The 42,499-nt window shown below is 70.9% G+C and carries 38 protein-coding genes and 1 pseudogene; 29 read left to right on the top strand and 10 right to left on the bottom strand.

Annotated elements, in window-relative coordinates:
• Positions 1-223: 223 nt before the first annotated feature.
• On the bottom strand, positions 224-664 hold the full coding sequence (locus AB0B45_RS48590) for a hypothetical protein (protein WP_358145375.1): 441 nt from the start codon (positions 662-664) through the stop codon (positions 224-226).
• 114 nt (positions 665-778) lie between these two features.
• Here AB0B45_RS48590 and AB0B45_RS48585 point away from each other — a divergent pair, with 114 nt between their 5' ends.
• Together AB0B45_RS48585 and AB0B45_RS48580 are read left to right on the top strand one after the other, a co-directional pair.
• Entirely contained in the window at positions 779-2,164 is a 1,386-nt protein-coding gene (locus AB0B45_RS48585; RefSeq protein WP_358145373.1) for an L-fucose/L-arabinose isomerase family protein, read from the top strand.
• A 176-nt stretch (positions 2,165-2,340) separates the two neighbouring features.
• Positions 2,341-3,495, top strand: coding sequence for an epoxide hydrolase family protein (locus tag AB0B45_RS48580; protein WP_358145371.1), 1,155 nt, complete (start codon positions 2,341-2,343; stop codon positions 3,493-3,495).
• Positions 3,496-3,538: 43 nt separating this feature from the next.
• Here the strand turns inward: AB0B45_RS48580 and AB0B45_RS48575 are convergent, their stop codons facing one another.
• The gene (locus AB0B45_RS48575) at positions 3,539-4,366 is read right to left on the bottom strand and encodes a nitroreductase/quinone reductase family protein (protein WP_358145369.1); all 828 of its coding nucleotides are present in this window, start codon (positions 4,364-4,366) and stop codon (positions 3,539-3,541) included.
• Positions 4,367-4,702: 336 nt separating this feature from the next.
• Between AB0B45_RS48575 and AB0B45_RS48570 the strand changes: the two are divergent.
• Positions 4,703-4,813: pseudogene (locus tag AB0B45_RS48570) on the top strand (SAM-dependent methyltransferase); the annotation flags it as partial.
• Between the two features lie 70 nt (positions 4,814-4,883).
• Here the strand turns inward: AB0B45_RS48570 and AB0B45_RS48565 are convergent.
• Entirely contained in the window at positions 4,884-5,642 is a 759-nt protein-coding gene (locus tag AB0B45_RS48565; protein WP_358145366.1) for a hypothetical protein, read from the bottom strand.
• A 480-nt stretch (positions 5,643-6,122) separates the two neighbouring features.
• A complete protein-coding gene (locus tag AB0B45_RS48560; protein ID WP_358145364.1) occupies positions 6,123-6,821 on the bottom strand; it encodes a helix-turn-helix domain-containing protein in 699 nt (232 codons plus the stop codon).
• 6 nt (positions 6,822-6,827) lie between these two features.
• Between AB0B45_RS48560 and AB0B45_RS48555 the strand changes: the two genes are divergently transcribed.
• Positions 6,828-7,199 carry a MauE/DoxX family redox-associated membrane protein gene (locus tag AB0B45_RS48555; protein ID WP_358145362.1) on the top strand — a complete coding sequence of 124 codons (372 nt, stop codon included), beginning with the start codon at positions 6,828-6,830 and terminating at the stop codon, positions 7,197-7,199.
• 52 nt (positions 7,200-7,251) lie between these two features.
• On the opposite strand, the gene AB0B45_RS48550 is transcribed toward AB0B45_RS48555, so the two are convergent.
• The gene (locus tag AB0B45_RS48550; RefSeq protein WP_358145360.1) at positions 7,252-8,580 is read right to left on the bottom strand and encodes an MFS transporter; all 1,329 of its coding nucleotides are present in this window, start codon (positions 8,578-8,580) and stop codon (positions 7,252-7,254) included.
• A gap of 107 nt (positions 8,581-8,687) precedes the next feature.
• Here AB0B45_RS48550 and AB0B45_RS48545 point away from each other — a divergent pair, with 107 nt between their 5' ends.
• The gene (locus tag AB0B45_RS48545; RefSeq protein ID WP_358145357.1) at positions 8,688-9,569 is read left to right on the top strand and encodes a LysR family transcriptional regulator; all 882 of its coding nucleotides are present in this window, start codon (positions 8,688-8,690) and stop codon (positions 9,567-9,569) included.
• Positions 9,570-9,681: 112 nt separating this feature from the next.
• On the top strand, positions 9,682-10,833 hold the full coding sequence (locus tag AB0B45_RS48540) for an NAD(P)/FAD-dependent oxidoreductase (RefSeq protein WP_358145355.1): 1,152 nt from the start codon (positions 9,682-9,684) through the stop codon (positions 10,831-10,833).
• 42 nt (positions 10,834-10,875) lie between these two features.
• Here the strand turns inward: AB0B45_RS48540 and AB0B45_RS48535 are convergent, their stop codons facing one another.
• Positions 10,876-11,721, bottom strand: coding sequence for a UbiA family prenyltransferase (locus AB0B45_RS48535; protein WP_358145353.1), 846 nt, complete (start codon positions 11,719-11,721; stop codon positions 10,876-10,878).
• A gap of 96 nt (positions 11,722-11,817) precedes the next feature.
• Here AB0B45_RS48535 and AB0B45_RS48530 point away from each other — a divergent pair, with 96 nt between their 5' ends.
• From AB0B45_RS48530 to AB0B45_RS48510, 5 genes are read left to right on the top strand one after another with little or no spacing between them, the layout of a single operon-like run.
• Positions 11,818-12,870, top strand: a complete 1,053-nt coding sequence (locus tag AB0B45_RS48530; protein ID WP_358145351.1) for a 3-oxoacyl-[acyl-carrier-protein] synthase III C-terminal domain-containing protein — start codon at positions 11,818-11,820, stop codon at positions 12,868-12,870.
• Between the two features lie 36 nt (positions 12,871-12,906).
• The gene (locus AB0B45_RS48525) at positions 12,907-13,395 is read left to right on the top strand and encodes an isoprenylcysteine carboxylmethyltransferase family protein (RefSeq protein WP_358145349.1); all 489 of its coding nucleotides are present in this window, start codon (positions 12,907-12,909) and stop codon (positions 13,393-13,395) included.
• Positions 13,392-14,405 carry an NAD(P)/FAD-dependent oxidoreductase gene (locus AB0B45_RS48520; protein ID WP_358145346.1) on the top strand — a complete coding sequence of 338 codons (1,014 nt, stop codon included), beginning with the start codon at positions 13,392-13,394 and terminating at the stop codon, positions 14,403-14,405. Before AB0B45_RS48525 ends, AB0B45_RS48520 begins: the two co-directional genes overlap by 4 nt.
• 33 nt (positions 14,406-14,438) lie before the next feature.
• On the top strand, positions 14,439-15,044 hold the full coding sequence (locus AB0B45_RS48515; RefSeq protein WP_358145344.1) for a hemerythrin domain-containing protein: 606 nt from the start codon (positions 14,439-14,441) through the stop codon (positions 15,042-15,044).
• Between the two features lie 25 nt (positions 15,045-15,069).
• Positions 15,070-15,801 carry an APH(3') family aminoglycoside O-phosphotransferase gene (locus tag AB0B45_RS48510; protein WP_358145342.1) on the top strand — a complete coding sequence of 244 codons (732 nt, stop codon included), beginning with the start codon at positions 15,070-15,072 and terminating at the stop codon, positions 15,799-15,801.
• A gap of 58 nt (positions 15,802-15,859) precedes the next feature.
• On the opposite strand, the gene AB0B45_RS48505 is transcribed toward AB0B45_RS48510, so the two are convergent.
• A complete protein-coding gene (locus AB0B45_RS48505; RefSeq protein WP_358145340.1) occupies positions 15,860-16,420 on the bottom strand; it encodes a helix-turn-helix domain-containing protein in 561 nt (186 codons plus the stop codon).
• Between the two features lie 39 nt (positions 16,421-16,459).
• Positions 16,460-17,278: an NAD(P)H-binding protein gene (locus AB0B45_RS48500; RefSeq protein ID WP_358145338.1), complete on the bottom strand. Its 819-nt coding sequence runs from the start codon at positions 17,276-17,278 to the stop codon at positions 16,460-16,462.
• Positions 17,279-17,568: 290 nt separating this feature from the next.
• On the opposite strand from AB0B45_RS48500, the gene AB0B45_RS48495 reads away from it, so the two are divergent.
• From AB0B45_RS48495 to AB0B45_RS48470, 6 genes are read left to right on the top strand one after another with little or no spacing between them, the layout of a single operon-like run.
• On the top strand, positions 17,569-17,952 hold the full coding sequence (locus AB0B45_RS48495) for a bifunctional 3-phenylpropionate/cinnamic acid dioxygenase ferredoxin subunit (RefSeq protein ID WP_358145336.1): 384 nt from the start codon (positions 17,569-17,571) through the stop codon (positions 17,950-17,952).
• The gene (locus AB0B45_RS48490; RefSeq protein WP_358145334.1) at positions 17,949-19,121 is read left to right on the top strand and encodes an FAD-dependent oxidoreductase; all 1,173 of its coding nucleotides are present in this window, start codon (positions 17,949-17,951) and stop codon (positions 19,119-19,121) included. Before AB0B45_RS48495 ends, AB0B45_RS48490 begins: the two co-directional genes overlap by 4 nt.
• Before the next feature lie 20 nt (positions 19,122-19,141).
• Entirely contained in the window at positions 19,142-20,227 is a 1,086-nt protein-coding gene (locus AB0B45_RS48485) for an S-(hydroxymethyl)mycothiol dehydrogenase (RefSeq protein WP_358145332.1), read from the top strand.
• Entirely contained in the window at positions 20,227-20,850 is a 624-nt protein-coding gene (locus AB0B45_RS48480) for an MBL fold metallo-hydrolase (RefSeq protein ID WP_358145329.1), read from the top strand. The genes AB0B45_RS48485 and AB0B45_RS48480 overlap by 1 nt, the downstream gene beginning before the upstream one ends.
• A gap of 27 nt (positions 20,851-20,877) precedes the next feature.
• Positions 20,878-22,002, top strand: a complete 1,125-nt coding sequence (locus AB0B45_RS48475) for an aromatic ring-hydroxylating dioxygenase subunit alpha (protein WP_358145327.1) — start codon at positions 20,878-20,880, stop codon at positions 22,000-22,002.
• Positions 22,003-22,046: 44 nt separating this feature from the next.
• Positions 22,047-24,269, top strand: coding sequence for an FdhF/YdeP family oxidoreductase (locus AB0B45_RS48470; RefSeq protein WP_358145380.1), 2,223 nt, complete (start codon positions 22,047-22,049; stop codon positions 24,267-24,269).
• Here the strand turns inward: AB0B45_RS48470 and AB0B45_RS48465 are convergent.
• Positions 24,241-25,014, bottom strand: coding sequence for an IclR family transcriptional regulator (locus AB0B45_RS48465; RefSeq protein ID WP_358145325.1), 774 nt, complete (start codon positions 25,012-25,014; stop codon positions 24,241-24,243). The genes AB0B45_RS48470 and AB0B45_RS48465 overlap by 29 nt on opposite strands.
• Positions 25,015-25,142: 128 nt before the next feature.
• Here AB0B45_RS48465 and betA point away from each other — a divergent pair, with 128 nt between their 5' ends.
• On the top strand, positions 25,143-26,780 hold the full coding sequence (gene betA / locus AB0B45_RS48460; RefSeq protein ID WP_358145323.1) for a choline dehydrogenase: 1,638 nt from the start codon (positions 25,143-25,145) through the stop codon (positions 26,778-26,780).
• 109 nt (positions 26,781-26,889) lie between these two features.
• Here the strand turns inward: betA and purU are convergent, their stop codons facing one another.
• Entirely contained in the window at positions 26,890-27,753 is an 864-nt protein-coding gene (gene purU / locus AB0B45_RS48455) for a formyltetrahydrofolate deformylase (protein WP_358145321.1), read from the bottom strand.
• A gap of 225 nt (positions 27,754-27,978) precedes the next feature.
• Here purU and AB0B45_RS48450 point away from each other — a divergent pair, with 225 nt between their 5' ends.
• From AB0B45_RS48450 to AB0B45_RS48400, 11 genes are all read left to right on the top strand, one after another.
• A complete protein-coding gene (locus tag AB0B45_RS48450) occupies positions 27,979-29,439 on the top strand; it encodes an aldehyde dehydrogenase family protein (RefSeq protein ID WP_358145319.1) in 1,461 nt (486 codons plus the stop codon).
• Between the two features lie 24 nt (positions 29,440-29,463).
• Positions 29,464-30,525: a glycine betaine/L-proline ABC transporter ATP-binding protein gene (locus tag AB0B45_RS48445; RefSeq protein ID WP_358145317.1), complete on the top strand. Its 1,062-nt coding sequence runs from the start codon at positions 29,464-29,466 to the stop codon at positions 30,523-30,525.
• The gene (locus tag AB0B45_RS48440; protein ID WP_358145315.1) at positions 30,522-32,510 is read left to right on the top strand and encodes an ABC transporter permease subunit; all 1,989 of its coding nucleotides are present in this window, start codon (positions 30,522-30,524) and stop codon (positions 32,508-32,510) included. The genes AB0B45_RS48445 and AB0B45_RS48440 overlap by 4 nt, the downstream gene beginning before the upstream one ends.
• 47 nt (positions 32,511-32,557) lie before the next feature.
• A complete protein-coding gene (locus tag AB0B45_RS48435; protein ID WP_358145313.1) occupies positions 32,558-33,538 on the top strand; it encodes an ABC transporter substrate-binding protein in 981 nt (326 codons plus the stop codon).
• Positions 33,539-33,723: 185 nt separating this feature from the next.
• Positions 33,724-36,132, top strand: a complete 2,409-nt coding sequence (locus tag AB0B45_RS48430) for an FAD-dependent oxidoreductase (RefSeq protein ID WP_358145311.1) — start codon at positions 33,724-33,726, stop codon at positions 36,130-36,132.
• A gap of 12 nt (positions 36,133-36,144) precedes the next feature.
• Positions 36,145-37,401 carry a serine hydroxymethyltransferase gene (glyA, locus tag AB0B45_RS48425; RefSeq protein WP_358145309.1) on the top strand — a complete coding sequence of 419 codons (1,257 nt, stop codon included), beginning with the start codon at positions 36,145-36,147 and terminating at the stop codon, positions 37,399-37,401.
• Positions 37,398-38,630 carry a sarcosine oxidase subunit beta family protein gene (locus AB0B45_RS48420; RefSeq protein ID WP_358145307.1) on the top strand — a complete coding sequence of 411 codons (1,233 nt, stop codon included), beginning with the start codon at positions 37,398-37,400 and terminating at the stop codon, positions 38,628-38,630. Before glyA ends, AB0B45_RS48420 begins: the two co-directional genes overlap by 4 nt.
• 10 nt (positions 38,631-38,640) lie before the next feature.
• The gene (locus AB0B45_RS48415; protein ID WP_358145305.1) at positions 38,641-38,919 is read left to right on the top strand and encodes a sarcosine oxidase subunit delta; all 279 of its coding nucleotides are present in this window, start codon (positions 38,641-38,643) and stop codon (positions 38,917-38,919) included.
• The gene (locus tag AB0B45_RS48410; protein ID WP_358145303.1) at positions 38,916-41,789 is read left to right on the top strand and encodes a 2Fe-2S iron-sulfur cluster-binding protein; all 2,874 of its coding nucleotides are present in this window, start codon (positions 38,916-38,918) and stop codon (positions 41,787-41,789) included. The genes AB0B45_RS48415 and AB0B45_RS48410 overlap by 4 nt, the downstream gene beginning before the upstream one ends.
• The gene (locus AB0B45_RS48405) at positions 41,782-42,345 is read left to right on the top strand and encodes a sarcosine oxidase subunit gamma family protein (protein WP_358145301.1); all 564 of its coding nucleotides are present in this window, start codon (positions 41,782-41,784) and stop codon (positions 42,343-42,345) included. Before AB0B45_RS48410 ends, AB0B45_RS48405 begins: the two co-directional genes overlap by 8 nt.
• Positions 42,342-42,499: serine dehydratase beta chain (locus tag AB0B45_RS48400; RefSeq protein ID WP_358145377.1), on the top strand; the 158-nt coding region annotated here is incomplete at its 3' end. The genes AB0B45_RS48405 and AB0B45_RS48400, both read left to right, overlap by 4 nt.

Below are 42,499 nucleotides of genomic sequence, written 5' to 3'. Positions count from 1 at the left end.
TAGTTACAAGATCGCGACGCACCGTACGCTGCCCCGGATCCTCCGCCTGACTCACCCTGCGTCACTGATCATCAAAAGTGAGCCAGAGCCCATTCCAGCCGCGTTCAACACCGGGCCGGCCTGATCGTTACTGGAAGACCTCCACTTCGGTGATGCGGGAGCCCACACTTTCCAGCAAGGATGCGATCGTTTTAACAAGATCTGTTAAATTGACGACATCCCTTCACATCGTGGCCACTTCGACGGTGTGGTGGCTTTCGCGCAGCCGCCGCATGGCCTCCTCGGGCGTGCGCGAGTCGACCACGATGACGTCGAAGTCGTCGAGCGGGGCCACCCTGTGCAGCGCCACCCGTTCGAGCTTGGTGTGGTCGACGGCGAGGATGCGGCGCGCGGCCGCGCCCATCATCGCCCTCTTCACCAGCACGATCTCCTGCTCCTCATGGAAGGCGTAGCGGTCGGAGATCGCCGAGGTCGACACCACGACCAGGTCGGTGCTCATGGCCTCCACCACGTCGACGTAGGCCACGCCGAGGAAGGAGTCGTGCGTCGCGTGGTACTGGCCGCCGAGAGCCGAGAGCTGGACGCCGCGATCTGCGCGCCGTACACCTTCGACCTGAGCCTGACCCCAGGAGAGAACACGATCGAGATCCTGGTGCTGGGGCACCCTCGCGCCCAACCTCGACGCCGTCAGCCCCACCCACTTCGTCTTCCCCGGTCAGCGGGTGACCGGCCGGTTCGGGCCGGTCACCCTCACCGTCCACCCCCTGGAGGAACCCTTATGAGAGTCGGACTCGTCGCGGGCGGCCTTGGCGCCTACTGGCCCCAGTTCCCCGACCTGCTGCCCCAGCTGAAGCGTTCGGCCGCGCGCGTCTCCGAACGGATGAACGGGTTCGGCTGCGAGGTCGTCGACGTCGGGTTCATCTCCGACGCGCAGGAGGGCGCCGCCGCCGCCGAGCGCCTGCGCGCGGCCGGATGCGACCTGATCGTGGGCTTCCTCACCACCTACATGACCGCCACGATGCTGCTTCCCGTGGCCCAGCGCAGCGGCGCGCCCGTCCTGCTGATCAACCTGCAGCCCACCGAGGCGATGGACCACAACACCTTCGACACGGGGCAGTGGCTGGCCTACTGCGGCGCCTGCCCGCTGCCGGAGATGGCCAACACGTTCACCCGCGCGGGCATCCCGTTCCGCTCGGTGTCGGGCTACCTGGAGGACGAGCGCGCGTGGGCGCGCATCGAGCGCTGGGTGAGGGCGGCGGGCGTGCGCGCGGCGCTGCGCCACGGCAGGCACGGGCTGATGGGGCACCTCTACCCCGGCATGCTGGACGTCTCCACCGACCTGACGCTGGTGCCCGCCAACTTCGGAGGGCACGTGGAGGTGCTCGAGTTCGACGACCTGCGGGTGCGCGTGGACAAGGTCACCGACGCCGAGGTGGCGGCCAGGACGCGCGAGGTCGCGGACGTCTTCGACGTGGACGCCTCCGTCTCCGGCGAGGACTTCGGCTGGGCCGCGCGGGTCTCGGTCGGGCTGGACCGCCTGGTGTCCGACTTCGGGCTGGACAGCCTCGCCTACTACCACCGCGGCCTGGAGGGGGAGATCCACGAGCGGCTGGGCGCGGGGATGATCCTGGGCGCCTCCCTGCTGACCGCGCGCGGCGTGCCCGCCGCGGGCGAGTACGAGCTGCGCACCTCACTGGCCATGCTGATCATGGACAGGCTCGGCGCGGGAGGGTCGTTCACCGAGCTCCAGGCGCTGGACTTCCTGCGCGGCCACGTGGAGATGGGGCACGACGGCCCCGCGCACCTGGCGATCAGCTCACGCCGGCCGCTGCTGCGCGGCCTTGACGTCTACCACGGCAAGCGCGGCTGGGGCGTGTCGGTGGAGTTCGACGTCACGCACGGCCCCGTGACCGCCTTCGGCCTGCTCCAGCGGCGCGACGGCCGGTTCGGGTTCGTCGCCGCCGAGGGCACGACGGTCGACGGCCCGCACCTGAAGATCGGCAACACCACGTCCAGGGTGGACTTCGGCCGTGACCCCGGCGAGTGGACGGACGCGTGGAGCGCGACGGGCATCTCGCACCACTGGGCGCTGGGGACCGGGCACCGCGTCGCGGACCTGCGCGCCCTCGCCGATCTGCTCGAGCTCGACCTCGTCGTCGTGTAGCGCTTGATTCCGATCATGCGGGCCCGGCCGTATCCCTGTATAGTCGGGCCCGTCACGCGATACGAGGAGGTGAGCCCGATGACCATGTTCCGTCCTGTCCGGGCCCTCCTGGGAGCTTTGCCTGTCTGAGCTGCGCCCAGGAGTGCCCATGTCGAGCACTTCTGAACGAAGGAACCATGGCAGTCAAGCCTTTTCAGATCACCGTTTCCGATGACGTCCTGACCGACCTGCGTGCCCGCCTGGCCCGCACCCTGTACACGACCGCGTCGGACGAGGCCTACTGGGCCGCCGGCGTCGACCCCGGCTACCTGCGCGAGCTCGTCTCCTACTGGGCCGACGGCTTCGACTGGCGCGCCGTCGAGACGGCGCTCAACAACTTCCCCCACTACGTCGCGGACGTCGACGGCCGGCGCGTGCACTTCGTGCACGTCCGCGGCAGGCGGGCCGAAGGCGCGCCCGAGCCGCTGCCGCTGGTGCTGACACACGGCTGGCCGAGCAGCTTCGTGGAGATGCTGCGCGTCTCACGGCTGCTGGCCGACCCCGCCGCCCACGGCGGCGACCCGGCTGACGCGTTCGACGTGGTCATCCCCTCGCTGCCCGGCTTCCTGTTCTCCGACCTGCCGCGCGGTCTCTTCACCCGCAGGGGCGTCGCGGAGACCTGGCACGCGCTCATGACGGAGACCCTCGGCTACCCGCGCTTCGGTGCCTTCGGCGGCGACATCGGGGGCGGGGTGACGCAGTGGCTCGGCGCCCTCTACCCCGGCGAGGTCGCCGGCGTCCACATCACCTCCGCGGTGGTGACGACCGACTTCGAGGAGAGCCCGCCGACCGCGGAGGAGAAGGCGTTCCTCGACGCCCTCGACGCGTACGACGTCACCGACCAGGGCTACAGCGAGATCATGTGCACCAGGCCGGACACGATCGCCGCCGCCCTCATGGACTCTCCCGCCGGCCTGGTGGCCTGGATCGTCGACAAGTACCGCGACTGGAGCGACTGCGGCGGCGACCTGGAGAAGAGCTGGGACAAGGACACGATCCTGACGGTGGCGACCCTCTACTGGGCGACCGGCACCATCGGCTCGTCCTTCCGTCAGTACTACGACTACGCCAACAACCGGCCGGTCCCCAGGATCGGCGTGCCCGCCGCGGTCACGCTGAGCCATGAGCCCGCGTTCGCGAACTTCCCCAGGAGCCTCGCCGAGCGCCTGTACGCCGACCTGCGCCACTGGAGCGTCCCTCAGCGCGGGGGCCACTTCATGGCGCACGAGGAGCCCGAGCAGGTCGCGAGAGAGCTGCGGGAGTTCTTCCGCCCCCTGAGGTCCGCCGGCTGACCGGGCCAGGCCGCTTCCGACGGTTCGGAAGCGGCCTGCCGGTTCAGCGGCCGAAGCCGTTCAGGATCGGGACCAGCTGCTCCTCCTCGTAGTCCAGGTGGGCCTCGAGCTCCGCGGTGAGCAGGTCCACCTCGGCGACGAGCGCGTCGTGGTCGAGCTCGTCGCCCGCGAGCAGGGCCTGCAGCCTGGCCAGCAGCTGAGCGACCACCTCGTGCTCGTCCCGCAGCCGCTTCATGGCGGGGGCGAGCTCGGGGTGACGCTCCTCCAGCGAGGGGAACATCCTGCCGTCCTCGTTGGAGTGATGGTGATGCAGCCCCTGGCACAGGGTCAGGCAGTTGACGCGCAGCTGCGCCCCGAGCCCAGGCCCCGACGCCGCGATCTCCTTGCGGATCAGCGCGAGCTCCCTGCGGAAGGCGCCGTGGATCGTCTTGAGCGCATCGCCCATGGGGCCGGTGGGCGGGCCGCTGTGGATGGGGTGGAGCGCGACGACGGGAATGACTCTGCTCGTCCTGGCCTGGTACGCGGCCCATCCCGGGTCCGCCTCCACCGCGCGAGCGAACAGCCGGTCCCGCTCCTCGCCCTCCAGCACCACCGCGTCGGCGTCGTAGGTGAAGGCCCCGTCCTCGACGGTGACGCGGGGGTGGGCGAGCAGGTTGTGGTACCACGCAGGGTGGGCGGGCGCCCCCATGGCGGAGGCGATGACCAGCAGCCTGTCGCCGTCGGGCAGGTAGCCGAGAGGCGTCGTACGGCTGGCGCCCGTCCTGGCCCCCTTGGTCGTCAGCAGGAGCAGTCTCGCTCCGTCGAACATGCCGACCTGGCCGGCGTTGGCGCGGAACTCGTCGATGATCGGCTGGTTGAAGTCATTGGTCATGCTTGGGGTCTGCTCCAGGTGTGGAAGAGATCATGGGAAAGAATGAGGGATGCCCGCTCGGGCATGAAGCGTCGCCGCTTCGGCACGTCGACGTGGGAAGGATCGCCGGATACGGCGAGGTGGGGAAGGGCGCGCGAGAGCGCTACGCGGTCAGCCGCGTCCCGTGGACTGAGAAGTCACGACATCATCCCCCTGATACGGCGCCTCCATGCCACCGCCGTCCTCCGGGCCGGTGGCACGCGACATGAAGGTCATTACAGGGCTATCCGGCAAATGTTGTCAAGGCGACTCGGGCGCGACCAGCCCGGCGGACGGGGCAGGCGCCATCCCGACGTGGAGAGCGCCGTCGCCGCCGGACTCGAACTCGTCGACGTGCGCATGGAGCGGCTGCGGATGGAGTTCGCCGACGTCGGCGCGGTCGTCTACTTCCTGCGCAAGGTGATCTGGACCGACGCTCGCCGACGTGAAGGGGCGAGCCGCGCGTCCGGCCGCGCGGCCCGCTCTGGTGGCCTCCCCGCTAGATCGGGGGGGTCAGCTCGACGAAGGTCGAGCAGTTGCCGGGCCATGCCAGGTTGCCGCCCGTGCCGGGCGTGGGCTCGAGCTTGCAGGACGTCTGCCAGACCTCCCCTTCGGCGGTGCGCACGGTGACGTGGAGGTCGCTGCCCTGGTCCGCCAGCGAAACGGCGGTCACGTTCCCCGGGTAGCTGGGCACGGTCCCCAGGCTGTTCCATGTGGGAGTGGTGCGCGGGTCACGGACCAGCGTGCTGCCGTTGCCTGGCGCGATGGCGACGAACTTGAGGCCGCCATGGAACGTGCTGTCGACGCTGCCGGCCGCGCCCCCCGCCGGTCCGGTGGGACCGGTCGGGCCGGTAGGACCGCTCGGGCCGGACGGGCCGGACGGGCCGGACGGGCCGGTCGGACCGGTGGAGCCCCCAGGACTGGTCGGGCCGGTGGGGCCGGTCGGACCGGTAGGGCCTCGGTCGCCCTGCATCCCCTTCGGCCCCCTGGGGCCGGTGTCGCCCTTGGGCCCCCTCGGGCCCTGAGGTCCGCGCGGTCCAGGAGGACACTTGCACGGTCTGCTGGGTGAGCAGCAGTGCGGTTCCGCCACCGGTGTCTTCCAGGAGAGCGCCGAGGCGTGCGCGCCGGGGAGGGCGGCCTCCGCCGCGTTCGTGGCGGCCCCCGCGTGGGAGGTGGGCAGCACGAGGGTCCCCGCGAACAGGGTGGCCAGCGTCAGCCGGCGGATCTCGGCACGTGAAAGGGTAATGTCTGTCGTCATTTCTTTCCGTTTCGAATCGGGCAGGCCGAAAGAGTGACGGGCCTGGATCGTCCTGGATCTACCCTTTGTGCTGTCGCATCAGCAGCGCTCTTGCGCCATCAGATCTACAAGAATCGCTATTCAATAAGAAATAGCGACCCCCTTCCGAATGGACGAAACGGCCATATATGAAGAATTAGCGGCGGCGACTCGCCGCGCTGGTCGCGCGCCGGATCCGGCCCTTCATGCCCGGCTCGACGATCATCGCCCCGGCACTGATGAAATGCCCGAATTGTACGACCGGCTCTATTTCAGCCGATTTGGGAAACGTGTCCGGTGTCCTTTTCGCCCCCGCTGGTGGCGCGCCGTTCACGTCGAGAATCCAAACCGAAGAGGGCTCCAGAAGGCACTCACTGGTCCATACGCTGCTGAAGAGCGAGCGGGGGGCTGCGCGGAGGCAGGCTCGTCTTCGACGACAAGGCGCGCTCGATCGGGAGCGAGTCAAGACCGGTTGAGCGCTTGGAGTGATACCGGGGTGCGGCCCAGGAGGGTGCGGGAGGTGCGGGTGAGGTGGGCCTGGTCGGCGAATCCCGCCGTGGCCGCGGCCGAGGCCACCGACGCGCGGCCGAGGTGGGCGACCGCCGTCCGCAGCCGCGCCCACTGCCGCAGCCGGACGAGGGGGATCCCGACGGACACGCGGACCAGGGCGCGCAGCCGGGGTGCCGACAATCCGACCTCGCCGGCGATGGAGCCGAGAGACGCCAGGTCGGCAGCCCTGCTCAGCGCGTGGGCCACCCTCGGGTCCAGAGGAGGGCCCGCTCCCACGAGCGTGACGAGCTCGGCCATGGCCGCGTCTGCGCCGGAGGCCAGCGCGGCCCGCACCCGCCGTACGGCACGCGCGTCCAGCGCCGTCACCTCCTGCCCGGATCGCGGCAGCAGCCATGGGTCGACGAACAGCGCCGTGTAGGCGGAGGAGACGGCGGCGGTGTGAACGAGCTGGGGCGGCACGAGCAGCCCCGCCGCCGACAGCCGCCCCGCCTCGGCGTGCCCCCGGTCCGGCAGGACCACCTTCCACGCGGGATGCAGATGACGGGCCACGCTCGCGGGGCCGTCCTCCGCGAACACGGTCAGCCCGTCGGAGGCGATCACCAGCCGGCGATCGTTCTGTTCAAGCGCCCGTGCGGCCGCGGGGGTGAGCATCGCGTCATGCACGATATCGCCGCCATCGCACTGGCGCTCTTCCTGGTCGTCGTGGGGACCTCGCACTTCGTGTTCCCCGCCTACTTCCGCACCCTGGTCCCCGCCTGGTTCCCCTGGGCCGGACCGGCCGTCGCAGGCAGCGGGGTGGCGGAGATCGTCGTGGGCGTGGTGCTCGTCGTGCCGGGCGGCAGGGCGGCGGGAGGATGGGCCGCCGCCGCGCTCATCACCGCCTACCTCGCCTCGCATCTCGACGCGCTGCGGCACGCGCGTCCCGATCGGCCCCGGCTGCTGGACCGGCCGATCGGCGTCGCGGCGCGGCTGGTGGTCAACGCCGCCTACATCGGCTGGGCGGTCATGGTGGCGCTGACCGCGCCGTGACCACACCCTCAGCGGTCGATGGTCCGCATGAGGAAGGCCACACGGCAGAGGTCTAGCGCCGGGTCGCGAAGGCGACCGCGGCGGCGGCCAGCGGGAAGAGCGCGACCACGGCCAGCGTCCTTACCAGCCCCATCGGCGCGGACAGCGCGCCGGTCAGCGCCGAACCCGCCGCGCCGCCGACGAAGAAGGCGAGGTTCAGCAGCCCCATTCCCATCCCGCGGACCTGAGGCGCCAGCCTGGCCGACATCTCACCGGTCAGCACGACCTGCGTGACCGCGAACGCGGCCAGCGACAGCGAGGCGGCGACCGCGAGCAGCCACCCGCCCGCCGCGCCCGTCGCCGCCGCGGCCAGCGCGCTGGCGGCGGCAAGCGTCGTGCCGACCAGCAGACCGCGGGCCTTGGCCGCGTCGAGCAGCCCCGCCTTGCGGGAGAGCACCGCGCCCACCGCGGCGCCCGGCAGCAGCGCGGCGCCGACGGTCAGCACGCTCCAGCCGTGGGCGCCGGTCAGGATCTGCGGAACCGCGTACATGGTGGCGAACAGCCCGCCGAAGACGCCCACCCCGATGGCGACAGCCACCCAGAACGGGCCGGAGGCGATCACCGCATGCGGGAGGAAGCCCTCGGGCCGGCCGCGGGTCCACCACACCAGGGTCGCGGCGGCGGCGAGCATGACGACGGCCAGCGCGACCACGACCGGCGCTTCCAGCCGCAGGCTCCGCCCCTGGATGAGCACCAGCAGCGTGCTCGCCGTCACCGTGAGGAGGGTGGCGCCTGTCACGTCGAGCGGCCCCCTGGAGCCCGCCCGCCGTACCAGCGGCAGGCAGGCAGGTACGGCGGGCAGCGACAGCACGGGAAGCACGAGCGTGACCCGCCAGCTCAACCACGTCGTCACCACCCCGCCGACCAGCGTCGCCCCTGCCGCGAACGTCGCCATGACCATGCCGTAGCCCGCGAGCACCCTGGGCCGCCGCTCCGGCTCCACGCCCGCCAGCAGGGCCACCCCTCCCGCGGCCATCGCGCCCGAGCCCGCGGCCAGCACGAGCCGGCCCGCGACCAGGACGCCGAGGTCGGGGGCCATGACGCAGACGAACGCGCCGATGCCCAGCACGGTCGCGCCCGCCAGCAGCGCGGTCCTGACGCCCCGCGTGTCGGCGAGCCTGCCGAACACGGCGGTGCCGATGCCGAGCGCGAGCGCGTGCGCGGTGATCACCCAGGCCACGGCCGCGGGCCCGGACCGCAAGGCGGCCGCGACCTCGGGCAGGGCGACGCCCGCGGCGGTGACCCCGAAGACCGAGGGTCCGAACAGCGCTCCCAGCCGCAGCGCGGTCGAGAGCGTGCCGATCTGCCCGCGTGTGGCGGGCTCGGCAAGGGAATGCGACATGTCAGCTCCTCCAAAGATCGGATTCCATTCGAATCCGGGAAGAAGCGGCGAACCAGAAGCAGTTGTCGCCTCCAGAAATCAGCGATCGTGATGAATGGGGGAGGGCGATGGAACTCCGGCAACTGCAGTACTTCGTGGCCGTGGCCGAGGAGAGCGGGTTCAGCCGCGCCGCCGAGCGGCTACACATCGTCCAGTCGGCGGTCAGCCAGCAGATCCGCCGGCTGGAACGCGAGCTGGGCGTGACGCTGTTCGACCGCTCGACCCGGCACGTGCGCCTGTCGGCCGCGGGCGAGCGGCTGCTGCCCGAGGCCCGCGCCGTGCTGGCGGCGGCGGACAGGGCGGTCAGGGTGGCCGCCGACGTCAGGTCGGGCGACGACGGCGTACTGCGGCTGGGCGCGGTGAACGCGCCGGGCGACCGGATCTATCGCATGCTGAGCGAGCTGGCCGCCGTGGCGCCCCAGCTCCAGGTCAGACTGCGGCGCCTGGGCCTGGCCGACCGGCTGGCGGCCGTGCGCTCGGGCGAGCTGGACGCCGCGCTCGTGCGGGCCATGCCCGCCGCTCCCGAGCTGGAACTGCTGCCCGCGTGGACCGACCCGCTGTATGTGGCGCTGCCCGCCGACCACCGGCTGGCGGCCGAGCCGACGATGCGCCTTGAGCAACTGGCCGACCTGCCGGTACGGCTCGCGCCGCGCGAGAACAACCCGCCGTTCCATGACCTGATCATGGACGCGTTCCGCGCCGTGGGCGTCGAACCACGCCTCGGCCCGCCGTTCACCGACTTCCAGGAGACCCTCGTCTCGATCGCGGCCGGCCCGCCGTCGTGGACGGTCTTCTACGAGGTGTCGGGGCTGCCCACCTTTCCCATGGTGGCCCTGCGGCCGCTGGCCGGACCCGCGCTCGTCACCTCGCTCGCCATCAAGCCTGGACCGCCGAGCCCCCACCTGCGCCACCTGCTCCACGCCCTCGCCGTCACCTCGACGGACGGCTGAGCGCCGGCGGTCCCGTTCGCCGAACGCGGGCGGCCGAGGCGGTCGGCCGGAGGCCGGTGATCGTCGCGCGCGCAGGGGTTTCGCCGGGACCGCGGCGTGGCAGGTGTCCTGGATGACAACCGTCTGGGACTTGGTGGTCGTCGGCGGCGGGCCCGCGGGCTCGGCGGCCGCCCTGCGCGCCAAGCAACTCGATCCCGACGCGCGCGTCCTGCTGCTCGACAGGGACGACTTCCCCCGCGACAAGGCGTGCGGAGACGGCATCGCCGCGCACGGCAGGGACGAGCTGGCCCTGCTCGGCCTGCCCGACCTCATCGCCGACTACCGCCCGACGCAGCGCCTGTCGGTGGTCTCGCCCGGCGGCGTGCGCGTCTCGGCCACGGTCGCCCGCCCCAACCACGTGGTGCCCCGCCTGGTGTTCGACGCCCGCCTCGTCGAGGCGGCCCGCGCCCGAGGGGTCGAGGTGCGCCGTCACCGCGTCCGCTCGCTGGCCGCCCACGACGGCCAGGTTCTCGTCGACGGGGAGGTGCGCGCCCGCGCGGTCGTCGCGGCGGACGGCGCCCAGTCGACGGTGCGCCGCCTGCTCGGCGTGCCACCGACGCCGGACAGGCACACCGCGATCGCGGTTCGCGGCTACGCCGACCTGCCCGACGCCGACGACGCCCAGCTCATCGCCATGCAGCGGGCCGGTTGGCCGGCCTACGCGTGGGCCTTCCCCATCGGCGACGGCACCGCCAACGTGGGCTTCGGCATGCTGCTGCCGAAGTTGCGCGCGACCGGCCTGCCGGGCAGGCGGGTCCTGTACGGCAGGCTCGCCGAGCTGCTTCCCGACCTGCCCGCCCGCGACCTGCGCGCCCACCACCTGCCACTGTCGCCGGGCCGCCCTCGGCCAGGCGTCGGCAGGGTGATGTTCGCGGGCGACGCGGCCAGCCTCATCAACCCGCTCACCGGCGAGGGCATCTACTACGCCCTGCTGTCGGGCAGGCTCGCGGGCGAGGCGGCCGTCACCGCGCCCGCCGACCCGCTGGCCGCCTACCGGCGCGGCCTGCGCCGCGCGCTCGGACGGCATCTGCGCACGACCGACGTGCTCGCCCGCGCCGCGCAGTCGCCCGGATTCATCGACGCGGCGATCGCCACGGCCGCGCGCCGGCCGGAGGTGTTCGACCTGCTGGTGGAGGTGGGCCTGGGCGCGGGCACCGTACCGATCCCGCTGGCCTGGTCCGTGGTGAGCCGCTGGCTCATGGGAAGCCTGCGCGGCAACCCGTGACCCGCCGCAGGGCGGGCGTCGCGACGGCCGGCGGGACCCTGGCTAGGCGGTTAGCCGGGCGCCGTTGGCGACCAGGAGGGCGACGTCGATCGCGGCCACCACGATCGCGGCGGCGAAGGGCGCCTTCGGCACGCGACCGCTCAGCAGCAGGCCCGCCGCGGCGACGGCGCTCGCCGAGAGGAGCGCGCCCCACGCGGCCGCGCCCGCCTCGCCGTACGGACCGAAGGCCAGCAGTGCCGTCGCCGCCAGCAGCGGCAGCGGGACCAGCGCGGAGACGAGGACGCGCCCGAGCCGCTGCGGCAGGCCGCGCACGCCCGCCGCCAGGTCGGCCTGGATGTCGGGCAGCACGTTGGCCAGGTGCGCGCCGACACCCAGCAGGGCGGCGGCCATGACCGCCCACCACGCGGGCCACGGCCGTCCCGGCAGTCCGAGCGTCACGAAGGCGGGCAGCACGCCGAAGCCCACGGCGTACGGCAGCCAGGACAGGACGGTGGCCTTCACCCCGAGGTCGTAGGCCCACGCCGCCCCGACGCCCGCCAGGTGCGCGGAGCCCGCAGGCAAGCCCGAGGCCAGCGACAGCGGCACGCAGAGCGCCAGCGCGACGAGCGCCGCGCCGCGCACGGCTCGCGTGCTCACCACTCCCGTCACGATCGGCTTGTCGGCCCGCCCCGCGGCCGCGTCACGGTCTGCGTCGACCGCGTCGTTGCACCAGCCGATCGACAGCTGCCCGGTCAGGACCGCCGCCGCGACCAGCGCGCACCCTGCCGCGTCCCGCCCGCTCGCCACGGCCAGCACGGTGACCAGGACGGTGACCGCGGCCGTCGGCCCTGGATGACAGCTACCGGCCAGCCCCCCGAGCACCCGCACCGCGCTCACTGCCTGTCCCACCAACCGATCAATGGCAGCCGAATCCATGCCGTCCCATGGGCATAGTAGCCACCGGTCAGGGCAGCCTCCCGGGAAGCGTCTACCGGAGGGGTATCGATGACCTGGATCGCAGCCGTCCACGGCGTGCTGCCCCCCAACAGTTATTCGCAGGGAGAACTCACCGACCTGGCCGCCCGCACGTTCCTACCCGAAGGCGCCGACCGCCGCCTGCTGGACCGGCTGCACACCAGCGCGAGGGTCGAGCGGCGCCACCTCGCCCTCCCGCTCGACCAGTACGGCAAGCTCGACGGCTTCGGCGCGGCCAACGACGTGTTCGTCTCGACCGCCGTGGAGCTCGGCGTCGAGGCGGTCGGCGCGGCGCTGGACGAGGCAGGACTCTCGCCCGCCGACGTCGACCTCTTCATGTTCACCTCGGTCACCGGCGTCGCGGCGCCCTCGGTGGAGGCCAGGGTGGCGGGCCGCCTGGGGATGCGGCCCGACATCAAGCGGATCCCCGTCTTCGGACTGGGCTGCGTGGCGGGCGCGGCGGGGATCGCCAGGCTGCACGACTACCTGCTCGGCTGGCCCGACCACGTCGCCGTGCTGCTCTCGGTCGAGCTGTGCTCGCTGACGCTGCAGCGCGGCGACGCGTCCACGGCCAGCCTGGTGGCCAGCTCGCTGTTCGGCGACGGCGCCGCCGCCGTGGTGGCCTGCGGGTCCGAACGTGAGGGGAGCGGGCCCAGCGTGGTCGCCACGCGCGGCCACCTGTATCCGGACTCCGAGCGGGTCATGGGGTGGGAGGTCAGGGACAGCGGCTTCGGCGTGGTGCTAGACGCAGGCGTGCCCGACGTCGTGCGCGCCTATCTCGCCGACGACGTGCACGGCTTCCTGTCCGACCACGGCCTGTCGGTGGACGAGGTGACGGCGTGGGTGTGCCACCCGGGCGGCCCGAAGGTGCTGGACGCCGTGGCCGACGCGCTCGACCTGCCGCCGCACGCGCTGGAGTTGACCTGGCGCTCGCTGGCCGCCAGCGGCAATCTGTCGTCGGCCTCCGTGCTGCACGTCCTGCGCGATACGCTGCGTCTCCGTCCTCCGCAGCCCGGCACCGCGGGGCTGCTCATCGCGATGGGCCCCGGATTCTGCTCCGAGCTCGTCCTGCTGCGCTGGTAGCCGCCGATGCCGTGGTATTCGATCCTCATACTGCTCGTGGGCGTGGAACGCCTCGCCGAGCTCGTCGTCGCACGCCGTAACACCCGCTGGAGCATGGAGCGCGGCGGGCTCGTCTACGGCCGGCGCCACTACCCGTGGATGGTGGCGCTCCACATCGGCCTGCTCGCCGGGTGCCTGCTGGAGGTGTACGTGGCCGGCAGGCCCTTCATCCCGGCGCTCGGCTGGCCGATGCTGGCCCTCGTGCTGGCCGCCCAGGCGCTGCGCTGGTGGTGCATCCGGGCGCTGGGACCGCGCTGGAACACCCAGGTCATCGTGGTGCCGGGGCTGCCCCTGGTGCGCGGAGGGCCGTACCGGTTCGGCTGGCTGCGCCATCCCAACTACGTGGCGGTGGTCGTCGAGGGGGCGGCGCTCCCGCTCGTGCACACCGCCTGGATCACCGCGCTGGTCTTCACCGTGCTCAACGCCGTCCTGCTGGGGGTGCGGATCCGCTGCGAGAACGCGGCCCTGGCCACGCTCCCGACGTGATCGACATCATCGTGGCGGGCGGCGGCCCTGCGGGGCTGGCGACCGCGATCCACGCCGCGCTGGCCGGGATGAGCGTCGTGGTCGTCGAACCGCGCGCGGCCCCCGTCGACAAGGCGTGCGGCGAGGGTCTCATGCCCGGCGGCGTCACCGCCCTGCGGGCGATGGGGGTGGAGGTCAGCGGTCATCCGCTGTGCGGGATCGACTACGTCCACGCGGCGACCCGCGCGCGGGCCGGCTTCGGCCGCGCGCCCGGCTGCGGAGTTCGCCGTACCTCGCTGCACGCGGCCCTGTCCGCGCGGGCCGCAGAGCTGGGCGTCCCCGTGATCACCGGCAAGATCACCCGAGCCCGCCAGGACGCGCGCGGGGTGGAGGCGGGCGGCATGAGAGCTCGCTGGCTGGTGGCCGCCGACGGGCTGCACTCCCCGCTGCGCACGTGGCTGCGGCTGGGCCTGCGGGACCCCAGGCCGGCCAGGTACGGCCTGCGCAGGCACTATCACGTCGCGCCTTGGTCCGACTTCGTCGAGGTCCACTGGTCGGGAACGGGGGAGGCGTACGTGACCCCGGTGGGCGGCGACCTGGTGGGGGTGGCGGTCCTGAGCTCCGAACGCCGCCTCTACGACGAGCACCTGGCCGCCTTCCCCGGCCTCCTGCGCAGGCTCACAGGACCGGCCGCGACGCCGGTGCGCGGCGCGGGACCGCTGCGGCAGCGCGTGCGAAGCAGGGTGGCGGGACGGATCCTGCTCGTCGGCGACGCCGCGGGATACACCGACGCGATCACCGGCGAGGGCGTCAGCCTGGCCGCCCTGTCCGCGCAGGCGCTCGTGGACTGCCTGGTCGCCGACCGCCCTCAGGACTACGAGCGCGCGTGGCGGCGGCTCTCCCGCACCCACCGCCTGCTCACCGAGGCGCTGCTCGGCGTCGCCCGTACGCCGAGCGCGGCCCGCCTCATCGTTCCCGCGGCCGCCCGCCTGCCCGCCCTGTTCACCACGGTGGTGCGCACCCTCGCGTGATTGAACCCCGGCCACCCGGGTAGCCGCCCGACCATGGCAGAAGACGTCATCACACTCATCACCGCAGATCACCGCAGGGTCGAGAGCCTTTTCGAACGTCTGAAGAGCAAGAAGGGCGACCAGAAGGCCACCGTGATCGAGCTGCACGCCCTCCTCACCGCGCACGCGCGCGCGGAGGAGGATCGCGTCTACCCGGGCCTCGAGGCGCACCACGGTCTCGAGGAGCACAAGGAGGCGGAGATCCTGCTCGACGCCCTGAAGCGGGCCGACGTGGGCAGCCCCGAGTTCGAGCAGACGCTGACCGAGCTCGCCGAGTCCGTGAACCACCACGTCGAGGAGGAGGAGAGCACGCTGCTCCCGATGCTGGCGAAGAAGGTCGGGCAGCAGGGGCTGAGGAAGCTGGGCACGGCCTTCGCCGAACGCAGGCAGGAGGAACTGGAGGCGCTCTCGGCGGCCGAGGGCGGCCGGGCCAGCCGCGTCGGACGGACGGGCGGCACGGCGACCGGTCGCGGCGCGGGCCGTACCGCACGCGGCATGACCAAGGCCGAGCTGTACCGGCGGGCCCAGGCCGCCCACATCGAGGGCCGGTCGCAGATGACCAAGCAGCAGCTGGAGAAGGCGCTGCAGAGGAAGTCCTGAAGATCACCGCATATCCTCACGCGGTATGCGGTTTTCTGAACGAGTTCTGGACCTGTTCGGCGACGACGCGGTCTGGTCCGACGATCATGAGGGTATGAGCGGGCACCTGCTGCGCGTGACCAGCGCGGCGGGTGTCTTCTACGTCAAGCACGGACCTGCCGCCGAAGCGGAGTACGAGCGGCTGCGCTGGCTGAAGCACTGGATGGCGGTGCCCGACATCGTCGCCTTCGACGAGGACGTGCTCGTGCTGGCCGATGTGGGCTGGCCCAGCCTGGAGCGCCGGGCGCCCGCCGACATCGGCTCGGTCATGGGTGGGGTGCTGCGCGAGTTGCATGCCGTACCGATCGAGGAGTGCCCCTTCGACGAGAGGCTGCCGGTACGGCTGGCCCGCGCCGAGGAGCGGTTGAGGGCCGGGCTGGTCGACGCGGACGACTTCGACGACGACCACGCGGATCTGAGCGCGGAGCAGGTCTACGAGCGCCTGCTCGCCGAGCGGCCCGCGCGGGAGGACCTGGTCGTCGCGCACGGTGACTACACCCCCGGCAACGTGCTCGTCTCCCGCACCGGACAGCCCGTGCTGATCGACGTGGGCGGGCTCGGCGTCGCCGACCGGCATCTGGACCTGGCCGTCGTCCTGCGAGAACTGAGCGAGGACTTCGGCGAGTCGGCCGTGGGCGACTTCCTCGCGGCCTACGGGCCGGAGGAGGTCGACCGGCGGCGGCTCGACTACTACCGCCTGCTGGACGAGATGTTCTGAGAGTACGGCCGGAGCCTGGGCCACCGGCCGGGCAGGTGCGCGCTGGCGCGAGGTGGAGTCAACGGCTCTCCCGGGTCACCAGCCCGTCCAGTGCGAGGCGGGTGAAGCGGCGCCAGTCCCCGCTGCCCGTGCGGATCACGGCCGCGAGCCCGCAGACGATCATGTAGAGGTCGCCTGCGGCGGCGTCCCGCCTGACGGCGCCTTCGGCGTGGCATCGCTCGATGAGCGTCTTCGCCAGCTTCTCGAACCTGACCCTGGTCCCGCCCTGCGGCTCGGTCGAGCCCATCGCCGACTCGATCGCCCCCGACAGGCCCCGATCCCTGGCCAGGACCTCGCCGATATTGCCCAGCAGGCGCTCCACCGCGTGCACGGGATCGGGATCGGCCGCGCACGAGTCGGAGGCGAAGGCGAGGATCTCGGCGAACCTGTGCTCGGCGGCCGCCTCCACCAGGGCTTGTCGCGTGGGGAAGTGGCGGTAGATCGTGCCGATGCCGACCTCCGCCGTCCTGGCCACGTCCGACATCTGGACCTCGTCGCCGTGCGCGGCGAACAGGTCGCGCGCGACCTCGAGAACGCGGTTGCGGTTGCGTTCGGCGTCGATGCGTGGCTTGCGCGACATGTGCCCTCGGCTCGTGCGGAATCGGATTCCGCCTCGATTCTAGGCGCGGAACTCGGCGGCGTGATGGGCGGCCCACTGCGCGTAGGTGTGCGCCGGCCTGCCCGTCACCTGCGCGACCGTGGGGAAGACCGGTCCCGCCTTGCCGTCGAAGAACGCGCCGAAGTCGAGCATCGCGTCCACGAACTCGGGTTTGGCGAAGCCCGCCATGTCTATCGCGAACGCCTCGGGTGACTGGTGCTCGAATCGCAGCTCGCGACCGAGCGCCTGGCCGAGGATGTCGACGCGCTGCTTGACGGTCAAGGACTGAGGGCCGGTGAGCGTGTACGCCTGCCCGATGTGGGCGTCGTCGAGCAGGGCGCCCACGATGACGGCGGCGATGTCGCGCTCGTCGATGAGCGCGGTTCCCGCGTCGCCGTACGGGCTGCGCACCACGTTCTCGGCCCTGATGGTTTCGGCCCAGGTCAGGTCGTTGGCCATGAAGCCGCCCGGCCGTACGAACGTGTAGGGCAGCCCCGCCTCCGCGACGGCGTGCTCGTGGGCGAGGTGGGCGTCGCTGATCGGGTTCGGCCGGTCGTAGCCGGGGACGGAGGAGGACAGCAGGGCGACGTGCCGCACACCCGCCGCGCGAGCCGCGTCGGCGAACGGGCGCAGGTCGGTCTCGCCGGGGAACAGGAAGATCTTTTCCACGCCGTCCAGCGGCGGCGGAGCCGCGAGGTCGCCGCGCACGACCTCCACCTCGGCGGGCAGCCCCGCTCGCTCGGGGGAGCGGGAGACGGCACGCACCCTGGCGCCCGCTCGCAGGAGTTCGCCGACGACGTTGCGGCCGACCTTCCCGGTCGCGCCGGTTACGAGAATCATGTGGTGCCCTTTCTGCGGATGGGACGATTAAAGGTTAAGCGGATTCCGATTCCGATTAAGCCTACGGGAAGGTGTCGGCGGCCCGTCGACCGGCTGTGGCGCAAGGCGGCTCCGCGCTTCGGCCTGGACTCCGGCCACGTGACCGGCGCAGCCGAGCGGCTGTGGGGCGCGGCCGGACGCCTGGGACTCCGGGCGGCGCCCCCGCCAGACCATGCAAAGAAGGACCTCTTGCACAAAACCGGTCTTGACATCCGCATTCCACACCCGCACCCTGTTGCGTATAGCGCGAGATGTTTCTCTTTGCGAAACCGAGGTGTGACACGATGATCCCAGCGTGCCCACTTGCATCACTGCCGCGGGGTGAGGCCTTCCGTGTGGAAGCCGATCCGCCCATCGCCGTCTTCCATACCGAGGACGGCGAGCTCCTGGCCATCGACGACACCTGCACGCACCAGGATGCCTCGTTGGCCGACGGCTGGCTCGAGGGGTGCGAGATCGAATGCCCGCTGCACGCCTCGCGGTTCGATCTGCGTACCGGCCAGGTCGACGCCCCTCCGGCCAAGCGTCCCGTCCGCACCCACCAGGTGGTCGTCGAGGACGACGTCATCTACGTCGTGCCCTCCGACGAGGAGCCGAACCTGCCCCCAGGGGTCACGCTCAAGGGGCAGGCGTGAACACCGTCTGCGTCGTCGGCGCCTCGCTCGCCGGACTCCTGACCGCCAGGGCCCTGCGCAGCCAGGGCTACGCGGGCAGGCTCGTCCTGGTAGGCGACGAGCCGCACCGCCCCTACGACCGGCCCCCGCTGTCCAAGGACTTCCTCAAGGGCGCGATCGGTGAGGCCGATCTCGCCCTGGAGGGCGAAGGCGAGGAGCTCGACGTCGAGTGGCGGCTCGGCGTGGCCGCGACCGCGCTCGACCCCGTCGCCCGCAGCGTCACGCTGAGCGACGGCACCTCGATCAGAGCCGACGGCATCGTGATCGCCACCGGCGCCTCCGCCCGCGAACTACGGGGCTCACGAGGGCTGTCGGGCGTCCACACGCTGCGCACGCTGGACGACGCCCGTGGCCTCCGCGGCGACCTGGAGAGCTCCAAGCGGATGGTCGTGATCGGCGGCGGCTTCATCGGCGCCGAGGTGGCCGCGACCGCGAGAGACCTCGGCCTCGACGTCACCCTCGTGGAGTCGGGGACCGCGCCGCTGGCCGGCGTCCTCGGCCACTCGATGGCGGAGGCGATCGCCACGCTGCACGAGCGGCGAGGCGTGCGCCTGGTGCGCGGGATGTACGTCGCGGAGCTGACGGGAACGGGACGGGTGGACGGCGTACGGCTGGCCGACGGCACACACCTGCCCGCCGACGTCGTCGTCGTCGGGATCGGCGCGACCCCCAACATCGCGTGGCTGGAGGGAAGCGGCGTCGAGCTCGGCAACGGCGTGGTCTGCGACGAGGGCGGCGGCACCAACGTCACCGGCGTCGTCGCTGTGGGCGACTGCGCGGCCTGGTTCGATCCCGCGCAGGGCGGCCACCACAGGATCGAGCACTGGACGGGCGCCAGGCAGCGGGCGACCGTCGCGGCGGCGACGCTGCTGTCGGGCGGCACCGCCCGCCCGGAGCCCGCGCGCCCCGCCTATTTCTGGTCCGACCAGTTCGACATCAAGATCCAGTTCATCGGGCAGGCCAGGCACGCCGACTCGGTGACCGTGGAGGAGGGTGACCCCGCCGACCACAGCTTCCTCGCCGTCTACCGGCAGGGCGACCGTCCTGTCGCGGTGCTGGGAGTCAACCAGGTCAGGCTGTTCACCCGCTGGCGCCGCCATTTGGAGACCGCGCCGGTCCAGGCCGGCTGACACAGGAGTGAATCAGAATCATGGCTCATGAAGTACGCGGCGTGGTCGCGACGGGCAAGGGCAAGCCGGTCAGCCTGGAGACGATCCTGGTCCCCGACCCCGGACCCGGCGAGGCGCTGGTGAAGGTGCAGGCGTGCGGCGTCTGCCACACCGACCTGCACTACCGCGAGGGCGGCATCAGCGACGACTTCCCCTTCCTGCTCGGCCACGAGGCCGCCGGAGTGGTGGAGGCCGTCGGCCCCGATGTCACAGACGTCGCCCCTGGCGACTTCGTCATCCTCAACTGGCGTGCGGTCTGCGGCTCGTGTCGCGCCTGCCTGCGGGGCCGCCCGCAGTACTGCTTCGCCACCCACAACGCCGTGCAGAAGATGACGCTGAAGGACGGCACCCCGCTCAGCCCCGCGCTCGGGATCGGCGCGTTCGCCGAGAAGACGCTGGTGGCGGCCGGGCAGTGCACCAAGGTCGACCCCGCGGCCTCCCCCGCAGCGGCGGGGCTGCTCGGCTGCGGCGTGATGGCGGGTCTCGGCGCCGCGGTGAACACCGGCGCGGTCAGCCGGGGCGACTCGGTCGCGGTGATCGGCTGCGGCGGCGTGGGCAACGCGGCCATCGCGGGGGCGCGCCTGGTAGGGGCCACCACGATCATCGCGGTGGACGTGGACGACCGCAAGCTCGCGTGGGCGCGCGACTTCGGCGCGACGCACACGGTCAACGCCAAGGAGAACGACCCCGTCGAGGCCGTCAGGGAGCTCACCGGCGGGTTCGGCGCCGGCGTGGTGATCGACGCGGTGGGCCGTCCCGAGACCTTCAAGCAGGCGTTCTACGCCCGCGACCTGGCGGGGACCGCCGTCCTCGTGGGCGTGCCGACCCCGGAGATGACCCTCGACCTGCCCCTCCTCGACGTCTTCGGCCGCGGCGGCGCGCTGAAGTCGAGCTGGTACGGCGACTGCCTGCCCAGCCGCGACTTCCCCATGCTGATCTCGCTCTACCTGCAGGGCCGCTTCGACCTGGACGCCTTCGTCACCGAGACCATCGGCCTCGACCAGGTGGAGGACGCCTTCGCCAAGATGCACCACGGCGACGTGCTGCGCTCGGTGGTGGTGCTGTGATGCGCGTCGAGCGCCTGGTCACCTCGGGGACGTTCAGCCTGGACGGCCAGACCTGGGACGTCGACAACAACGTGTGGCTCCTCGGCGACGACGACCAGGTGCTGGTCATCGACGCGGCCCACGACGCCGACGCGATCGCCGCGGCCGTCGGCGACCGCAGGCTCGTGGGCATCGTGTGCACGCACGCCCACGACGACCACGTGAACTCCGCTCCCCAGCTGGCCGCGCGCACCGGCGCGCCGGTCTTCCTGCACCCTGACGACTCGGTGCTGTGGAAGCTCACGCACCCGGTCGCGGCTCCCGACAGGGCGCTGGCGAACGGGCAGCTCATCAGGATCGGCGACAGCGCCGTCCATGTTCTTCACACCCCAGGGCACGCTCCGGGCGCGGTCTGCCTGTACGTGCCCGAGCTGGGCGTCCTGTTCTCCGGCGACACGCTCTTCCAGGGCGGTCCCGGGGCGACGGGCAGGTCGTTCAGCGACTTTCCGACGATCATCTCGTCGATCAGCCGAACGCTGCTCACCTTGCCGGCCGAGACGGTGGTCCACACCGGCCACGGCGACGACACCAGCATCGGAGCCGAGGCTCCACAGCTCGAGGACTGGATCCGCCGAGGACACTGACCCGGCCCGTACAAGAGGAGTACTCCCGTGACCACCTCAAGCCCCGCCACCACCTCCAGCGTGATCCCCACCCTGCCCGGCCACTACTACACCGATGAGGAGCTGTTCGCGCGGGAGCAGAAGAACATCTTCGAGGCGATGTGGTTCTGCGCGGTGCGCTCGTCCGACCTGCCCAAGCCCGGCTCGTTCAAGACGGTCCAGGTCGGCGGCGAGAACATCCTGATCACCAGGGCGCGCGACAAGTCGGTGCGCGCCTTCTACAACGTCTGCAGGCACCGTGGCGCGCAGCTGCGCACCGAGGAGTCCGGCGAGGTCGCACGGGCCTTCCAGTGCATGTACCACGCGTGGACCTACGACTTCGAGGGCAAGCTGATCGCCGCCCCCAACCTCACGAAGATGGCCGATCTCGACCGTGTCGAGTACGGCCTGGTCAAGGTGCACGTCCGGGAGTGGCTCGGCTATGTGTGGGTATGCCTGGCCGATGAGCCTCCCTCCTTCGAGGAGGACGTGCTCGGCGCCGTGACCGAGCGGCTCGGCGCCCTCGACCTGATCGACAACTACGACGTGGCCGGGCTGGAGGTCGGCCGTAGGATCGTGTACGACGTGAAGGCCAACTGGAAGCTCATCATCGAGAACTTCATGGAGTGCTATCACTGCGCCACGATCCACCCCGAGCTGACCGAGGTGCTGCCCGAGTTCGCCGACGGTTACGCGGCGCAGTACTTCGTCGGGCACGGCGCGGAGTTCGGCGAGGAGATCCAGGGCTTCACCGTGGACGGCTCCGAGGGACTCGACCGCATCCCCGGTGTGAGCGAGGACCAGGACAGGCGCTACTACGCCATCACGATCAAGCCCCAGGTCTTCATCAATCTGGTGCCCGATCACGTCATCGTGCACCGTATGTTTCCATTGGCGGTCGACAGGACCGTCGTCGAGTGTGACTGGCTCTATCTTCCCGATGTGGTGGCGAGCGGAAAGGACCTGGACAAGTCCGTCGAGCTCTTCCACCGCGTCAACGAGCAGGACTTCGAGGCGTGCGAGCGCTGCCAGCCCGCGATGGGCTCGCGCACGTACGCCAAGGGAGGCGTGCTCGTGCCGAGCGAGCACCACATCGGCGCCTTCCACGAATGGGTACAGAACAGGATCGGCTGACAGTGGTTCGAAAGGCGCCGCACGACGACGTCGGCGACGAGGGCATGCGCGTCCGCCCGCCCAAGGACTGGGCGGGCGGGCTGCCCGCCGTTGCGCATGCGATGGAGACGGCCTACCGCCAGATGGGGGTGGGCCGCACCGCGCTGACCCTGCTCCAGGTCAACCAGAAGCGCGGCTTCGACTGCCCGGGCTGCGCCTGGCCCGAGGGCGAGCACCGCAGCCCCGCCGAGTTCTGTGAGAACGGCGCCAAGGCCGTCGCGGAGGAGGCCACCACGCGAAGGGTCGGGCGGGAGTTCTTCGCCGCCCACCCGGTGGACGAGCTGGCCGTCCGCAGCGACCACTGGCTCGGCCAGCAGGGCAGGCTCACCGAGCCGATGCACAAACCCGCGGGCTCCGACCACTACGTGCCGATCGCATGGGACGCCGCGTTCGAGATCATCGCCAGGGAGCTGCGCGCTCTCGACGGCCCCGACGAGGCGGTGTTCTACACCTCAGGACGCACCTCCAACGAGGCCGCCTTCGCCTACCAGCTGCTCGTGCGCCGCTTCGGCACCAACAACCTGCCCGACTGCTCCAACATGTGCCACGAGTCGAGCGGCTCCGCGCTCAACGAGACGCTCGGCATCGGCAAGGGCACGGTGTCGCTGGAGGACCTGCACAGGGCCGAGCTGATCTTCGTCGTGGGCCAGAATCCCGGCACCAACCACCCCCGCATGCTGACGGCGCTGGAGCGCGCCAAGCGCGGAGGGGCGCGGATCGTCGCGGTCAACCCGCTGCCCGAGGCCGGCCTGCTGCGCTTCAAGAACCCGCAGAAGCCGTCGGGTCTCGGCAAGGGCACCTCGCTGGCCGACCGCTTCCTGCAGATCCGCCTCAACGGCGACATGGCGCTGTTCCAGGCCCTGTCCCTGCTGCTGCTCGACTCGGCGGACGAGGAGTTCATCGAGCGGCACACGCACGGGTTCGAGGAGTGGGAGCGGCGCCTGCGCGGGCTCGACTGGGACCAGGTGCTGGAGGCCACCGGCCTGACCATGGCCGAGCTGGAGGCGACGGCCGAGGACGTGCGCGCGGCGGGGTCGGTCGTGGTGTGCTGGGCGATGGGGCTGACACAGCACCGCAACTCCGTGGCCACGATCAGGGAAGTGGTCAACTTCCTGCTGCTGCGCGGCAACGTCGGCAGGAGCGGCGCAGGCGTGTGCCCCGTGCGCGGGCACTCCAACGTCCAGGGCGACAGGACCATGGGCATCTACGAGAAGCCGGCGCAGGCGTTTCTCGACGCGCTGGGCAAGGAGTTCGGCTTCTCGCCGCCCAGGCATCACGGCCTCGACACCGTGGAGGCGATCCGCGCCATGCGCGACGGGTCGGCCAAGGTGTTCGTCGGGATGGGCGGCAACTTCGTCAGGGCCACACCCGACAGCGACGTCACCGAGGCGGCGCTGCGCCGTACGAGGCTGACCGTGCAGGTCTCCACCAAGCTGAACCGCTCCCACGCGGTGTGCGGCAGGGAGGCGCTCATCCTGCCGACGCTCGGCCGTACCGAGCGCGACGCGGCCGGGTACGTGACCGTCGAGGACTCGATGGGCCTGGTCCACGCCTCCCACGGCAGGCTCAGGCCCGCCTCTGCGGAGCTGCTGTCCGAGGTGGCCATCGTCTGCCGGCTGGCCGGCGCGCTCTTCGGCGAGGACCCGCACGTGCCGTGGACGGACTTCGAGCGCGACTACGGCGCGATCAGGGACAGGGTGTCGCGGGTGATCCCCGGCTTCGAGGACTTCAACGCACGCGCGCTCGCGGGCTTCGCGCTGCCCAACGCGCCCAGGGACGAGCGCAGGTTCCCGACCGCGACGGGGAAGGCCAACTTCACCGTCAACGAGCTGGAGGTGCTGCGGGTCCCGCAGGGCCGGCTGCTGCTGCAGACGGTCAGGAGCCACGACCAGTACAACACCACGATCTACGGACTCGACGACCGCTATCGAGGGGTCAAGGCGGGGCGCAGGGTCGTCTTCGTCCATCCCGGCGACCTGGCCGAGCGCGACCTCGCCGACGGCGACCTGGTGGACCTGATCAGCGAGTGGCCGGACGGCGAGCGCAGGGCCGAAGGGTTCAGGGTGATCGCCTACCCGACGGCCCGCGGCTGCTGCGCGGCCTACTTCCCCGAGACCAACGTGCTGGTGCCGCTGGACTCGGTGGCCGAGACGTCCAACACCCCGACCTCCAAGAGCGTGGTCGTACGGCTGGCCAGGGCTAGCCCGCGTACCCGAGGCGACGGCTGATCTCGTCGGCGCCGCTCATCAGGACGGGGGCCAGCTCGTGCATGCGCTCGTCGCTGAACCGGTAGGCGGGCCCCGACGCGCTGACGGCCGCGACCACCTCTCCGTGGTAGGAGCGGATGGGCGCGGCCATGGCGTTGAGCCCCTCCTCCAGCTCCTCCAGGCAGAAGGCGTAGCCGGCCGCGCGCGTCTGGGCCAGCTGTTGCTCCAGCGCGTCGATCCCGGTGATCGTCCTGGGCGTGAAGCTCTTCAGCTCGCCGTCGGCCAGCAGCCTGGCGCGCTGCCTGTCCTCCAGGTAGGCCAGCAGCACCTTGCCGCTGGAGGTGGCGTGGAGCGGGGTCACCTGGCCGACCCAGTTGTAGGCGGTGACCGCCGAGGGACCTCTGACCTGGTCGAGGTTGACCGCGTAGGAGGAGCGGAGCACGGCGATGTTGACCGTCTCGCCGATCTCCTGGGCCAGCCGCTGGCAGACGGCCCGCCCGCGCTGGGTGATGTCCATCTGCGTGCTGACCCCGCCGGCCAGCCGGATGATGCCGAATCCGAGGCGGTACTTGCCCCTGTCCTCGGCCTGCTCGACGAGGCCGCGCGCCTCAAGGGCGCCGAGCAGCCTGAAGGCCGTCGACTTGTGGACGTCGATCTCGGCGGCCACTTCGCTCACTCCGGCCTCACCTCGGCGCGAGAGTATCTCCAGCACGCTGATGGCCCGATCGACCGACTGCACGCCCCCGCTGCTCGAGTCGTTGCTCATAGCGGAACTGTAAGTGCTGAAGGCAACCGGCGTCGAACACAAGACCAAAAGATCTCCTGTTGCGACTAGTGCAACACAATGCGTATAGCGCTACGATTTGGTGAAACGCGCGAGCGAGACGAGGCAACATGACGTCACAGCAGTACGACTTCGTCATCGTCGGAGGCGGCTCGGCGGGCAGTGCCCTGGCCAACCGGCTCTCCGCGGACCCCGCCACGCGGGTGCTGGTCCTCGAGGCCGGCCGGTCCGATTATCCGTGGGACGTCTTCATCCACATGCCGGCCGCGCTGCCCTTCCCGATCGGCAACCGCTTCTACGACTGGAAGTACGAGTCGGAGCCCGAGCCGCACATGAACGGCAGGCGCATCTACCATGCGCGCGGCAAGGTGCTCGGCGGCTCCAGCAGCATCAACGGCATGATCTTCCAGCGCGGCAACCCCCTCGACTACGAGCGGTGGGGCGCCGACCCGGGGATGAAGACGTGGGACTACGCCCACTGCCTGCCGTACTTCAAACGGATGGAGAACTGCCTGGCCGATCCAGGCACGCCCTTCCGCGGCCATGACGGGCCCCTGGCGCTGGAGAGGGGAGCGGCGAGCACGCCGCTCTACAGAGCCTTCTTCGAGGCCGTGCAGGAGGCGGGCTACCCCCTCACCGACGATGTCAACGGTTACCGCCAGGAGGGCTTCGCCCGCTTCGACCGCAACATCAGGCGCGGCCGCAGGCTCAGCGCGGCCCGCGCCTACCTGCATCCGGTCATGAAGCGCCCGAACCTCACGGTCAAGACGCGCGCGCTGGTGACGCGGATCATCTTCGAGGGCAGGCGCGCCGTCGGCGTGGAGTTCGACGGCGGCACCGTCCGCGCGGGCGAGGTCATCCTGTGCGGAGGGGCGATCAACTCGCCGCAGCTCCTGCAGCTGTCCGGCGTCGGGAACGCGCGGGAGCTCGGCGCCCTCGGCATCGACGTGGTGCACGACCTGCCGGGCGTGGGGGAGCACCTCCAGGACCACCTGGAGGTCTACATCCAGCACGGCTGCAGCCAGCCCGTCTCCATGCAGCCGAACCTGCAGAAGTGGCGCCACCCGTGGATCGGCGCGCAGTGGCTGTTCCTGCGCAAGGGCCCTGGCGCGACCAACCACTTCGAGGCCGGCGGCTTCGTCCGCAGCAACGACGACGTCGAGTATCCCAACCTGATGTTCCACTTCCTGCCCATCGCCGTGCGCTACGACGGTTCGGCGCCCTCGGGAGGGCACGGGTACCAGGTGCACGTCGGGCCCATGTACTCCGACGCCCGGGGCTCCGTCAAGATCAAGAGCACCGATCCGCGGGAGCATCCGGCCCTGCGCTTCAACTACCTGTCCACCGAGCAGGACAAAAGGGAGTGGGTGGAGGCCGTCAGGGTGGCCCGCGACATCCTGGGCCAGCCCGCGCTCGGCGCCTACAGCACGGGCGAGATCTCGCCCGGGCCTTCCGTGGAGACCGACGAGGAGATCCTCGACTGGGTGGCCAAGGACGGCGAGACGGCTCTGCATCCCTCCTGCACCGCCAGGATGGGCGTGGACGACATGTCGGTCACAGACCCGGAGACCATGCGGGTGCACGGTGTGGACGGGTTGCGGGTGGTGGACGCCTCGGTCATGCCGTACGTCACCAACGGCAACATCTACGCGCCGGTGATGATGCTGGCGGAGAAGGCGGCCGACCTGATCCTCGGCAACACGCCGCTGCCGCCCGAGACGACGGAGTTCTACCGGCACCGCGCGTGACGCGGACGCCCGCGGCGCCCGAGGGGGGCCGCGGGCGTCCGTCGTCGGCGGGGCATGAAGAAGGCGGTGGGGGACGCAGTACCCCCACCGCCTCATTCTTCGGCGTCGCTCAGCGGAAGACGACCGTACGGTCCCCGTTGAGCAGCACGCGGTGCTCGCTGTGCCACTTGACGGCCCTGGCGAGCACCTGGGCCTCGACGTCCCTGCCCGCCGCGACCAGGTCCTCGGGGTCCAGCTCGTGGTCCACCCTCGCCACGTCCTGCTCGATGATGGGGCCCTCGTCGAGGTCGGCCGTGACGTAGTGCGCGGTCGCGCCGATGAGTTTCACCCCCCGCTCGTGAGCCTGGTGGTAGGGCTTGGCGCCCTTGAACCCCGGCAGGAACGAATGGTGGATGTTGATGGCGCGGCCCTCCAGACGCTTGCACATGTCGTCGGACAGGACCTGCATGTAGCGGGCCAGCACCACCAGGTCCGCCTCGTACTCCGCCACCAGGTCGAGCACCTTGGCCTCGGCCTCGGCCTTGCCGTCCGCTGTGACGGGGACGTGGTGGAAGGGCACGCCGTAGGAGGCCGCGAGCGGCTCCAGGTCGGGATGGTTGGAGACGATGGCGGGGACGTCGATGTTGAGGCCCCCCACCTGCCTGCGGAAGAGCAGGTCGTTCATGCAGTGGCCGAACTTCGACACCATGACGAGCGCCCGCGTGGGCGTCGCCGCGTCGTTGAGCTGCCAGGTCATCTGGAAGGACTCCGCGACGTAGGCGAAGCCCTCACGCAGCTCCTCCAGCCCGTCCTGGGCGGCGAAGTGGACCCGCATGAAGAAGCCGCCGCCGAGCCGGTCGTTGAACTGCTTGCTCTGCAACATGTCACCGCGGTGCTGCACGAGGAAGCTGCTCACCGCGTACACGATGCCTGGCTTGTCCGAGCAGGAGACGGTGAGGATGAACTCGCGGCCGGGGCCTGGACGAGGAGACATCACACCTCCTTGTGTTGCGTATTACGCAAAATGGTGATGTATACGCAACAGCGTGGACGTGCGCAGGCCCGCCCGTCAAGAGGGACAGCCGCGCGGAAACGGAATCACAACGTATGGATTCGCCCAGTGATTCCCTCAAAGCCTTGACGAACGGAGGGTAACGGGTCAATTCTGTTCCTCACTGAGCATTGCCTTGCGCCATACGCAACGATCAGAGGTGCGCCGATGACCGATCTCTACATCGGCGGCACGTGGACCAAGCCGGTCGCCGGCGGACAGCGAAGCATCCTTTCGCCCGCCGACGGCAGCCTCGTGACCACGGTCGCCGAAGCAACAGCGGCCGACACCGTGGCCGCCATCAGTGCCGCGCGGCACGCCTTCGACAGCGGCCCGTGGCCCGCCACCCCCGCCAGAGAGCGGGGCGCGCTGCTGTCCACCGTCGCCGACCTGGTGGAGCGCGACCGCGACGCATTCGCCCGCGCCGAGTCGGGCGACACCGGCAAGCGCCTGGTGGAGAGCGAGTACGACGTCGACGACTCCGTCGCGTGTCTACGCTACTTCGCCGGAGTGGCTGGAACCGACGCAGGACGGGTCATCGACACCGGCCGCGACGACGCGATCAGCAGGGTCGTCTACGAGCCCGTCGGCGTCTGCGGCCTGATCACGCCGTGGAACTACCCGCTGCTGCAGACCACCTGGAAGGTGGCCCCCGCGCTCGCCGCGGGCAACACCTTCGTACTGAAGCCGAGTGAGCTGACCCCGAGCACGGCCATCCTGCTCGTCCGAGCGCTCGAGGAGGCCGGCCTGCCCAAGGGCGTGGCCAACCTCGTGCTCGGCGCGGGACCCGAGGCGGGCGCGCCGCTCGCCGAGCACCCCGACGTGGACCTGGTGTCCTTCACCGGCGGCCTGGCCACCGGACGGCGGATCATGGCGGCGGCCTCGGCCACGGTGAAGCGCGTCGCGCTCGAACTCGGCGGCAAGAACCCCAACATCGTCTTCGCCGACGCGGACTTCGAGACCGCCGTCGACTTCGCGCTCACCGCCGTGTTCCTGCACTCCGGGCAGGTCTGCTCGGCGGGCGCGCGACTGCTGGTGGAGGACTCCCTGCACGACGCCTTCGTCGACGAGGTGGTCAGGAGGGCGGAGCGCATCCGCCTCGGCGGCCCCTTCGACGCCGAGGCACAGGCGGGTCCGCTCATCTCCGCGGCCCACCTGGCGAAGGTGGAGGAATACGTGGCCGCGGGCCTCGCCGAGGGCGCGACCCTCCGCTGCGGGGGACGCAAGCTGGACGGCGAAGGCTTCTTCTTCCCGCCCACCGTGCTCGACGACTGCAAGCAGGGCATGCGCGTGGTGCGGGAGGAATCCTTCGGCCCCGTGCTGACCGTCGAGCGCTTCACCACCGAGGAGGAGGCGATCCTCCTCGCCAACGACACCGAGTACGGCCTGGCCGGCGCGGTCTGGACCCAGGACGCCGGCAAGGCGCAGCGGGTCGCGGGACGGCTCCGCCACGGCACGGTGTGGATCAACGACTACCACCCCTACGTGCCGCAGGCCGAGTGGGGTGGCTTCAAGCAGTCCGGTATCGGCCGCGAACTCGGGCCGACCGGACTCGACGAGTACCGCGAGATCAAGCATGTGTGGCAGAACACCCGCCCGCGCCCCCAGCGGTGGTTCCCAGCGAACTGACGCTCCGACGACCAAGAGGTGGTCATGACCGTGCCGTCACTGACCGAACGTAGTCAGCTCGACACCGAAGCCCCGCCCATCCTCGATGTCAGAGGTCTGTGGAAGGTGTTCGGTCCCAAGGCCGAGGGCGTGGTCGGTTCCACGCTCAGCCGTAAGGAGCTCAAGGAGCAGACCGGCTGCGTCGCAGCCGTGCGTGACGTCTCCTTCGAGGTACGGCGGGGCGAGGTGTTCGTCGTCATGGGCCTGTCGGGCTCGGGCAAGTCCACCCTCGTGCGCTGCCTGACCCGGCTGATCGAGCCCACGGCGGGCGAGGTCGTGCTGGACGGCGAGGACATCCGCAAGGCCGACGACCGCAGGCTTCGCGAGCTGCGCAGGCACCGCATGGCCATGGTCTTCCAGCACTTCGGCCTGCTGCCGCACCGGTGCGTCCTGGACAACGTGGCCTTCGGCCTGGAGATCCGCGGCGTGCCCAAGCAGGACCGCTACGCCCGCGCCCGCGAGGTCGTGGGGCTGGTCGGCCTCAACGGCTTCGAGAACTCCTACCCCGACCAGCTGTCCGGCGGTATGCAGCAGCGCGTCGGCCTGGCCCGCGCGCTGGCCGCCGACCCCGAGGTGCTGCTGTTCGACGAGCCGTTCTCCGCGCTCGACCCACTGATCAGGCGGGAGATGCAGAACGAGGTCATCCGCCTGCACCACGAGGTCGGCAAGACGATGGTCTTCATCACCCACGACCTCAGCGAGGCGCTGAAGCTGGGCGACAGGATCCTCATCATGCGCGACGGCGAGCTCGTCCAGGTCGGCACGCCCGACCAGGTGGTGGGCGCCCCCGCCGACGACTACGTCAGGGACTTCGTCAGCGACGTCCCTCGATCGCACGTCCTGACGTTGCGCTGGATCATGCGCAAGCCCCTCATGGACGAGTCCCTCGACGGACCCGTGCTCGGCCCCGACGTCGTCATCCGCGACGCGGTGCACACCGTGCTCTCGGCCGACCGCCCGGTCCGCGTCATTGAGGGGGACAGCCTGCTCGGGGTGGTCACCAGCGCGGAGATCCTCGAAGTGATCGCGGGAGGGCAGGAGCGATGACCTCCGTGGCGGTGGTGGCCGCCAGGCTGCCGGCCCGCAGATACCTGCTCCTCGCGGTGCTCGCCGTATGGGTGCTCGGCTGGGCGCTGTTCGACGGGCGGGACACGCTCGACCTCGGCGGCGCCGAGCTGACGCCCCTGCATACCTCGCTCAACGAGGGCATGGACGCCATCGACGACAGCCGTAACAGCAACCCGTTCTTCCTGTACTTCATCAACTACGTCAGGCTCTTCCTCGACGAGATGGTGACGTTCGTCCAGGCGCTGATCAGCCAGCCCTCCTTCGGCCGTCCCCTTCCCGTTCTGGGCTGGCTCGGCGTCGTCGGGCTCGCCACGGCCATCGCGTGGCTGTGGGGCAACGGGAAGGTGGCGCTGCTCACCGCCGTAGGGTTCCTCTCCTTCGGCGTGCTGGGGCTGTGGCAGGAGAGCATGGACACCCTCGCTCTCACCCTGACCGCGGTCGCGCTCTCGCTGGCCGTCGGCATCCCGCTCGGCGTGTGGGCGGGGCTGAGCGACCGGTTCAACCGGGTGGTGACGCCGGTGCTCGACTTCATGCAGACGATGCCGACGTTCGTCTACCTGGCGCCGCTGACGCTCTTCTTCCTCATCGGGCCCGCCAGCGCCACGATCGCCACGATGATCTATGCGATCCCGCCGGCGATCCGCATCACCTCGCACGGCATCAGGCAGGTCTCGTCCGACACGCTGGAGGCCGGCGCCTCGCTGGGCGCCACGGGCGCGCAGTCGCTGCGCCACGTGCGGCTGCCGATGGCCAAGCAGACGATCATCGTCGGCGTCAACCAGACCATCATGGCGGCACTGTCCATGGCGACGATCGCGGCGCTCATCGACGCGCCCGGCCTGGGCAAGACCGTGCTGAAGGCGCTGCAGACGCTCGACGTCGGAACCGCGTTCAACGCGGGCCTCGCCATCGTCGTCATGGCCGTCGTCCTGGACCGGGTCACCTCGGCCGCCAGCAGGAGGGTCGAGGTGGAACGGCGCGCGGGCCGCTCGCGCAGCGCGGGACGGCGCAGGCTGGAGCTGGCCGGCACGTTCGGCGCCGTGGCCGTGCTCGGCTACCTGTCCTACACCTACATCTGGGCCGCGGAGTTCCCGATCCAGGCCGAACTCGGCTCCTACGTGCGCCAGGCCGCGGACGCGGCGAGCCTGTGGGTGCAGGACAGCCTCGCAGCCTTCACCGAAGCGCTCAAGAACGCGATCACCAACACGCTGCTCAACCCCTTCGAGGCGCTGCTGACCGGATCGCCGTGGTGGCTCGTCTTCGCCGTAGGCGTGGCGGTCGCGCTGCTGGTGGGCAGCGTGCGGGCGGCTCTCGTGACCGCCGCGGGGCTGCTCGTGCTCGTGCTGCTCGGCCTTTGGCAGGACAGCATGGTGACGCTGGCCTCGACGCTCGTCGCCACGATCCTCGTCATGGTGCTCGGCGTGGTGCTGGGTGTGTGGATGGGGCGCAGCGACAGGGTCGACACGATGCTCAGGCCCGTGCTCGACGCGGGTCAGACCATGCCCGCCTTCGTCTACCTGGTGCCGATCCTCGGCCTGTTCGGCCCGACGCGGTTCACCGCGATCATCGCGGCCGTCGTGTTCGCCGCGCCCATCTCGATCAAGCTGGTGGCCGAAGGCATCAGGAGAGTCTCGCCGACCACCGTGGAGGCCGCCATCTCGGCCGGAACGGGAAAGTGGCAGCTCATCTCCAAAGTCCAGCTCCCGATGGCGCGCAGCGGTGTGACGCTGGCGGCCAGCCAGGGACTGATCTACGTGCTGTCGATGGTGGTCGTCGGCGGCCTGGTGGGAGCCGGAGCCCTCGGTTACGACGTGGTGGCCGGCTTCTCCCAGCACCAGCTCCGCGGCAAGGGGCTGGCCGCCGGGCTCGCGATCGTCGTGCTCGGCATCGTGCTCGACCGTGTCATGTGCGCGGCCACGCAGCGGGCCGACGCAGCGGCGCACGGCGGGCTCGCACGGAAGTGACAACTGGAAACCGGTCGATCAGGCCGAAGAAATCTCAGGAGGACCAGGTGGCTTTGAAGAGGAGTGGAAGGGTCAGGGCGATCGTGCTCGTGACCGGCACCGGCCTCCTGCTCACCGCTTGCGGCGGAGCGAAGGTCGGAGAGACACAGCAGCCCGCGGCCGGTGGCCAGGGCAAGAGCTGCGGCACGTTCAACCTGGCGGTCAACCCGTGGGTGGGATACGAGGCCAACGCCGCGGTCATCGCGCACGTTGCGGAGAAGAACCTCGGCTGCAAGGTGGTGAAGAAGGACCTCAAGGAAGAGGTGGCGTGGCAGGGCTTCGCCACCGGCGAGGTCGACGCGATCGTGGAGAACTGGGCCCACGACGACCTCAAGAAGAAGTACATCGAGGACCAGAAGGTCGCCGTGTCGGCGGGCCCGACGGGCAACAAGGGCGTCATCGGCTGGTACGTGGCGCCGTGGATGGCTCAGAAGTACCCCGACATCACCGACTGGAACAACCTCAACAAGTACGCCTCGCTGTTCAAGACCTCCGAGTCCGAGGGCAAGGGCCAGCTGCTCGACGGCGACCCCTCGTTCGTCACCAACGACGCAGCCCTGGTGAAGAACCTCAAGCTCGACTACAAGGTCGTCTACGCGGGCAGCGAGACCGCGCTCATCACCGCCTTCCGCCAGTCGGAGAAGCAGCAGAAGCCCATCATCGGCTACTTCTACGAACCGCAGTGGTTCATGTCGGAGCTCAAGCTGGTCAAGGTCAACCTGCCCCCCTACAAGGAGGGGTGTGACGCGGACGCGGCCAAGGTGGCGTGCGACTACCCGCCGTACGAGCTCGACAAGATCGTGAGCAAGAAGTTCGCCGACTCCGGCAGCCCGGCCTACACGCTGGTCAAGAACTTCACCTGGACCAACGACGACCAGAACCTCGTGGCGAAGTACATCTCCGAGGACAAGATGACGGCGGAGGAAGCGGCGGCCAAGTGGGTGGCCGACAACCCCGACAAGGTCAAGGCCTGGGTGCCCCAGAGCTGACGGTCCACCAGCCCGATCGCCTGACCCCGCGATCGGGCTGGTGCTTGGGGGTCATTGGAACGTTCTAATCCGGCGTAAAGCCGTACGGAATAAGACAGAACACCTATTGACACCCGGAAGGCAGCGAGCGACGCTTGTTGCGGTAAACGCGTTTGGTTGCATATGTCGCAACAACGGAGGTGGCTATGACGGGCCCGAGCGTCGTCATCATCGGGGCGGGCGTGGTCGGCGCGGCCCTCGCCGACGAGTTGTCCGCCAGAGGCTGGACCGAGGTCACCGTGGTCGACCAAGGAGACGTGCCCGCCACCGGCGGCTCATCCTCACACGCCCCCGGCCTCGTGTTCCAGACCAACGGGTCGAAGACCATGACCGAGATGGCCAGATACACGGTCGAGAAGTTCGTCGCCCTCGACAGCTTCCTCCAGGTGGGCGGGCTCGAAGTGGCCACCACCCCCGAACGGCTGGCCGAGCTGCACCGCAGGTACGGCTGGGCGGTCGCGTGGGGGATCGAGGCGCACCTGCTGTCGCCCGAGGAGTGCGTGGCCAAGCACTCGCTCCTGGACGGCTCCAAGGTCCTCGGCGGCCTGTTCCTGCCCGCCGACGGTCTCGCCAAGGCGGTCAAGGCGGTCGACGCCCAGCTCACTAGGGCGCGCGAGCGCGGCGTGCGGGTGCTGCCCAGGCACGAGGTGCTCGACATCAGGACCGAGAACGGCAGGGTCGCCTCCGTGGTGACCGACCAGGGCGAGATCCCCGCCGACATCGTCGTCTGCTGCGCCGGCATCTGGGGGCCGAAGGTCGCCCGCATGGTGGGCATGAACCTCCCGCTCACCCCGCTGGCCCACCAGCTGGCGTGGACGGGTCAGGTGCAGGACCTGGCGGGACAGACCGAGGAGGCCACCAGGCCGATCCTGCGGCACCAGGACGCAGACCTCTACTACCGCGAGCGCTACGACACGCTGGGCATCGGCTACTACGGCCACCGGCCCATGCCGATCAGCGCCGACGACATCCTGTCGGTCGACGCCGCCGAGGTGATGCCCTCGGTGCTGACCTTCACCCCCGACGACTTCGCCGAGGCGTGGTCCGCGACCCAGGACCTGCTGCCCTCCACCCAGTCGGCCAAGGTCGAGGAAGGCATCAACGGACTGTTCTCCTTCACCACCGACCACCTGCCGCTGATGGGCGAGTCGCCGAAGGTCAAGGGCTTCTGGGTGGCCGAGGCCGTCTGGGTCACCCACTCCGCGGGCGTCGGCCTGGCGATGGCCGAGTGGCTGGTCGACGGCCACTGCTCCTCCTTCGACCTGCACGAGTGCGACGTCAACAGGTTCGAGCCGCACCAGCTCGCCCCCGACTACGTGACGGCCAGGGGCTGCCAGAACTACGTCGAGGTCTACGACATCATCCACCCCCTGCAGCCCATGGAGGAGCCGCGCCCGCTGCGCACCAGCCCCTTCCACCCGCGCCAGCAGGATCTCGGCGCGGTCTTCCTCGAGGCCTCGGGGTGGGAGCGGCCGCAGTGGTACGGCGGCAACGCGGGACTCCTCAAGGGCAGGGACATCCCCACCCCCGGCGACTGGGCCGCGCAGTACTGGTCCCCGATCGTCGGAGCGGAGGCCCAGGCCACCCGCGAGACCGTCGCCATGTACGACATGACCGCGCTCAAGCGCCTCGAGGTCAGCGGTCCCGGCGCCGTCGCCTTCCTGCAGTCCCTGACCACGGGAGACGTGGACAAGTCGGTCGGCTCGGTGACCTACTGCCTCCTGCTCGACACCGACGGCGGCATCCGCAGCGACGTCACCGTCGCCCGCCTCGGCGCCGAGGAGTTCCAGATCGGCGCGAACGGCAACCTCGACCTCGACTGGTTCGACCGGCACCGCCCCCGCGACGGCTCGGTGCAGGTCCGTGACATCACCGCGGGCACCTGCTGCGTCGGCGTATGGGGCCCGCGGGCCCGCGACCTGGTCCAGCCGCTGACCAGCACCGACCTGACGGCCCTGCGCTACTTCCGCGGCACCCGCGCCTTCATCGGCAACGTGCCCGTCACGATGCTGCGCCTGTCCTACGTCGGCGAGCTGGGCTGGGAGATCTACACCACCAGCGACATGGGGCTCAAGCTCTGGGACACGCTGTGGGAGGCGGGCCAGGACCTCGGCGTCGTCGCCGGCGGCAGGGGCGCCTTCACCAGCCTGCGCCTGGAGAAGGGGTACCGCTCGTTCGGCACCGACATGACCTACGAGCACGACCCATACGAGGCGGGCCTCGGCTTCGCGGTGAAGCTGGACAAGGGTGACTTCGTCGGCCGCGAGGCCCTGCTCGCCCGCAAGGAGTCGGTGAAGCGCAGGCTCACCTGCCTGCTCACCGACGAGGTGGTCATGGGCAAGGAGCCGGTCTACGACGGCGACCGCGTCGTCGGCTACGTCACCAGCGCCGCCTATGGTTACACGATCGGCAAGGGGATCGCCTACGCGTGGCTGCCCGCCTCGCTCGCGACCCCAGGCCAGACGGTCGACCTCGGGTACTTCGACCGGAGGGTCGGGGCCGTGGTCGCCGAGGAGCCCCTGTTCGACCCGGCGATGCAGCGCCTGCGCGGCTAGAAAGGACCCCAGATGATCGACACCCCGCTGGACGTTGTGGACCCCGAGGTGCACGCCGCCATCGGCGACGAGCTCACGCGTCAGCGCTCGACGCTGGAGATGATCGCCTCGGAGAACTTCGCGCCCGCCGCCGTCATGGCCGCCCAGGGCTCGGTCCTCACCAACAAGTACGCCGAGGGCTACCCGGGCAAGCGCTACTACGGCGGCTGCGAACACGTCGACGTGATCGAGCAGCTCGCCATCGACAGGGTGAAGGCGCTGTTCGGCGCCGAGGCGGCCAACGTGCAGCCGCACTCGGGCGCCCAGGCCAACGCCGCCGCGATGGCCGCGCTGCTCGAACCGGGCGACACCATCCTCGGCCTCGACCTGGCCCACGGCGGCCACCTCACGCACGGCATGCGCATCAACTTCTCCGGACGCCTGTACAAGGTGGCCGCCTACCACGTGCGCGAGAGCGACTACCGGGTGGACATGGAGGAGGTCGAGCGCCTGGCCCGCGAGCACCGGCCCAGGCTCATCATCGCGGGCTGGTCGGCCTACCCCCGCCAGCTGGACTTCGCCGCCTTCCGCCGGATCGCCGACGAGGTGGGCGCCTACCTCATGGTCGACATGGCGCACTTCGCCGGCCTGGTGGCCGCGGGCCTGCACCCCTCTCCCGTGCCGCACGCCCACGTCGTCACCACCACCACGCACAAGACTCTGGGCGGCCCCAGAGGCGGCGTGATCCTCTCCACCGAGGAACTCGCCAAGAAGATCAACTCGGCGGTCTTCCCCGGACAGCAGGGCGGTCCGCTGGAGCACGTCATCGCCGCCAAGGCCGTCGCCTTCAAGATCGCCGCCGAGGAGGCGTTCCGCGACCGGCAGCGGCGCACCCTGGAAGGGGCGCGCATCCTCGCCGAGCGCCTGCTGGCCCCCGACGCGGTCGCCTCGGGCGTGCGGGTGCTGACCGGAGGTACCGACGTGCACCTCGTCCTGGTCGACCTGCGCGACTCGGAGCTGGACGGCAAGCAGGCCGAGGACCGGCTGCACGAGGTCGGCATCACGGTGAACCGCAACGCCGTGCCGTTCGACCCGCGGCCCCCGATGGTCACCTCGGGGCTGCGCATCGGCACCCCCGCACTCGCCACCCGCGGTTTCGGCGCCGCCGACTTCACCGAGGTGGCCGACATCATCGCCACCGCGCTGTCGCCGCAGGCCGACCTCTCGTTCCTGCGCGGCAGGGTCGAGGCCCTGGCCGGCAAGCACCCGCTCTACGGAGAGGCCCGATGAGCCCGCGCACACCCGGCGCCGACCTGCCCGAGCACCCCGACCGGCTGTGGAGCGCCGCCGAGCCGAAGTCCTCCTACGACGTCGTGATCGTCGGCGGCGGCGGACACGGCCTGGCCACCGCCTACTACCTGGCCAAGAACCACGGCATCACCAACGTGGCGGTGCTGGAGCGCGGCTGGCTCGCCGGCGGCAACATGGCGCGCAACACCACCATCATCAGGTCCAACTACCTGTGGGACGAGAGCGCGGGGATCTACGAGCACGCGCTCAAGCTGTGGGAGGGGCTGGAGGAGGAGCTCGACTACCCGCTGCTGTTCAGCCAGCGCGGAGTCCTCAACCTCGCCCACAGCCTGCAGGACGTCCGCGACAGCGTACGGCGGGTGCACGCCAACAACCTCAACGGCGTCGACGCCGAGTGGCTCGACCCCCAGCAGGTGAAGGAGGTCTGCCCGATCGTCAACATCTCGCCCGACGTGCGCTATCCGGTGCTGGGCGGCACCTTCCAGCCCAGGGCCGGCATCGCCAAGCACGACCACGTCGCGTGGGGCCTGGCCAGAGCCGCCGCGGCGCTCGGCGTGGACTTCATCGAGCACTGCGAGGTCACCGGGCTGAAGGTGCGCGACGGCAGGGTGACCGGCGTGGAGACCACGCGGGGGACGATCAATGCGGGCAAGGTGGCGCTGTGCGCCGCCGGGCACACCTCGGTCGTGGCCGCAACCGCGGGCATCGACCTGCCGATCCAGAGCCACCCCCTGCAGGCGCTGGTGTCCGAGCTGCTGGAGCCGGTCCACCCGACGGTCGTCATGTCCAACGCCGTGCACGTGTACGTCAGCCAGGCGCACAAGGGCGAGCTGGTCATGGGCGCGGGAATCGACGCGGCCAACTCCTACCGCCAGCGCGGCGCCTTCCACATCATCGAACGGCAGATGGCCGCGGCCCTCGAGCTGTTCCCCGTCTTCGCCAGGGCGCACGTGCTGCGGACCTGGGGCGGGGTCGTGGACGTCTCGCCCGACGCCTCACCGATCGTCGGGCTGACCCCCGTCGACGGCCTGTACCTCAACTGCGGGTGGGGCACCGGCGGCTTCAAGGCGACCCCCGGCGTGGGCTGGTGCATGGCCCACACGGTGGCCAACGACGAGCCGCACCCGCTCAACGCCCCCTTCTCCCTTGACCGATTCACCACCGGGGCGCTCGTCGACGAGCACGGCGCCGCCGCGGTCGCGCACTGAGGACCACACGATGTTGCTGATCCCATGCCCATGGTGCGGCCCACGCGATGAGGCCGAGTTCCACTACGGCGGGCAGGCGCACGTCGCCTATCCGGACAACCCCTCGGCGCTGTCCGACGAGGAGTGGGCCCGCTACCTGTTCTTCAGGGACAACCCCAAGGGTCGCTTCGCCGAGCGCTGGAGCCACTCGGCGGGCTGCCGCCGCTGGTTCAACGCCGTGCGTGACACCGCGACCAACGAGATCCACGCCGTCTACCGGGCGGGCGAAGCAAGGCCGGTGAGCTCATGAGGCGCGAGAACGGCGGGCGGATCGACCGCGACACCACGCTGCGTTTCACCTTCGACGGCCGGGAGTACACCGGCCACCCGGGCGACACCCTCGCCTCCGCGCTGCTGGCCAACGGCGTGCGCCAGGTCGCGACGAGCGTCAAGCTCGGCCGCCCGCGCGGGATCGTCTCCGCCGGCGGCGAGGAGCCGAGCGCGGTCGTGCAGATCGAGGCGCCGTTCCCCGAGCCGATGCTGCCCGCCACCACCGTCGAGCTGTACGACGGCCTGGTCGCCACCAGCCTCCCCGGTCAGGGCAGGCTGGCCACCGAGCCCGACCCCGCCCGCTACGACGCCGTCCACGCCCACTGCGACGTCCTGGTCATCGGGGCGGGCCCGGCCGGCCTGGCCGCGGCGCGCGCGGCGGCGAGCACGGGCGCTCGAGTGATCCTCGCCGACGAGCGCTCCGAACCGGGCGGCAGCCTGCTCGGCACCGGAGAGTCGGTGACCGAGCCGGAGACGGACGACGTGCTGGGGCCGCAGGAGGTGAGCCCCGGCGCCGAGTGGGCCGCCGCGACCGCGACCCTGCTCGACGGCCTGCCCGAGGTCAGGGTCCTGCGCAGGACCACCGCGATCGGCTACTACGACGACAACTACGTCGTCGCCGTCGAGCGGCGCACCAACCACCTGGGCGCCTCCGCGCCCGCGGACGTCGCCCGCGAACGCGTCTGGCGGATCCGCGCCAAGCGCGTCGTGCTGGCCACCGGCGCCCACGAGCGGTCGATCGCCTTCGCGGGCAACGACCTGCCCGGCGTGATGCTGGCCGGTTCGGCCCGCGTCTACGTCAACAGGTACGGCGTGCTCCCAGGCCGCCGCGCGGTGGTCTTCACCGCCAACGACGGCGCCTACGCCGCCGCCTTCGACCTGGCCGACGCGGGCGTCGAGATCGCCGCCATCGTCGACGTCAGGCCCTCGCCCGGAGCCGCATGGTCGGCGGGCGCGCGCGAGCGCGGCATCGAGGTGCTGACCGGGCACGTGGTGACCGCCGCCCAAGGTGACGGCCAGGTCTCCGCCGTGCTGGCCGGACGGCACAGGAGCGAGGCCGACGTCGCGGTCGGGGAGCGGGAGTTCGCCGCCGACCTGCTACTCGTGTCCGGCGGCTGGAACCCGGTCGTGCACCTGTTCAGCCAGTCGGGCGGCACGCTCCGCTACGACGACGCGCTCGGCACGATCGTGCCCGACGACTCGCGCCAGGCCGTCGAGACGGCCGGAGCGGCGAAGGGCGTCTTCACGCTGACCGGCTGCCTGGCCGACGGCGCCGCCGCGGGCTACCGCGCACTGGAGGCGGTGCTCGGCAGGGCTGTGGAGCGCGCGTCCGCGCCACGGGCCACGGCGGAGACGCCGACGTCCGCCGGACCGGCGTTCTGGCTGGTCCCCGCCAACGACTACACCTCCCACTTCGTCGACACGCAGCGGGACGTGACCGCGGCCGACGTGCTGAGGGCGACGGGCGCCGGGTTGCGTTCCGTCGAGCACATCAAGCGCTACACGACCGCGGGCACCGCCCACGACCAGGGCAAGACCTCGGGGCTGCTCACCACGGCGATCGTGGCCCACGCCCTCGGCGTCCCCGTGGGCGAGCTGGGCAGCACCACGTTCCGCGCGCCGTTCGCGCCGGTGAGCTTCGCCGCCCTCGCCGGCAGGGACCGCGGCGTCCTGCATGATCCGGTCAGGGTCACCCCGCTGCACGAGTGGCACGTCGCCAACGGCGCGCTGTTCGAGAACGTCGGGCAGTGGAAGCGCCCGTGGTACTACCCCCGCGAGGGCGAGGACATGGAGGCCGCCGTCCTGCGCGAGTGCGCCGCCGCCCGTGAGGGCGTCGCCGCCATGGACGCCTCGACGCTCGGCAAGATCGACGTGATCGGCCCCGACGCGGGCGAGTTCCTCGACCGGCTCTACACCAACCTGATGAGCTCGCTGGCCGTCGGCGCGGTCCGCTACGGCGTGATGTGCAAGCCGGACGGCATGGTCTTCGACGACGGCACCGTCATCAGGCTGGCCGAGGAGCACTTCCTGGTCACCACGACGACCGGCAACGCGGCGGCCGTGCTCGACTGGATGGAGGAGTGGCTGCAGACCGAGTGGCCCTCGCTGCGGGTGCACTTCACCTCGGTCACCGAGCAGTGGGCCACGGTCGCGCTGGTCGGGCCGAGGTCCCGTGAGGTCCTCGCCGGGCTGGCCCCGGAACTCGCCGTGGGCGTCGAGGACTTCCCCTTCATGACCTGGCGGGAGACGGAGGTCGCCGGCATCCCCGCCAGGGTGTGCAGGATCAGCTTCTCCGGCGAGCTGGCCTACGAGATCAACGTGACCTCGTGGGACGGTCTGCGCCTGTGGAGCACGATCATGGACACCGGGCTCGTCACACCGTACGGGACCGAGACCATGCACGTGCTGCGCGCGGAGAAGGGCTACCCGATCGTCGGCCAGGACACCGACGGCACGATCACCCCGCAGGACCTGGGTATGTCATGGGTGGTGTCCAAGAAGAAGCCCGACTTCGTCGGCAAGCGCTCCTTCGCGCGGGCCGACACCTCCAGGGCGGACCGCAAGCAGCTCGTCGGCCTGCTGCCGGACGATCCGGGCTTCCTGCTGCCCGAGGGCGCGCACCTGGTCGCCGAGGCCGAACTGCCCGCGCCGCCCGTGCCCATGCTCGGCCACGTGACCTCCAGCTACCGCAGCGCCGCCCTCGGCCGTACGTTCGCGCTGGCGCTGGTCCGCGGCGGGCAGAGCCGGGTGGGCGAGCGGCTCTACGCACCCGTCGACGGGCAGATCGTGCCCGTCACCGTCACCTCTCACGTCCTGTACGACCCGGAAGGAGCGCGCCGCGATGGCTGAACGCAGGAGTCCCGCAGCGGCCTTCGCCGACCGGTTCGAGGCCGCCTCGGCGAGCGGGGTGCTCGAGCTGGCGGAGATCCCGTTTCTCACCCACGTCAACGTGCGGGTGGACCCGGCCGGCCAGGCCGCTGAGGAGGTCGGGGCCGCCCTGGGCGTGCCGCTGCCCACCGAGCCCTGCACCGCCGCGGGCTCCGGCGAGCTGACCGTGGCCTGGCTCGGTCCCGACGAGTGGCTGGTGATCGGCCCCGAGGGCTTCAGGTCCGAGCTGCTGCGCAAGGCCGTGGACGGCGGCCAGGGCTCGGTGGTCGACGTGTCGGCCCAGCGGACCACGCTGCTGGTCGCCGGGCCGAAGGCGCGCGACCTGCTGTCCCACGGTTGCACGATCGACCTGCACCCGAGCGTGTTCGGGCCGGGCGCCTGCGCCCAGACCACGCTGGCGCGCACGCAGGTCGTGCTGCTCGCGCGGGAGGACGGCTTCCTCGTGCTCGTCCGCTCCTCCTTCGCCGGCTACCTCGCCGATTGGCTGCTCGACGCCGCGACGGAGTACCTGCGATGAGCATCGGCGTCTTCGACCTCTTCAAGATCGGTATCGGTCCGTCGAGTTCCCACACCGGTGGGCCGATGGCCGCCGCGCACAAGTTCGCCCGTGGGTTGCAGGCCGATGGGCTGTTGGAGCGGGTCGCGCGGGTGGAGGCGATCTTGTACGGCTC

It is taken from the genome of Nonomuraea sp. NPDC049152 (assembly GCF_040648355.1).
GTDB lineage: Bacteria > Actinomycetota > Actinomycetes > Streptosporangiales > Streptosporangiaceae > Nonomuraea.
The sequence above is the reverse complement of the archived record's forward strand: the minus strand, read 5'-3'. Positions and strand labels throughout refer to the sequence as shown.

Coding starts and splice junctions, on each gene's coding strand:
- AB0B45_RS48405 (WP_358145301.1), top strand. CDS start 41,782: ATGGCTGAACGCAGGAGTCCCGCAGCGGCCTTCGCCGACCGGTTCGAG.
- AB0B45_RS48560 (WP_358145364.1), bottom strand. CDS start 6,821: ATGCTCACCCCCGCGGCCGCACGGGCGCTTGAACAGAACGATCGCCGG.
- AB0B45_RS48515 (WP_358145344.1), top strand. CDS start 14,439: ATGGCAGAAGACGTCATCACACTCATCACCGCAGATCACCGCAGGGTC.
- AB0B45_RS48510 (WP_358145342.1), top strand. CDS start 15,070: ATGCGGTTTTCTGAACGAGTTCTGGACCTGTTCGGCGACGACGCGGTC.
- AB0B45_RS48415 (WP_358145305.1), top strand. CDS start 38,641: ATGTTGCTGATCCCATGCCCATGGTGCGGCCCACGCGATGAGGCCGAG.
- AB0B45_RS48410 (WP_358145303.1), top strand. CDS start 38,916: ATGAGGCGCGAGAACGGCGGGCGGATCGACCGCGACACCACGCTGCGT.
- AB0B45_RS48540 (WP_358145355.1), top strand. CDS start 9,682: ATGACAACCGTCTGGGACTTGGTGGTCGTCGGCGGCGGGCCCGCGGGC.
- AB0B45_RS48500 (WP_358145338.1), bottom strand. CDS start 17,278: ATGATTCTCGTAACCGGCGCGACCGGGAAGGTCGGCCGCAACGTCGTC.
- AB0B45_RS48470 (WP_358145380.1), top strand. CDS start 22,047: ATGCGCGTCCGCCCGCCCAAGGACTGGGCGGGCGGGCTGCCCGCCGTT.
- AB0B45_RS48445 (WP_358145317.1), top strand. CDS start 29,464: ATGACCGTGCCGTCACTGACCGAACGTAGTCAGCTCGACACCGAAGCC.
- AB0B45_RS48575 (WP_358145369.1), bottom strand. CDS start 4,366: ATGACCAATGACTTCAACCAGCCGATCATCGACGAGTTCCGCGCCAAC.
- AB0B45_RS48505 (WP_358145340.1), bottom strand. CDS start 16,420: ATGTCGCGCAAGCCACGCATCGACGCCGAACGCAACCGCAACCGCGTT.
- AB0B45_RS48545 (WP_358145357.1), top strand. CDS start 8,688: ATGGAACTCCGGCAACTGCAGTACTTCGTGGCCGTGGCCGAGGAGAGC.
- AB0B45_RS48430 (WP_358145311.1), top strand. CDS start 33,724: ATGACGGGCCCGAGCGTCGTCATCATCGGGGCGGGCGTGGTCGGCGCG.
- AB0B45_RS48465 (WP_358145325.1), bottom strand. CDS start 25,014: ATGAGCAACGACTCGAGCAGCGGGGGCGTGCAGTCGGTCGATCGGGCC.
- AB0B45_RS48565 (WP_358145366.1), bottom strand. CDS start 5,642: ATGACGACAGACATTACCCTTTCACGTGCCGAGATCCGCCGGCTGACG.
- betA (WP_358145323.1), top strand. CDS start 25,143: ATGACGTCACAGCAGTACGACTTCGTCATCGTCGGAGGCGGCTCGGCG.
- AB0B45_RS48495 (WP_358145336.1), top strand. CDS start 17,569: ATGTTTCTCTTTGCGAAACCGAGGTGTGACACGATGATCCCAGCGTGC.
- AB0B45_RS48480 (WP_358145329.1), top strand. CDS start 20,227: ATGCGCGTCGAGCGCCTGGTCACCTCGGGGACGTTCAGCCTGGACGGC.
- AB0B45_RS48485 (WP_358145332.1), top strand. CDS start 19,142: ATGGCTCATGAAGTACGCGGCGTGGTCGCGACGGGCAAGGGCAAGCCG.
- AB0B45_RS48550 (WP_358145360.1), bottom strand. CDS start 8,580: ATGTCGCATTCCCTTGCCGAGCCCGCCACACGCGGGCAGATCGGCACG.
- purU (WP_358145321.1), bottom strand. CDS start 27,753: ATGTCTCCTCGTCCAGGCCCCGGCCGCGAGTTCATCCTCACCGTCTCC.
- AB0B45_RS48450 (WP_358145319.1), top strand. CDS start 27,979: ATGACCGATCTCTACATCGGCGGCACGTGGACCAAGCCGGTCGCCGGC.
- AB0B45_RS48585 (WP_358145373.1), top strand. CDS start 779: ATGAGAGTCGGACTCGTCGCGGGCGGCCTTGGCGCCTACTGGCCCCAG.
- AB0B45_RS48555 (WP_358145362.1), top strand. CDS start 6,828: ATGCACGATATCGCCGCCATCGCACTGGCGCTCTTCCTGGTCGTCGTG.
- AB0B45_RS48440 (WP_358145315.1), top strand. CDS start 30,522: ATGACCTCCGTGGCGGTGGTGGCCGCCAGGCTGCCGGCCCGCAGATAC.
- glyA (WP_358145309.1), top strand. CDS start 36,145: ATGATCGACACCCCGCTGGACGTTGTGGACCCCGAGGTGCACGCCGCC.
- AB0B45_RS48530 (WP_358145351.1), top strand. CDS start 11,818: ATGACCTGGATCGCAGCCGTCCACGGCGTGCTGCCCCCCAACAGTTAT.
- AB0B45_RS48420 (WP_358145307.1), top strand. CDS start 37,398: ATGAGCCCGCGCACACCCGGCGCCGACCTGCCCGAGCACCCCGACCGG.
- AB0B45_RS48580 (WP_358145371.1), top strand. CDS start 2,341: ATGGCAGTCAAGCCTTTTCAGATCACCGTTTCCGATGACGTCCTGACC.